The organism is Nocardioides sp., from assembly GCF_050246775.1.
Lineage (GTDB): Bacteria > Actinomycetota > Actinomycetes > Propionibacteriales > Nocardioidaceae > Nocardioides.
The window spans coordinates 226,531-283,034 of the sequence record NZ_JBFWVK010000003.1; the positions used below are offsets into that span (position 1 = coordinate 226,531).

The 56,504-nt window shown below is 68.9% G+C and carries 54 protein-coding genes (2 of these 54 only partly in view); 20 read left to right on the forward strand and 34 right to left on the reverse strand.

Features of this window, described 5'->3' with window-relative positions:
- From AB7I40_RS16065 to AB7I40_RS16080, 4 genes are all read right to left on the reverse strand, one after another.
- On the reverse strand, positions 1-1,283 hold the 5' portion of the coding sequence (locus AB7I40_RS16065; protein WP_428347772.1) for a helix-turn-helix domain-containing protein. The gene continues 577 nt to the left of window position 1, outside the view; 1,283 of the gene's 1,860 nt are visible here — the first part of the coding sequence; it begins with the start codon at positions 1,281-1,283; the stop codon falls past the left edge of the window.
- Positions 1,283-3,892: a DNA translocase FtsK gene (locus AB7I40_RS16070; protein WP_428347771.1), complete on the reverse strand. Its 2,610-nt coding sequence runs from the start codon at positions 3,890-3,892 to the stop codon at positions 1,283-1,285. The genes AB7I40_RS16065 and AB7I40_RS16070 overlap by 1 nt, the downstream gene beginning before the upstream one ends.
- Before the next feature lie 190 nt (positions 3,893-4,082).
- On the reverse strand, positions 4,083-4,958 hold the full coding sequence (locus AB7I40_RS16075; RefSeq protein ID WP_428347770.1) for a M56 family metallopeptidase: 876 nt from the start codon (positions 4,956-4,958) through the stop codon (positions 4,083-4,085).
- A complete protein-coding gene (locus tag AB7I40_RS16080) occupies positions 4,955-5,335 on the reverse strand; it encodes a BlaI/MecI/CopY family transcriptional regulator (protein WP_428347769.1) in 381 nt (126 codons plus the stop codon). The genes AB7I40_RS16075 and AB7I40_RS16080 overlap by 4 nt, the downstream gene beginning before the upstream one ends.
- Positions 5,336-5,470: 135 nt before the next feature.
- Between AB7I40_RS16080 and AB7I40_RS16085 the strand changes: the two genes are divergently transcribed.
- The 3 genes from AB7I40_RS16085 to cydD are packed head-to-tail and all read left to right on the forward strand — an operon-like array spanning position 5,471 to position 11,307.
- Entirely contained in the window at positions 5,471-6,919 is a 1,449-nt protein-coding gene (locus tag AB7I40_RS16085) for a cytochrome ubiquinol oxidase subunit I (RefSeq protein WP_428347768.1), read from the forward strand.
- Positions 6,920-6,928: 9 nt separating this feature from the next.
- Complete coding sequence (gene cydB, locus AB7I40_RS16090; RefSeq protein WP_428347767.1) at positions 6,929-7,942, forward strand: cytochrome d ubiquinol oxidase subunit II; 1,014 nt, start codon at positions 6,929-6,931, stop codon at positions 7,940-7,942.
- The gene (gene cydD, locus AB7I40_RS16095; RefSeq protein ID WP_428347766.1) at positions 7,942-11,307 is read left to right on the forward strand and encodes a thiol reductant ABC exporter subunit CydD; all 3,366 of its coding nucleotides are present in this window, start codon (positions 7,942-7,944) and stop codon (positions 11,305-11,307) included. The genes cydB and cydD overlap by 1 nt, the downstream gene beginning before the upstream one ends.
- Here cydD and AB7I40_RS16100 read toward each other — a convergent pair.
- The 6 genes from AB7I40_RS16100 to AB7I40_RS16125 are packed head-to-tail and all read right to left on the reverse strand — an operon-like array spanning position 11,274 to position 16,142.
- Positions 11,274-11,783, reverse strand: a complete 510-nt coding sequence (locus AB7I40_RS16100; protein ID WP_428347765.1) for a hypothetical protein — start codon at positions 11,781-11,783, stop codon at positions 11,274-11,276. The genes cydD and AB7I40_RS16100 overlap by 34 nt on opposite strands.
- A 50-nt stretch (positions 11,784-11,833) precedes the next feature.
- Entirely contained in the window at positions 11,834-13,525 is a 1,692-nt protein-coding gene (locus AB7I40_RS16105; protein ID WP_428347764.1) for a ribonuclease J, read from the reverse strand.
- A gap of 12 nt (positions 13,526-13,537) precedes the next feature.
- Positions 13,538-14,437, reverse strand: a complete 900-nt coding sequence (gene dapA, locus AB7I40_RS16110) for a 4-hydroxy-tetrahydrodipicolinate synthase (RefSeq protein ID WP_428347763.1) — start codon at positions 14,435-14,437, stop codon at positions 13,538-13,540.
- A gap of 40 nt (positions 14,438-14,477) precedes the next feature.
- Positions 14,478-14,855, reverse strand: a complete 378-nt coding sequence (locus AB7I40_RS16115; protein WP_428347762.1) for a GntR family transcriptional regulator — start codon at positions 14,853-14,855, stop codon at positions 14,478-14,480.
- A complete protein-coding gene (locus tag AB7I40_RS16120) occupies positions 14,845-15,336 on the reverse strand; it encodes a dihydrofolate reductase (protein WP_428347761.1) in 492 nt (163 codons plus the stop codon). The genes AB7I40_RS16115 and AB7I40_RS16120 overlap by 11 nt, the downstream gene beginning before the upstream one ends.
- The gene (locus AB7I40_RS16125; protein WP_428347760.1) at positions 15,333-16,142 is read right to left on the reverse strand and encodes a thymidylate synthase; all 810 of its coding nucleotides are present in this window, start codon (positions 16,140-16,142) and stop codon (positions 15,333-15,335) included. The genes AB7I40_RS16120 and AB7I40_RS16125 overlap by 4 nt, the downstream gene beginning before the upstream one ends.
- 36 nt (positions 16,143-16,178) lie before the next feature.
- On the opposite strand from AB7I40_RS16125, the gene AB7I40_RS16130 reads away from it, so the two are divergent.
- Together AB7I40_RS16130 and AB7I40_RS16135 are read left to right on the forward strand one after the other, a co-directional pair.
- Positions 16,179-16,691: a GNAT family N-acetyltransferase gene (locus AB7I40_RS16130; RefSeq protein ID WP_428347759.1), complete on the forward strand. Its 513-nt coding sequence runs from the start codon at positions 16,179-16,181 to the stop codon at positions 16,689-16,691.
- 34 nt (positions 16,692-16,725) lie between these two features.
- Positions 16,726-17,622 (forward strand): hypothetical protein, encoded by an 897-nt coding sequence (locus tag AB7I40_RS16135; RefSeq protein WP_428347758.1) that lies wholly within the window; start codon positions 16,726-16,728, stop codon positions 17,620-17,622.
- On the opposite strand, the gene AB7I40_RS16140 is transcribed toward AB7I40_RS16135, so the two are convergent.
- Genes AB7I40_RS16140 through AB7I40_RS16150 form a run of 3 tightly spaced genes read right to left on the reverse strand, consistent with a single transcriptional unit; the run spans position 17,609 to position 19,073 of the window.
- Entirely contained in the window at positions 17,609-18,031 is a 423-nt protein-coding gene (locus AB7I40_RS16140) for a hypothetical protein (protein WP_428347757.1), read from the reverse strand. The genes AB7I40_RS16135 and AB7I40_RS16140 overlap by 14 nt on opposite strands.
- 51 nt (positions 18,032-18,082) lie before the next feature.
- Positions 18,083-18,823: a dienelactone hydrolase family protein gene (locus tag AB7I40_RS16145; RefSeq protein WP_428347756.1), complete on the reverse strand. Its 741-nt coding sequence runs from the start codon at positions 18,821-18,823 to the stop codon at positions 18,083-18,085.
- A complete protein-coding gene (locus tag AB7I40_RS16150) occupies positions 18,816-19,073 on the reverse strand; it encodes a hypothetical protein (RefSeq protein ID WP_428347755.1) in 258 nt (85 codons plus the stop codon). Before AB7I40_RS16150 ends, AB7I40_RS16145 begins: the two co-directional genes overlap by 8 nt.
- Before the next feature lie 61 nt (positions 19,074-19,134).
- Between AB7I40_RS16150 and AB7I40_RS16155 the strand changes: the two genes are divergently transcribed.
- A complete protein-coding gene (locus AB7I40_RS16155) occupies positions 19,135-19,644 on the forward strand; it encodes a bifunctional adenosylcobinamide kinase/adenosylcobinamide-phosphate guanylyltransferase (RefSeq protein ID WP_428347754.1) in 510 nt (169 codons plus the stop codon).
- On the forward strand, positions 19,641-20,348 hold the full coding sequence (locus tag AB7I40_RS16160; protein WP_428347753.1) for an adenosylcobinamide-GDP ribazoletransferase: 708 nt from the start codon (positions 19,641-19,643) through the stop codon (positions 20,346-20,348). The genes AB7I40_RS16155 and AB7I40_RS16160 overlap by 4 nt, the downstream gene beginning before the upstream one ends.
- Before the next feature lie 18 nt (positions 20,349-20,366).
- Here AB7I40_RS16160 and gcvT read toward each other — a convergent pair whose 3' ends face one another.
- Positions 20,367-21,476, reverse strand: coding sequence for a glycine cleavage system aminomethyltransferase GcvT (gene gcvT / locus AB7I40_RS16165; RefSeq protein WP_428347752.1), 1,110 nt, complete (start codon positions 21,474-21,476; stop codon positions 20,367-20,369).
- 159 nt (positions 21,477-21,635) lie between these two features.
- On the opposite strand from gcvT, the gene AB7I40_RS16170 reads away from it, so the two are divergent.
- Entirely contained in the window at positions 21,636-23,060 is a 1,425-nt protein-coding gene (locus AB7I40_RS16170) for a leucyl aminopeptidase (protein WP_428347751.1), read from the forward strand.
- Here AB7I40_RS16170 and AB7I40_RS16175 read toward each other — a convergent pair.
- The gene (locus tag AB7I40_RS16175; RefSeq protein WP_428347750.1) at positions 23,057-23,419 is read right to left on the reverse strand and encodes a hypothetical protein; all 363 of its coding nucleotides are present in this window, start codon (positions 23,417-23,419) and stop codon (positions 23,057-23,059) included. The two genes, AB7I40_RS16170 and AB7I40_RS16175, sit on opposite strands and share 4 nt — an antisense overlap.
- Positions 23,420-23,529: 110 nt before the next feature.
- On the opposite strand from AB7I40_RS16175, the gene lpdA reads away from it, so the two are divergent.
- The 4 genes from lpdA to AB7I40_RS16195 all read left to right on the forward strand — a co-directional run bounded on the left by lpdA (position 23,530) and on the right by AB7I40_RS16195 (position 28,492).
- Positions 23,530-24,918, forward strand: coding sequence for a dihydrolipoyl dehydrogenase (gene lpdA, locus AB7I40_RS16180; protein WP_428347749.1), 1,389 nt, complete (start codon positions 23,530-23,532; stop codon positions 24,916-24,918).
- 46 nt (positions 24,919-24,964) lie between these two features.
- Positions 24,965-26,779, forward strand: a complete 1,815-nt coding sequence (gene sucB / locus AB7I40_RS16185) for a 2-oxoglutarate dehydrogenase, E2 component, dihydrolipoamide succinyltransferase (protein ID WP_428347748.1) — start codon at positions 24,965-24,967, stop codon at positions 26,777-26,779.
- A 93-nt stretch (positions 26,780-26,872) separates the two neighbouring features.
- Complete coding sequence (locus AB7I40_RS16190) at positions 26,873-27,553, forward strand: hypothetical protein (protein ID WP_428347747.1); 681 nt, start codon at positions 26,873-26,875, stop codon at positions 27,551-27,553.
- A gap of 39 nt (positions 27,554-27,592) precedes the next feature.
- Complete coding sequence (locus AB7I40_RS16195; RefSeq protein WP_428347746.1) at positions 27,593-28,492, forward strand: TIGR01777 family oxidoreductase; 900 nt, start codon at positions 27,593-27,595, stop codon at positions 28,490-28,492.
- On the opposite strand, the gene AB7I40_RS16200 is transcribed toward AB7I40_RS16195, so the two are convergent.
- Positions 28,485-28,991 carry a hypothetical protein gene (locus AB7I40_RS16200; RefSeq protein WP_428347745.1) on the reverse strand — a complete coding sequence of 169 codons (507 nt, stop codon included), beginning with the start codon at positions 28,989-28,991 and terminating at the stop codon, positions 28,485-28,487. The genes AB7I40_RS16195 and AB7I40_RS16200 overlap by 8 nt on opposite strands.
- A gap of 64 nt (positions 28,992-29,055) precedes the next feature.
- On the opposite strand from AB7I40_RS16200, the gene lipB reads away from it, so the two are divergent.
- The 5 genes from lipB (at position 29,056) to AB7I40_RS16225 (ending at position 33,506) form a co-directional block, all read left to right on the forward strand.
- On the forward strand, positions 29,056-29,796 hold the full coding sequence (gene lipB / locus AB7I40_RS16205; RefSeq protein ID WP_428347744.1) for a lipoyl(octanoyl) transferase LipB: 741 nt from the start codon (positions 29,056-29,058) through the stop codon (positions 29,794-29,796).
- Between the two features lie 86 nt (positions 29,797-29,882).
- Positions 29,883-30,806, forward strand: coding sequence for an ABC transporter ATP-binding protein (locus AB7I40_RS16210; protein WP_428347743.1), 924 nt, complete (start codon positions 29,883-29,885; stop codon positions 30,804-30,806).
- On the forward strand, positions 30,803-31,780 hold the full coding sequence (locus AB7I40_RS16215) for a hypothetical protein (RefSeq protein ID WP_428347742.1): 978 nt from the start codon (positions 30,803-30,805) through the stop codon (positions 31,778-31,780). Before AB7I40_RS16210 ends, AB7I40_RS16215 begins: the two co-directional genes overlap by 4 nt.
- Before the next feature lie 63 nt (positions 31,781-31,843).
- Positions 31,844-32,797: a lipoyl synthase gene (gene lipA / locus AB7I40_RS16220; RefSeq protein ID WP_428348109.1), complete on the forward strand. Its 954-nt coding sequence runs from the start codon at positions 31,844-31,846 to the stop codon at positions 32,795-32,797.
- A 10-nt stretch (positions 32,798-32,807) separates the two neighbouring features.
- Entirely contained in the window at positions 32,808-33,506 is a 699-nt protein-coding gene (locus tag AB7I40_RS16225; RefSeq protein ID WP_428347025.1) for a DUF4191 domain-containing protein, read from the forward strand.
- A gap of 258 nt (positions 33,507-33,764) precedes the next feature.
- Here the strand turns inward: AB7I40_RS16225 and AB7I40_RS16230 are convergent, their stop codons facing one another.
- Together AB7I40_RS16230 and AB7I40_RS16235 are read right to left on the reverse strand one after the other, a co-directional pair.
- Positions 33,765-34,604: an LppX_LprAFG lipoprotein gene (locus AB7I40_RS16230; protein WP_428347024.1), complete on the reverse strand. Its 840-nt coding sequence runs from the start codon at positions 34,602-34,604 to the stop codon at positions 33,765-33,767.
- Between the two features lie 65 nt (positions 34,605-34,669).
- Positions 34,670-35,032: an RDD family protein gene (locus tag AB7I40_RS16235; protein ID WP_428347023.1), complete on the reverse strand. Its 363-nt coding sequence runs from the start codon at positions 35,030-35,032 to the stop codon at positions 34,670-34,672.
- Positions 35,033-35,212: 180 nt separating this feature from the next.
- Between AB7I40_RS16235 and glnA the strand changes: the two genes are divergently transcribed.
- Positions 35,213-36,637 (forward strand): type I glutamate--ammonia ligase, encoded by a 1,425-nt coding sequence (gene glnA, locus AB7I40_RS16240; protein ID WP_428347022.1) that lies wholly within the window; start codon positions 35,213-35,215, stop codon positions 36,635-36,637.
- 429 nt (positions 36,638-37,066) lie between these two features.
- On the opposite strand, the gene AB7I40_RS16245 is transcribed toward glnA, so the two are convergent.
- Entirely contained in the window at positions 37,067-37,504 is a 438-nt protein-coding gene (locus tag AB7I40_RS16245; RefSeq protein ID WP_428347021.1) for a Zn-ribbon domain-containing OB-fold protein, read from the reverse strand.
- Entirely contained in the window at positions 37,501-38,643 is a 1,143-nt protein-coding gene (locus tag AB7I40_RS16250; RefSeq protein WP_428347020.1) for a thiolase C-terminal domain-containing protein, read from the reverse strand. Before AB7I40_RS16250 ends, AB7I40_RS16245 begins: the two co-directional genes overlap by 4 nt.
- Before the next feature lie 110 nt (positions 38,644-38,753).
- Here AB7I40_RS16250 and AB7I40_RS16255 point away from each other — a divergent pair, with 110 nt between their 5' ends.
- Both AB7I40_RS16255 and AB7I40_RS16260 read left to right on the forward strand, forming a co-directional pair.
- A complete protein-coding gene (locus tag AB7I40_RS16255) occupies positions 38,754-39,569 on the forward strand; it encodes an N-acyl homoserine lactonase family protein (RefSeq protein WP_428347019.1) in 816 nt (271 codons plus the stop codon).
- Positions 39,562-40,728 carry an acetyl-CoA hydrolase/transferase C-terminal domain-containing protein gene (locus AB7I40_RS16260; protein WP_428347018.1) on the forward strand — a complete coding sequence of 389 codons (1,167 nt, stop codon included), beginning with the start codon at positions 39,562-39,564 and terminating at the stop codon, positions 40,726-40,728. Before AB7I40_RS16255 ends, AB7I40_RS16260 begins: the two co-directional genes overlap by 8 nt.
- A gap of 6 nt (positions 40,729-40,734) precedes the next feature.
- On the opposite strand, the gene AB7I40_RS16265 is transcribed toward AB7I40_RS16260, so the two are convergent.
- The 14 genes from AB7I40_RS16265 to AB7I40_RS16330 all read right to left on the reverse strand — a co-directional run.
- On the reverse strand, positions 40,735-41,922 hold the full coding sequence (locus tag AB7I40_RS16265; protein WP_428347017.1) for a CaiB/BaiF CoA transferase family protein: 1,188 nt from the start codon (positions 41,920-41,922) through the stop codon (positions 40,735-40,737).
- Positions 41,923-41,935: 13 nt separating this feature from the next.
- Positions 41,936-42,991: an FAS1-like dehydratase domain-containing protein gene (locus AB7I40_RS16270; RefSeq protein ID WP_428347016.1), complete on the reverse strand. Its 1,056-nt coding sequence runs from the start codon at positions 42,989-42,991 to the stop codon at positions 41,936-41,938.
- Between the two features lies 1 nt (position 42,992).
- Positions 42,993-45,353, reverse strand: a complete 2,361-nt coding sequence (locus AB7I40_RS16275; protein ID WP_428347015.1) for a CoA transferase — start codon at positions 45,351-45,353, stop codon at positions 42,993-42,995.
- Positions 45,350-46,144, reverse strand: a complete 795-nt coding sequence (locus AB7I40_RS16280) for an enoyl-CoA hydratase/isomerase family protein (protein WP_428347014.1) — start codon at positions 46,142-46,144, stop codon at positions 45,350-45,352. Before AB7I40_RS16280 ends, AB7I40_RS16275 begins: the two co-directional genes overlap by 4 nt.
- A 26-nt stretch (positions 46,145-46,170) precedes the next feature.
- Positions 46,171-47,427, reverse strand: coding sequence for an acyl-CoA dehydrogenase family protein (locus AB7I40_RS16285; protein ID WP_428347013.1), 1,257 nt, complete (start codon positions 47,425-47,427; stop codon positions 46,171-46,173).
- A 149-nt stretch (positions 47,428-47,576) separates the two neighbouring features.
- Positions 47,577-49,043 carry an aldehyde dehydrogenase gene (locus tag AB7I40_RS16290; RefSeq protein WP_428347012.1) on the reverse strand — a complete coding sequence of 489 codons (1,467 nt, stop codon included), beginning with the start codon at positions 49,041-49,043 and terminating at the stop codon, positions 47,577-47,579.
- 127 nt (positions 49,044-49,170) lie between these two features.
- Positions 49,171-49,548 (reverse strand): carboxymuconolactone decarboxylase family protein, encoded by a 378-nt coding sequence (locus tag AB7I40_RS16295; protein ID WP_428347011.1) that lies wholly within the window; start codon positions 49,546-49,548, stop codon positions 49,171-49,173.
- 30 nt (positions 49,549-49,578) lie between these two features.
- Positions 49,579-50,529, reverse strand: a complete 951-nt coding sequence (locus AB7I40_RS16300) for a D-2-hydroxyacid dehydrogenase family protein (protein ID WP_428347009.1) — start codon at positions 50,527-50,529, stop codon at positions 49,579-49,581.
- Between the two features lie 31 nt (positions 50,530-50,560).
- Positions 50,561-51,472: an ABC transporter permease gene (locus AB7I40_RS16305; RefSeq protein WP_428347008.1), complete on the reverse strand. Its 912-nt coding sequence runs from the start codon at positions 51,470-51,472 to the stop codon at positions 50,561-50,563.
- A 132-nt stretch (positions 51,473-51,604) separates the two neighbouring features.
- The gene (locus tag AB7I40_RS16310; protein WP_428347007.1) at positions 51,605-52,654 is read right to left on the reverse strand and encodes a sugar ABC transporter substrate-binding protein; all 1,050 of its coding nucleotides are present in this window, start codon (positions 52,652-52,654) and stop codon (positions 51,605-51,607) included.
- Between the two features lie 73 nt (positions 52,655-52,727).
- Entirely contained in the window at positions 52,728-53,762 is a 1,035-nt protein-coding gene (locus AB7I40_RS16315) for an ABC transporter permease (protein WP_428347006.1), read from the reverse strand.
- Complete coding sequence (locus AB7I40_RS16320; protein WP_428347005.1) at positions 53,759-55,357, reverse strand: sugar ABC transporter ATP-binding protein; 1,599 nt, start codon at positions 55,355-55,357, stop codon at positions 53,759-53,761. The genes AB7I40_RS16315 and AB7I40_RS16320 overlap by 4 nt, the downstream gene beginning before the upstream one ends.
- The gene (locus AB7I40_RS16325) at positions 55,344-56,222 is read right to left on the reverse strand and encodes an alpha/beta fold hydrolase (protein WP_428347004.1); all 879 of its coding nucleotides are present in this window, start codon (positions 56,220-56,222) and stop codon (positions 55,344-55,346) included. Before AB7I40_RS16325 ends, AB7I40_RS16320 begins: the two co-directional genes overlap by 14 nt.
- 2 nt (positions 56,223-56,224) lie before the next feature.
- On the reverse strand, positions 56,225-56,504 hold the 3' portion of the coding sequence (locus AB7I40_RS16330) for a hypothetical protein (RefSeq protein WP_428347003.1). The gene runs 107 nt beyond the window's last position; only the last 280 of its 387 coding nucleotides appear in the window; the start codon falls outside the window, past its right edge — the gene reads right to left on this strand; the stop codon is at positions 56,225-56,227.

A 56,504-nucleotide genomic window follows, 5' to 3' on the forward strand; every position in this document is an offset into this window, starting at 1 on the left:
CCGCCACAGGGCACGAAGTCGTCGACCTCGATCGACTCGATCACGTGTGGTCGGATCCGGGTGCGGTCGGCGAGCTGGTCGACGCTCAGGCCGAGGCGGGTGCGCGCGGCCAGGAGTTCCGGCCCGATCACCGGGTCCGGCACGGGCTCGGCGCCCACGTCCTCGAGGACCAGCGGCTCAACCGGCTCACCGGGCTTGGCGATCGGAGTGACACCCTGCCCCCAGACCACGGTCTCCTCGAGGTCCGGGTCGGCGCCGCGGCGCAGCTCTCCGGCCTCCGGCAGGTCTCGTCGGGCAGCCTCCTCGCCGCGAGCCAGGTTGAGGGCGGTGGCACCGCGCACGAGGTCGCGACCGACCTCGGAGGTCACCTCGGTACGCCGGGCGGCGCCCACCTCGCGCAACGGTGACGGAGTGGCACTGGCGACCAGCGGCTGGGTGACCTCGATGTCGTCCCACCCGTGGGACGGTTCGCTCTGCGCGTCGTCCCCGGCTCCGCCACGCGACAGTCGTGCGGCGATCGAGTCGATCCCGGCGGCCAGCCGCGGTCGGGGGTCGCGCCAGAGGCGGCGCGGTCCATCGCTCGGGTCTGCCTCATCGGGCTCGTGCGTCGCGTCGTCTGCCTCGGGCAGGTCTTCGGGATAGGTGTCCCCGTCCTGCTCGTCGGTCTCGAGGACAAGGGGTTCGACGATCTCCGTGCGGCCAGCAGCCAGACCCCGCAGGGCCTCGGCCAGATCTCCGTCGGCACCGACCACACGGGTGCTCAGGCCGAGCGGCACGGCGAGCGGCGCGCCGTACAGGGTGCGGCTCAGCGACACCTGACGCCGACCGCCTTTGTCGATCTCGGCGAGCAGGCGCTCGAGGTTGCGCGGCTCCAGCACGAGCCGTCCGTCGCGCAGCAGGCCGCGACGGGGCTCCACCCGGGCCTCGGCCAGGGCTCCCCACGGCACACCACGCCAGGTGCGGCCCAGACGGATACGCACGCCCAGGCCATCGGCCACGAGCAACGGGGTCCGCGCGTCCACGAAGGCGCGCAGGTAGGTCACGGCGACCAGGCCCATCACGACCACGAGGGCCCAGTCGAGCGCGGCCCCGGTCCGGGCGGCCCGACTCAGGTAGGCGATGGACACCGCCGAGGCGGCGGCACCCACGAATGCGGCGACGCCGGAACTGCGGCGTACCTCGACGTTGTCGGTGACGGGGTGCGGCTCGTCAGCGGACTGCGGGGCCGTCTCGTGCCCCTCGTCCTCGTGCCTGATCTCGTCATGGGCCTCGGCTGTGTTCACTACTCCCCCTGCAAGGTGATGATGACTGCGTCGATCTCATCGGGCTTGACCAGCACGTCACGTGCCTTGGAGCCCTCACTCGGCCCGACCACTCCCCGGCTCTCCAGGATGTCCATCAGCCGACCGGCCTTCGCGAACCCGACCCGCAGCTTGCGCTGCAACATCGAGGTGGAGCCGAACTGGGTCGAGACCACGAGCTCGACGGCCTGGATGACCAGTTCCATGTCGTCGCCGATGTCGTCGTCCAGCTCGCGACGAGCGGCCGCCGGAGCGGTCACGTCCTCGCGGTAGGTCGGTTGCAGCTGCGTCTTGCAGTGCTTGACGACCAGGGCGATCTCCGCCTCGGTGACCCACGAGCCCTGGATTCGCGCAGGCTTGCTCGCGCCCATCGGCAGGAAGAGGCCGTCACCCTGACCGACGAGCTTCTCGGCTCCCGGCTGGTCCAGGATGACCCGGCTGTCGGCCAGGCTGGAGGTGGCGAACGCCAGTCTCGAGGGCACGTTGGCCTTGATCAGGCCGGTGACGACGTCGACGGAAGGGCGCTGCGTGGCCAGCACCAGGTGGATCCCCGCTGCGCGTGCCAGTTGGGTGATCCGGACGACCGCGTCCTCGACGTCTCGCGGGGAGACCATCATCAGGTCGGCGAGCTCGTCGACGATCACCAGGAGATAGGGGTACGGCGTCAGCACCCGCTCGCTGCCCGCCGGCACCTGGATCTTGCCCGCCCGCACCGCCTTGTTGAAGTCGTCGACGTGCCGGAACCCGAAGTTGGCCAGGTCGTCGTAACGCAGGTCCATCTCGCGCACCACCCAGGCCAGGGCCTCGGCGGCCTTCTTCGGGTTGGTGATGATCGGCGTGATCAGGTGCGGCACACCTTCGTAGGCGTTGAGCTCGACCCGCTTGGGGTCGATCATGATCATGCGCACCTCGTCGGGCGTCGAGCGCATCAGGATCGAGGTGATCATGGAGTTGATGAACGACGACTTGCCGGAGCCCGTGGCGCCGGCGACGAGCAGGTGGGGCATCTTGGACAGGTTGGCGACCACGAAGCCACCTTCGACATCCTTGCCGAGCCCGGCCACCATCGGGTGGTGGTCCGAGCGCGCGGTGTTCGAGCGCAGCACGTCGCCGAGCGACACGATCTCCTTGTCCAGGTTGGGGATCTCGATGCCGATCGCGGACTTGCCGGGGATGGGGCTTAGGATCCGGACGTCGGCCGAGGCGACGGCGTAGGAGATGTTCTTCGACAGCGCCGTGACCTTCTCGACCTTGACCGCGGCACCGAGTTCGACCTCGTAGCGCGTGACCGTCGGGCCCCGGGTGTAGCCGGTGACCTGGGCATCGATCGCGAACTCGTCGAGGACCTGCGTCAGCTTGCCGACCACGTCGTCACTGGCCTTGGAGCGGGCCTTGTGCACCGAGCCGGGCTTGAGGACGTCGTTGCCGGGCAGGGTGTAGGTGATGTCACCCGACAGCGAGAGCTGCTCCACCCGTTGGGGCAGTGGCGTGTGCGGCGGAGGTTCGAGGTCTGCCTTGTCCTGGTCCTCGACGCGGAGGTCCACCACGGCCATGGCCTCGGTCGCGGGGCCGCCCTCGGCCTCGGCACCGTCGGCCTCCATCGCCACGTCGAGGGCATCCTTCTTGCGCCGGCGGCGGTTGACCTCGCGGTCCGACAGGACGGGACTGTCGTAGGCGGGGAATCCGGCGCTGGGGTCGATCGTGTCGTCGATGCCGGCGCGGCCCCGGCGCTTGCGTCCGGTGGCCGGCTCCTCGCCCTCGACCGCGGGCGGCACGCCCATCAGGCGGTCCCGGGTCTCAGCCAGGCGGGTGGGGATCAGGTAGACGGGGGTCGCGGTGATGATCAGGACCCCGAAGAAGGCCAGGAGGACCAGGACCGGCACGACGACGTACGGCGTGCGCAGCAGGTCGAGCAGCAGGCTGGACACGACGTAGCCGATCGCGCCGCCGGCGTCGCGCAGGTCGGTGGAGTCACCGAGCACGGGCGCAGGGTTGCCGTTGGCGATGTGCACGATGCCCAGGACCCCGAAGGCGAAGGCGGCCCATCCGATCGCCTGGCGACCGACCGGTCCGTTGTGCTCGGGATCGCGCAGGTTGCGCCAGCCGACGAAGACCAGGACCAGCGGGACGAACCAGCCGACCTTGCCGACCGATCCCTCCACGATCGTCCGGCTGACCTCCATGACGTTGCCGGGCAACTGCCACCACACGGCAGCGGCGCAGACCAGGGCCAGGGCGAACATCAGCAGGCCGAAGCCGTCGCGGCGGTGCTCGGGCTCGAGGTCGCGCGCCGAGCGCCCGATGCTACGGGCGGTGCTCCCGATGAAGTGGGCGATCCCGAGCCAGACCGCGGCAACGCCGCGAGCGACGTGCCCGAAGAGACGGGCGATCGGACCCGGGCCCGAGCGCACCGCGCGTGGGGCAGGCCGACGAGCGCTCGTCGAGCGCTTGCTCGAGGAACGGGTGGGCTTCTTCTTGCTTCCGGTACTCCGTGATCGCGTCGTCGACGTTCCCGATCCACTCTTGGCAGAGGAGGTGCGGGACGTGCTCGAACTCCGCGAACCCGGCGGGGAAGACGTACGGGTCGCCATGCTCTTCAACCTAAGCCACAGTCCCACCAGTCACATGGATCACAGGTGCGTGTCGCTGAGAAACGACTCTGGGGCGCTCGAGGCGGGAGTTTCATCAAGGTATGCAGGTGAACATCCGCTGTCCGTGATGAGTTCACCGAGGTGAGCGGTGGTTGACCTACATACCTTGATGAACCTGACGGGAGCACCCTCAGGCCAGGGACTCCAGCCAGGGCAGGGCGAGGAAGAACGTCGGGAGCGCGACGACCGCGACTCCGGCTGCTGACACGATCGCGGCCTGCCACCGGTGGGGACCGAGGTCCTCCAGGAGGCGGACCCGCGCGACCAGTGAGTCACCGGGTGAAGCAGGCGCCAGACCCAGCCCGGCCGGTGGTGTGCGGGCCTCCGCCAGCACCACCAGCGCCCGGCCCACGATCGGGGCGCCGACGACCCGCGCGGCAGCCCGGTCGGCGAGGACCTCCACGAGCAGGCGCACCTCCTCCAGCGCGGCCCGGCTCGAGACCCACCGCGGATACGCCGCGTGCAGCACCCCGAAGGCTTCGAGCACCAGGTCGTGGCGGGCCCGCAGATGCGCGCGCTCATGGGCAAGCACCGCCGTGAACTCGTCGCTCGTGAGTCGCCCCAGAGCACCACGGGAGACCACGACCCGCGATCGGCTGAGGCCGGGCAGGCAGTAGGCCAGCGGCAGGTCGTGGTCAAGCACCAGCACTCCCCCGTCCCGCCGGGCCAGCAGGTCCACGTGCTCCCGGTGTGCCCGGCGCAGCGCTCGCAGCGACGTGCCGAGACGGTGGCCGCTGAGCAGGAGCTGTCCCAGGACCACCAGGGTCAGCGCCCCGGCGGCCAACGCCACGACGTACCCGACCGGACCGGGCTCGTGACGCCACGCGCGGTCGGTGACCATGGAGAGTCCGGCACCGAGCGCGGCCAGGACGGCGGCGAGCGCCACCCCCTGCCAGAGGACGACGGCCGCCCGCGGCGTACGGCGCAGTGCGGGCCATCTGGCCAGCACGCTCGGTATCGGCCACGCCAGGCACAGGGCCAGCAAGCCCAGCAGGAGCGGGGTCACGTCCGTTCGAGGTCGGCCAGCGCGGCGCGGAGGGCGTCGAGGTCCTCCTGCTTCGCCTCCCCGACGAACGCCACCAGCGCGGTGCGACGGTCGTGCTCGGCAAAGTCGTCGAGCGCGCGACCCATCAGCTCGGCGGTCATCTCCGCGCGACTGGCTCGGGCCCGGTAGTGGTAGGCGCGGCCCTCGCGCTGCTGGGTCACCAGATCCTTGCGCGCCAACCGGTCCATCACGGTCATCACGGTGGTGTAGGCCAGGTCCCGCGAGGCCGAGAGGTCGGCGTGCACCTCACGCACCGTGAACCACTGCTGTGGCTCCGCAGACCACAGATGGTCCATCACGGCACGTTCGAGTTCTCCCATTCGGGACGAAAGACCCATGGTGAGGAGTCTAGGTGCCCTGACCCCAGCCTTACTACTCCTCGTAGTATCTCCTACACTGCGTAGTAGTTCATGGTCCTTCCGCGCCCGGCCACGGGCCCCCGGACGGACCATCACACCTGAAGGGGTCCGCCCGTGGACGTGCTCGACATCGCACGCTGGCAGTTCGGCATCATCACCGTCTACCACTTTCTGTTCGTGCCGATCACGATCGGGCTGTCGGCCATGATCGCCGGCTTCCAGACCGCCTGGCTTCGGACCGACAACCCGGACTACCTCCGGTTGACGAAGTTCTTCGGCAAGTTGTTCCTCATCAACTTCGCCCTCGGGCTGGTGACGGGCATCGTCCAGGAGTTCCAGTTCGGCATGAACTGGTCGGACTACTCACGGTTCGTGGGTGACATCTTCGGTGCCCCCCTCGCGATCGAGGGACTGCTGGCCTTCTTCTTGGAGTCGACGTTCCTGGGGCTCTGGATCTTCGGGTGGGACAAGCTGCCTCGCAAGGTGCACCTGGCCACCATCTGGCTGGTCCACATCGGCACGCTGGCCTCGTCGTACTTCATCCTGGCCGCGAACTCGTGGATGCAGCACCCGGTCGGCTACACGTTCAACCCCGACACCGGGCGCGCCGAGCTGACCGACTTCTGGGCCGTGATGTTCAACAAGGTCCAACTGGTGACCTTCCCCCACGTCGTGCTCTCGGCCTACCTGACCGCCGGGGTCTTCGTGGTCGGCGTCGGTGCCTACCTCTACTCCCGCGACAAGCACGCGGGCGACCGCGGCCTCTACCACCGCGCCATCCGGATCGGGGCAGCCGTCACCCTCGTCGCCGGCCTCGGTGTCGCGTTCTCCGGTGACGTGCAGGGCAAGATCATGACCGAGGTGCAGCCCATGAAGATGGCGGCCGCGGAAGCCCTCTACGACACCAAGGAGTCCTGCGCCCCCTTCTCCATCTTCACCGTCGGCACACCTGACGGCACCAGCGAGAAGTTCGCCGTGACGGTGCCGTGCATGCTCTCCTTCCTGGCGACCGGCTCGTTCGACGGCAAGGTCGAAGGCATCAACCAGCTGCGCGAGCAGTACGAGCAGAAGTACGGCCAGGACCCAGGCGCGGCCTACTACTCCGCCGGTGGCTACGTGCCGGTGATCCCGGTGACCTACTGGTCCTTCCGGTTCATGATCGGCCTGGGTCTGTTCGCCGCTGCGGGTGCCGCCCTGATCCTGTTCCTGACCCGGCGCGGCCGAACCCCGACCAACCCGTGGTTCGCCAGGCTGGCGATCAGCCTGCCCGTCGCGGCGGTGCTGGCCAACTCGTTCGGCTGGATCTTCACCGAGATGGGGCGCCAACCGTGGGCTGTGTTCGGACTGATGACCACCGAACGTGCGGTCTCCCCCGGCGTCAGCGTCTTCGAGGCAGCCACGTCGCTGATCATCCTCACCCTGCTGTACGCCGCGCTCGCGATCGTCGAGCTGACGCTGCTCATCCACTACATCAAGCGTGGAGCCGATCCCTTCGAGGAGCCGCCCAACCCGTCGTTCGGTGACAAGTCCGACGACGACGCCGCCCTGACCTTCGCCTACTGAGGAGACGACATGGAACTCACCACCGTCTGGTTCATCCTGATCGCCGTCCTCTGGATCGGCTACTTCACCCTCGAGGGGTTCGACTTCGGAGTGGGCATCCTGCTGCCGTTCCTGGCGAAGTCGGACACTGAGCGCCGGGTCATGTACAACACCATCGGCCCCGTGTGGGACGGCAACGAGGTCTGGGTGCTGGTGGCCGGCGGAGCGACGTTCGCCGCCTTCCCCGAGTGGTACGCCACCTTGTTCAGCGGCTTCTACCTGCCACTGCTGCTGATCCTGATCGGCCTCATCGTGCGCGGCCTGGCGTTCGAGTACCGCCACAAGCGGCCCGCACCCGAGTGGAAGGCGGCCTGGGACAAGGCCCTGTTCTTCGGGTCGCTGCTGCCGGCGATCCTCTGGGGCGTGGCCTTCGCCAACATCGTCGCCGGCGTGCCGATCGACGCCTCGAAGGAGTTCACCGGCAACCTCTTCACGCTGCTGAACCCCTACGGCCTGCTCGGAGGGCTCGTCACCCTGGGCCTGTTCGTCACCCACGGAGCCATGTACATCGCACTCAAGACCGTCGGTGACATCCGGCACCGCGCCGGGGCCCTCTCGGTGAAGGCCGGTCTGGTGACCGCGGTCCTGGCCGTGATCTTCCTGGTCTGGACGCAGGGCCAGACCGGGACCGCTGCCTCCGCCGTCGCGTTCGTCCTGGCTGCTCTGGCCCTGGTCACCGGGATCGTGATGGCCCGGGCCGGGCGTGAGGGGCTGGCGTTCCTGGGCACCTTCGTCACGATCGCCCTGGCGGTCGCCGGACTGTTCCTGGCGCTGTTCCCCGACGTGATGCCCTCCTCCACCAACGCGGCGTACTCCCTCACGACCACGACCGCGGCGGCCACGTCGTACACCCTGACCGTCATGACCTGGGTCGCGGTGATCTTCACCCCGGTGGTGCTCTGCTACCAGGCGTGGACCTACTGGGTGTTCCGCAAGCGGATCGGCACCCACCACATCCCGGCTCCCGAGGCCGTCTCGGCCTGATGCGTCCGCTCGATGCTCGGCTGGTCCCCCACCTGAAGCCAGCGCGTGTGCCCCTGATCGGTGCGTTGGCTGCATCCCTGGTCGGTGGACTGCTCACGCTGGCCCAGGCGTTCGCGGTCGGCCACCTCATCGTCTCCCTGGTCAGCAACCCCGCGAGCGGGGCCTGGCGGGGGGCGGCGGGGTGGCTGGCGCTCATCGTGGTGCTGCGGGCCGTGTGTGGCTACGCCGCCGACACCGGCGCGGCTGCAGCGGCGTCCCGGGTGGGCATCGCCCTGCGCGATCGGCTGATGTCGGCCGCGGGCCGGGTCGATGCCACGGCCCTCTCGCAGCACCGCACCGGAGAGCTCGCCCTGCTGGCCACCCGGGGCACCGCAGCCGTCGAGCCCTACCTCACCCGCTACCTACCCTCCCTCGTGCTGGCCACCGTGCTGCCGCCGACCACGCTCCTGGCGATCCTCTGGCTCGACTGGCCCAGCGGTGTCATCGTGCTGTGCACGCTCCCCCTGGTCCCCCTGTTCGCCATCCTGATCGGCATCAGCACCCGCGACCGGGCACAGCGCCAGTGGCGCCAGCTGTCCGCGCTCTCGGGTCACTTCCTCGACGTCGTGCGAGGCCTGCCCACCCTGGTGGTGAACCGCCGCGCCGGGGCCCAGGGTGCCTCCATCCGCACCGTCACCGACCGCTACCGGCGCGCCACCCTCGACACCCTCAAGATCGCCTTCGCCTCCTCGGTCGCCCTGGAACTGGTCGCCACGCTCTCGGTGGCCCTCGTGGCCGTGAGCGTCGGGCTGCGCCTCGCCTCAGGATCCCTGGACTTCCGTACGGCGCTGACCGTGCTGCTGCTCGCCCCCGAGGCCTACTGGCCGCTGCGCCGGGTCGGAGCCGAGTTCCACGCGGCGGCCGAAGGCACCGCCACGTTCGAGGCTGCCTCCGCCTTCCTCGACCTCGAGCCTCCGCTGGCCACCGCGACCACCGACGCGCCGGCTGCGGGTCCGATCACGCTGCAGGACCTGAGTGTCGCCTACGGCACGCGACCGGTCCTGTCGGGCGTCTCGGCCACCCTCCCCTCCCCCGGTCTCACCGCGATCATCGGCCCGTCCGGGTGCGGCAAGTCCACCCTGCTGGCCACGCTCACCGGTGAACTGCGACCCACTGCCGGGACCGTTCGGATCGGGGACGGTGACCAGGACTGGTCCGATCTCGACGGATGGCGTCGTCAGGTGGCGTGGTCCGCACAGCGACCCTGGCTGACCCCGGGCACCATCGTGGACAACATCCGCATCGGACGACCCGAGGCCACCGAGGCCGACGTGTGGCGCGCACTGCACCAGGTCGGCCTCGACCTCACCGTCGCCGCGCTCCCGCTCGGACTCCACACCCCCTTGGGTGAGGACGGCGCCGGCCTCTCCGCCGGCCAGCGCGCCCGGGTGGCCCTGGCGCGGGTCGTGGTGGCCCAGCGGCCCTACGTGTTCCTCGACGAACCCACCGCGCACCTGGACGCCGAGAGCGAGGCTGCGCTCCTGGACACGCTGCGCTGGCTCGCCGAACGCTCCTGTGTCGTGGTCGTCGCCCACCGAGCGCCCGTCGCCGACGCGGCCGACCTGGTGCTGAGCCTGCCCGCCGCCTCGGAGGCGACCACCTCGGTCGCGCTGGTCCCACAGCCGGTCACCTCGCTGACAGGGCCCGCTGAAAACGCCACCGAGACCGCCACCGAGACCGAGAAGCCGCGGCGCACGCCGTCCGCGCGGACGAGTCGGCTCTGCGGTCTGGGGCTGGGCGCGCTCTCGGTCGCCTCCGGGGTCGCGCTCACCGCGACCGCCGCCTGGTTGATCACCCGGGCCTCGCAGCACCCACCGGTCCTCATGCTGATGGTCGCGATCGTGGGGGTGCGCACCTTCGGACTGGCTCGACCCGCCCTGCGCTACGCCGAGCGGCTGGTATCCCACGATGCGGCCCTGCGCATGCTGGCCGAGCGCCGGGCCGCCGTCTACGACGCCCTGGTCCCGCTCGTTCCCGGCCGGCTGGGGGTACGCCGCGGCGACCTGCTGGCGTCGGTGGTCGATGACGTGGACGCGCTGGTCGACGAGGAGCTGAGGGTGCGCCAGCCCCTGTGGACCGCCGCCCTGGTGGGCCTGGGTGCGGTCACCTTCGCGGCCCTGGTCACTCCGGTGGCCGGTCTCGTCGTCACAGGACTCGTCACGATCACGGCGCTGGCCGCGCTCCTGGCCCGCACCGGGGTCCGCCGTTCGGAGTCGGCGTTCATCGAGCACCGGGCCGCGCTGTCGGCCCAGGTCGAGCAGCTGCTCCACCAGGTGCGCGACCTGGCGTTGTGGCAGGCCACGGCGCCGGCGCTGGCCGACCTGAACGACACCGGTGAACGGCTCGCTGCCTCCGCCCGTCGCTCGGCGGCGGCGCCGGCCCTGGGTCGCGCGATCGTGCTCCTGGCCTCCGGAGCCGCCCTGATCACGATGGCCGCCGTCGTACCCGCCGGTGCCACGAGCCCGGCCATGCTGGCGCTCCTGGTGCTGCTCCCCCTCGCCCTGGCCGATGCGCTGCTGCCGGCGGTCGATGCTGCCGCCCTCTCAGTGCGCACCCGCGCCTGCCGCGAGCGCCTCACCGCGCTCACAACGCTCACCCCCGCGGTCTCCGATCGCGACGATGCGCGAGAAGTCAGCGCACACAGTCCGGCTCTCGTCGCCCGCGACGTCAGCGCCGGCTGGGATGAGCGCATCGCCGTCAGCGGAGTGTCGCTCGACCTCGGGTCCGGACAACGCATCGGCATCGTCGGGCCGTCCGGCTGCGGGAAGTCGACTCTCGCAGCACTGCTGGTGCGCTTCATCGACCCGGCCGTCGGGCGGGTCGACCTCGAGCACGACGATCTCCGGGCCCTGGCCCTCGACGAGGTACGCCGAGTCGTGGGCCTGGTGGACGACGACCCCTACGTCTTCAGCTCCAACCTCGTCGAGAACGTACGGCTGGCGCGGCCGGCAGCCGACGACGACGAGGTCGAGCAGGCGCTGCGCGCCGCCCATCTGGGCCCGTGGCTCGATGCCCTGCCCGACGGGTTGGCCACGATGGTCGGCGAGGGCAACGCCCAGGTCTCCGGCGGTGAACGGGCCCGCATCGGGATCGCCCGGGCGCTACTGGCCGATCAGCCGGTGCTGGTCCTGGACGAGCCGACGGCCCACCTCGACTCGGCGACCGCCCAGGCGGTCAGCGACGACATCCTGGCGGCCACGTCGGGGCGCAGCGTCGTGTGGATCACCCACGGCAGCATCGGCCTCGACCGGATGGACGAGATCCTTCAGCTGAACGCAGCCTGGCCCCCGGTTCAGCGAGCCGCGATCGGGATGGGCACGACGTAGGCCGGCGTACCGCCCCAGAGCAGGTCCTTGCGATAGCGGTAGACCTCACCACGCAGTTTCACCCTGGCCATGTTGGCCCGCGGGTTCAGCAACCGGGTGACACGGTCGCCTGCTCGGGCCTCGAGACCGTCCACCAACCAGTGGACCTGACGGCCGAGCGTGCTCACCTCGCAGCCCTGCACCCATTCGCGGCGTGCGCCCTGGAGGCGGGACAGCTCGGTGACCGCGACGAGCACGTCGCGGCGTGCGACCCGTTCGGCACTGGCGAAGAACTCATTGGCGGATCGACCCAGTTCCCTCATCGCGTCGGCGAACTCACGGTCCGGCGCCGAGACCATGTCGAGCAACCAGATCAGGTGATGGGCCAGTGCCTCACGCCGTGCCCTGGAGATGCTCAGCTGAGTGGACAGCAGGATGCGGGCGCGCTCGAGATCGCGACGCACCGCGTGTTGGACCAGCCCCTGAGCAGTCGTCATGCCGACGAGGAGTCGTCAACGAGCCGGGTGATACCCGGTCCAGACCAGGATCAGGCGCCGATGACGACAGGGATGATCATCGGACGGCGCCGGTGGGTGCTGCTGACCCAGCGACCCACGACTCTGCGAATGGTCTGCTGGAGCTGGTAGGTGTCGTCCACGCCCTCGGCCGCCGCCCGCTGCAGGGCATCGACGATCGGCTGCTTGATGGCCTCGAAGGTGGAGTCGTCCTCGGCGAACCCGCGGGCGTGAATCTCCGGCCCGCTCGAGACCTTGCCGGTCGCTGAGTCCATGACGACGATGACCGAGATGAAGCCCTCCTCACCCAGGATCCGTCGATCCTTGAGGTCGGACTCGGTGATGTCGCCGACCGAGGAGCCGTCGACGAACACGTAGCCGCAGTCCACCTTGCCGGCGATGCGGGCGATGCCCTTGATCAGGTCGACCACCACGCCGTCCTCGGCGATGACGACCCGATCAGCGGGGATGCCGGTGGCCTTGGCGAGGTCGGCGTTGGCCCGCATGTGGCGGATCTCGCCGTGGATGGGCAGCACGTTGCGCGGCTTGACGATGTTGTAGCAGTAGAGCAGCTCGCCGGCGCTGGCGTGACCGCTCACGTGGACCAGGGCGTTGCCCTTGTGCACGACGTTGGCTCCCCAGCGCGACAGTCCGTTGATGACCCGGTAGACGGCGTTCTCGTTGCCCGGGATCAGGGAGCTGGCCAGGATGACGGTGTCGCCCTCCTCGATGTGCACGAAGTTGTGGTTGCGCTGCGCGATGCGGCTCAGTGCCGAGAGCGGTTCGCCCTGCGAGCCGGTCGAGATCAGCACCTGCCGCTCCGGTGCCAGGTCGGCGAGCTCCTTGGCGTCCACCAAGGTGCCCGGCGGGACCTTGAGGTAGCCCAGGTCCCGGGCCACGGCCATGTTGCGCACCATGGACCGGCCGACGTAGGCGGCCTTGCGCTTGTGGGCGGCGGCCGTGTCGAGGATCTGCTGGACCCGGTGCACGTGGGAGGCGAAGCACGCCACGATGATGCGCTGCTTGCTGGTGTGGAAGACACCGTCGAGCACGGGAGCGATGTTCTTCTCCGAGGTGGTGAACCCCGGGACGTCCGCGTTGGTGGAGTCGGTCATGAACAGGTCGACGCCCTCCTCACCCAGCCGGGCGAAGGCACGCAGGTCGGTGATCCGGCCGTCGAGCGGCAGCTGGTCCATCTTGAAGTCGCCGGTGTGCAGCACCATGCCGGCGCCGGTGCGGATCGCGACCGCGAGGGCGTCGGGGATGGAGTGGTTGACGGCCACGAACTCCAGGTCGAAGGGCCCGAAGCTGATCCGGTCTCCCTCCTTCACCACGTGGTGCACGGTCTCGCGCAGCCGGTGCTCACGCAGCTTGGCGCCGAGCAGCGCCAAGGTGAGCTCGGAGCCGACCAGCGGGATGTTGCCGCGCTCGCGCAGGAGGTACGGCGTCGCACCGATGTGGTCCTCGTGACCGTGGGTCAGGACCAGTGCCTCGACCTTGTCCAGCCGATCGCGGATGGGGTCGAAGTCGGGGAGGATCAGGTCCACCCCGGGGTGGTTCTCCTCAGGGAACAGGACACCGCAGTCGACGATCAGCAGCCGGTCGTCGTACTCGAAGACGGTCATGTTGCGACCGATCTCACCGAGACCGCCGAGCGGGATGATCCGCAAACCCCCCTTCGGCAGTTCGCCGGGCGTGGAGAGTTCGGGATGGGGATGACTCATCAAGTTCCTTTGTCAGATCAAGCCGGAGGCCGCGAGCCCGGTGCGCAGTGCTGCCACTTCGTCATCGTCGAGCGGGACGAGCGGTGCGCGTACGTTTCTGTTGTTCAGCACGCCCAGCAGTTGCAGGGCAGCCTTGGCGGTGGTGGCGCCGTAGTTGGGGACGCCCATGACGGCGTCGACGGCTGGGAGCAGCCGGGTGAAGGTGGCCAGGGCAGCTGTCTGGTCCCCGGCGAAGAACGAGTGCAGCATCCCGGCGATCTCGTCGCCGGCGGCATGTCCGAGCACGGACACGACCCCGCTGGCCCCGTGGGCGAGCCACCCGAGCGTGGAGACGTCGTCTCCGGAGTAGAGCGCGTAGCCCATCTGCATGACGTTGACGCCACGCGCGAAATCGCCCACCGCATCCTTGACCGCGATCACGGTCTCGATCTCGATGGCGCGCTCGTAGGTCTCGAGCGAGATTGCCGTGCCGGTGCGCCCCGGGACGTCGTAGAGCATGACCGGGACGTTGCTGGCCTCGGCCACGGTGCGGAAGTGGTGCAGGACGCCGCCCTGGCTGGGCTTGTTGTAGTAGGGCGTGACGAGCAGGACGCCGTCCGCGCCGATCTTCTCAGCCTGACGAGCGAGCTCCACGGAGTGTGCGGTCGCATTGGTGCCGACGCCTGCGACCACCTGGGCGCGGCCACCGACGGCATCCTTGACCGCTGCCAGGATCTGGCCGTCCTCGGCCACCGTGGTGGTCGGCGACTCACCGGTGGTGCCGGAGACCACCACTCCGTCATGACCGTGGGCCACCAGGTGGGCGGCGATGGCCGCCGTGCCCTCGAGATCGACCGACCCGTCGTCCTTGAACGCCGTCGCCATCGCGGTCAGCATGTGGCCGAACGGAGCTGCGGGGGAAGCGGACGTCATGAGGTCAGGCTATCGCTCGGGGTGACCGATCCCGACACCACTAGCCCGTGCTGGGTCCCGAGAGTTGGCGTTGCACCAGGGCCAGCGCCTCGTCAGGGGTCAGTCCGAGGGCGCGAACCCGATCGACGTAGGTGGCCGCCGCCTCCTTCGCGACCCGCTCGGTCTCGTCGCCGCTGACGAACGTGCCTGCGCGGCCACGGGTCTGGATCACGCCCCGCGACTCCAGCTCCCGATAGGCCCGAGCAGCCGTGTTCGCCGCGATCCCCAGGTCGGCCGCGAGGCGCCGTACCGTGGGCAGTCGGTCGCCGGGCTGCAGCGCGCCTCGCGCCACCTGGTCGGCGATCTGGGTGCGGATCTGTTCGTACGGCGGGTCGGCGACCCCGTCGTCGATGCGCACGTCCAGCGACTCACCCTGCACGGGCCCACCAGACGAAGTCGAAACCATCGTGCGACTCACGTCGCTCCTCCACCCAGTCGGCGCGGTCCCATGCCGGGTAGGTCGTGTCGCCCGGCGGTGACTGGTGCACCTCAGTGAGCACCTGGTGGGTCGCCAGCGGCATCATCGCGTCGTAGATCTGGGCACCCCCCATCACCATCACGTCCGCGTCGTACCCCTGCGCCAGGGTCAGGGCCTCCTCCACGCTGCCGGCCACGAGGACGCCCTCGTGGGTCCACTCGGGGTTGCGCGTCACCACGATGTTGGTGCGGTGGGGCAACGGTCGGCCGATGGAGTCGAAGGTCGTGCGGCCCATCACCACCGTGTTGCCGGTGGTGATCCGACGGAAGTGCTGGAGGTCCTCGGACAGGTGCCACGGCAGGCCACCGTCACGGCCGATGACGCCGTTGTCGGCAACGGCCGCGACCAGCACGATGCGGCGCTGGGGACCCCCGGGACTCATACGGCGATCGGGGCCTTGATGCCGGGATGCGGGTCGTAGCCCTCGACCGAGATGTGCTCGAGATCGAAGGCGTCGATCTCGGTGACGGAGTCGTCAAGGACCAGGCGGGGCAGCGGACGCGGCTCCCGGGTCAGCTGCAGCCGAGCCTGGTCGAGGTGGTTGGAGTAGAGGTGGGCGTCGCCGAGGGTGTGCACGAAGTCGCCCACCTGCAGCCCGGTCACCTGGGCGACCATGTGGGTCAGCAGGGCGTAGGAGGCGATGTTGAACGGGACCCCGAGGAACACGTCGGCACTGCGCTGGTAGAGCTGGCAGCTCAGCCTGCCCGGACCGTCCGCAGCCGGTGCGACGTAGAACTGGAAGAACGCGTGACAGGGCGCCAACGCCATCTGGGGGATGTCTGCCACGTTCCACGCGCTCACCAGGTGGCGCCGCGAGTCGGGGTCACGCTGCAGGTTGTCCACGACCTGCTTGATCTGGTCGATGTGGCGCCCGTCCGGAGCCGGCCAGCTGCGCCACTGGTAGCCGTAGACCGGGCCGAGGTCACCGGCCTCGTCTGCCCACTCGTCCCAGATCGTGACCCCGCGGTCCTGCAACCACTTCACGTTCGTGTCACCGCGCAGGAACCACAGCAGTTCCCCGAACACCGAACGGGTGTGCACCCGCTTGGTCGTGACGAGGGGAAATCCCTCGGCGAGATCGAAGCGCATCTGGTGGCCGAAGACGCTCAGGGTGCCGGTGCCGGTGCGATCGCTCTTCTCGACCCCTTCGTCGAGGACGCGCTGGACCAGATCGAGGTATGCCTGCACGGGGTCAGCCTACGACGCGCGGGGCATGATGTGGCCATGGAGCTGAAGGCGGGGCCGTTCACACTGCGCGAGTTGACCGTCGACGACTGGGCGATCGAACAGGCCCTGACCCGCAGTCCTGACGTGGTGCGCTGGACCAGCTATCCCCCGGAGCTGGACGAGGCCCAGACCAGGCGCCGGATCGATGCCTACCTGGTTCGTGCGGCGGAGGGTCTCGTGCAGCGATTCGTGATCCTCGATGGCGCGGTGCCGATCGGGACCTGCGGTGCCGGTCGACTGCAGTCCGACACCCCGGAGGTCCTCTTCGCTCTCGTCGAGGCAGGACGGGGCCGGGGTGCGGCCACGAGCGCTGCCCGGGCGCTGTGCGCCTGGCTGTTCGAGTGCGGTTTCGAACAGGTGGCGTGCGAGACCATCGAGGGCAACCGAGCCAGTGAGCGCGTCGCCCTGCGAGCCGGATTCGAACCCCTCACCGCGCGCGAGGACGAGCACCAGGGTCAGCCCGTCACCGTCCGCCGCTGGCTGTGGCACGGCACGCCGTTGAACCACTGACAACGAAACTCAACTTGTTCCGTAGACTTAGCGCATGGAACTCGACAGCCTGCCACTGCCCCGCCTGGACGACCACCAGGTCGTGGTCCCCGCCCCCGGTGACGGGCCGGGCAACTGGTCGGGCGCGGCCAGCGCAGTCCTGGTGGACGACGAGATCTACCTGACCTATCGGGTGCGACGCCCTCTGGGCAAGGGTCGCGGCGTGTCGACGGTGGTGGCCCGCTCCCGCGACGGAGTGGTCTTCGAGCCCGTCTGCGAGGTCTTCCGCGACGAGTTCGGTGCCGAGTCCTTCGAACGGCCCGTGGTGCTGCGCCGTCCCGACGGAGGCTGGCGGCTCTACCTGTCCTGCGCGACTCCCGACTCCAAGCACTGGTGGATCGAGGCGTTGGATGCCGAGCGCCCCGAGGACCTTCCCGAGGGGAGGCGGACCGTGGTGCTTCCCGGCACTGCCGAGGTCGCTGTCAAGGACCCCGTCATCACGCTGCGCGACGGTCGATGGGAGATGTGGCTCTGCGAGCACCCGTTGACCGACGCCGGGCACGAGGACCGGATGTCCACCTCCTACCTCACCAGCAAGGACGGGCTGGCCTGGACGCGGCACGGCACCGTGCTCACCCCCCGGGCCGGGCGGTGGGACGCGCGTGAGGCTCGGGTGAGCACCGTCATCTCCCATGAACCGCTCGTGGTGCTCTACGACGGTCGCCCGACCGCCGCGGACAACTGGCACGAGGTCACCGGGGTGGCGCGCGCTGCCACCGACGGACAGCTCGTCGCCGACGAGAGTGCTCCGGTGCTGCGTTCGCCGTTCTCCGACGGCGCGTTCCGCTACGCCGTCGCCGTACCCCTGCCGGACGGCTCCACCAGGTTCTACGCCGAGGTCGCGCGCCCCGACGGGGCCCACGACCTGGTGACCTCGCTCAGCCCTGCGTGACCGAGGCCCGGCGACTCTCGAACGAGCCGCCGTCGCGATAGGTCTTCCAGTCCACGAACGACTCCCCTGTGACCTTCTCGAGCAGCTCGATGTCAGGCAGGTGCGGCTGGAGCAGCGCGTCGCGCTGGGCCGGGGTCAACCGTGGCCGAGCCGGGTCGCCGTTCTCGTGCAGCTGCGCGATGAGTGGCTTGCTGACCGTGCGCCAGACCTCCGGCGGCAGGAACTGACCGACCGCCGCCCCGGCACGGATCACCGGTCCGATGGCGCGAGCGCGGGCGCCGTAGTACTTCGGCTCCTTCACCTTGCTCAGCTGCAGATGGGGGTGCTGGGCCAGGGCGGCGTGCAGGGCGGTCGTGCCTGCCTTGGGTGCGCCGATGAGGAAGAAGTCGGGAAGACGGCCAGTCGTCATGACCTAAGTCTAGCGACTTAGTGGCTTAATGGAACCTCTTCGGCGATGCTGTCAGGAAGCGGCGGTCCGCAACCGCTCGTCGAAGAAGTCCAGGACCCGGTCGACGGCGACCTGCTGGCGATGTGCGGTGAGCGTGGAGTGTCCCTTGCCGTCGAGCTCGACCCGGATGAAACCCTCGCCCAGTTCGGTCGTGAGCGTCTCGAAACGGGTCCCGGTGGCCTTGTCGGAGCGGTAGCGCACCCCCAGCACTGAGCAGCCGCCAGCCACCCGCTGCCTCACGGCGGCGAGGTCCTTCGGACTCAGATTGAGATCCGCAGCCCGGGCCCTGCCGATGGGGAACGGCAGTGAGGGCTGGGCAAGCACCGGAGCCGCCACGGACTCCTCGACCATCATCGCCAGCGCGAACCCACCCGTGAAGCACATCCCCAGCGCTCCGACACCGGGCCCACCCAGTTCGGCGTGCAGTTCCCGGGCCAACGATCGGAGCCAGTCGGCGATCGGTGAGGTCCGACCGACCTTCAGCTTGTTGAACTCCCTGTTGATGCAGACCTGGCCGAGGGACTTGGCGATCGTGACCGGCGACATGGCCGCTCCGACGTCCCCGAACAGATGCGGCAGGACGACCGTGAACCCCCGGGCCACCACCTCGTCGGCGAAGCCGATCACCTCCGGCGTCATCCCCGGGATCTCGTGGATGACGATCACCCCCGGGCCCGAGCCCCGACGGTAGGTCTCGCGGGTCCTCGCGCCGGCAGTGTGGCTGCCGCGGGTCCACCCGGCCAGGTCAGGCATGCAACGACATCGGGCCGTAGACGCGGCGGTCGGCCTCGAACAGGGTCACCGCATCCACTCCGAGATCGGCGAGCGCCGCCCAGAACTCACCCACCCACGACTCGGCGTCGGCCTGCGAGGGGAACCGCTGGTCGGCGTACTCCCCCTCGATGGTGAGCACCTCTCCGGACGCCGAGGACAGCTCCCACCACCAGGGGCGGGTCGCCGGCGACTCGGGTCGGAACGTGGGTGGCTGGTCGGGCAGGGTCATAGCGCGAGCCTAGCCCGCGCGCGCTTTGACGGCCGTACGACGCAGCGACGAGACTCCGGGCGTGAAGACCCTCGTCATCGGCGGTGCCCGTTCCGGCAAGTCCCGAGCTGCCGAGACGGTGCTGATGGGTCATGACGATGTCCTCTACGTGGCGACCGGCTACCCGGTCGCCGACGACCCCGAGTGGGCCGCCCGGGTGTCGCGACACCAGGCAGATCGGCCGGCCTCGTGGACCACCGTCGAGACGATCGACCTGGTCGAGCTGCTCGTGGCCTCCGGCGGCCCGATGCTGGTCGACTGCCTGACCCTGTGGCTCACCCGTCAGCTGGACGCGGTCGATGCGTGGGAGCACGGCGGGTCCGTCGAACCGGCCACCACAGCACTGGTCGATGCCGTGCGGCGCACGACTCGCGAGGTGGTCTTCGTCACCAACGAGGTCGGCCAGGGCGTGGTGCCGGCGACCGTGTCGGGACGTCGGTTCCGAGACGAGATGGGGCTGCTCAACGCCGCGGTCGCGGCAGCCTGCGACGACGTCATCTGGTGCGTCGCGGGTCGGACCGTGCGACTGTGACAGCCCTGTGGCTGGCCCTCGGGACGCTGACGATCCTGCCGGTTCCCGCGCCCACCGGACTCGACCGCACGGTGGCCGGCCGCGCCATGACCCTGGCCCCCGTGGTCGGCGTGCTGTTGGCGGTCGCACCGGTCGCCCTGGTGGCCGCGGACGGCCCGCCTGTGCTGCTGGCGGTGCTGGCCGTGGCGGCCCTGGCGGTGTCCAGTCGGGCCCTGCATCTCGACGGGCTGGCCGACACCGCTGACGGCCTCGGCTCCGCGCTGCCCGCCGACCGGGCGTTGGCGATCATGCGGAAGTCCGACATCGGACCCTTCGGCGTGGTCACGATCGTGCTGGTCCTGTTGGTGCAGGTCACCGCGATCAGTGCGGTCGACTCTCCCTGGACCGTCGGGGCCGCCATCGTCGTCAGCCGCGGCGTCCTGCCCCTGTTGTGCCTGCCGGCCTTCCCACCCTCTCGACCCGACGGCCTCGGCGCGGTCGTGGCCGGGTCGGTGCGCTGGTGGCAGGCGACGACCGCGGTCCTCGTGACGGGTGCCATCTGCGTCGTCACGAGCGCGCCTGCCTGCCTGCTCGGGCTGATCGTCGGCCTGGTCTTCGCCTGGCACTGCCGCCGACGTCTCGGCGGCGTGACCGGCGACGTGTACGGCGCCTGCGTCGAGCTCACACTGGCCGCCGCGCTCGTCGCCCCCGCCCTCCTCGGTTGAGTCGGCCCTCGCGCCGCGTCAGGAGTCGCGGACCGACGTCTCCACGAACGGCGGCCGGACGAGCTGGAAGATCTCGCGTCGGCCGCGAACATCCACGCCGACCTCCGCGTCGGGGTTGACCATGGTCGGGATCAGCGCCAGGCCGATGCCCTTCTTCAGGGTCGGCGAGAAGGTCCCCGAGGTGATCTCGGCCAGGGGTACGTCGGCCACCAGGCTCACCAGCATCCCCGGTCGCGGGATGCCACGGCCGACTGCGACCAGACCACGAAGCAACCGCTTGGGCCCGGACTCCTTCTCCGCCAGCAACGCCTCGCGTCCCCAGAACGCCTCCTTGGACCACCCCACGGCCCAGCCGAGTCGGGCCTGGTTCGGGGTGACGTCGATGGTGATGTCCTGCCCATGCAGCGGGTAGCCCATCTCGGTGCGCAACGTGTCCCGCGCACCGAGACCGCAGGCAACCATCGAGAACTCCTCGCCAGCAACGAGCAGGGCATCCCAGAGCGCCCCGGCCGCCGCGTTGCCGACGATCAGCTCATAGCCACGCTCACCGCTGTAGCCACTGCGGCAGACCACCACCCCGGCGTCCTGGAAGTCGCTCTCGACGAACGTCATGTAGGCGTGGCCGACCGGCAGGCCCACCGCGCTGAGCACCGCGTCGGACTGCGGCCCCTGGACGGCGAGTACGGCGTACTCGGTGTGATGGTTGCCGATCTGGACCCCCTCCGGGGCACCCGCCTCGAGGCGTCGTTCGACCTCCGCGGTGTTGGCGGCATTGGGCACCAGCAGCACCCGGGCGTCGCTGTGGAGGTAGACGATCACGTCGTCCACGATCCCGCCGGTCTGCTCGTCGCAGCACAGGGAGTACTGGGCAGCTCCGGGGGCGATCCTGGCAAGGTCGTTGGAGAGGGTCGCATTGACGTACGCCGCCGCGCCCGGCCCCGTGACCAGGAGCTTGCCGAGGTGGCTGACGTCGAAGATGCCGACGCTCGAGCGGACCGTGGAGTGCTCCTTGAGAACTCCGGTCGGGTATTCCAGTGGCATCGACCAGCCACCGAACTCCCCGAACTTGGCGCCCAGGGCGACGTGTCGATCGTGCAGGGGGGACTGGATCAGGGTCGAGTCGGGCATGGCGCCGAACCTACCGCGTCCCTACCGTGTCGTGGTCCCTGCACCACCGCTGGCTACCATGCCTGAGGTGACGACCTACGCCCTGCGCAACGCCAGTCCTGCCAAGACCCGAGCCGACGCCGTGGTCGTCGGAATCCTCACCTCTGCCAAGGGCCGGTGGTGGTCACCGGCGCCGAGGACGTCTCAGCGGCGTGGGGGCGCAAGTTCCGACCCCTGCTGGCCTCGCTCGGGGTCACCGGCAAGGTCGGCGAGATCGTCAAGCTTCCCACCGCGGGGCTCGTGAAGACCCCCATGGTGGTCCTGGTCGGCCTCGGCAGCGAGCCGGATGACAACGCCCTGAGGCGGGCAGCCGGAGCCGCCTCGCGGGCGGTCACCAACGCCGCTTCGGTCGCGCTCGCGTTGGGCGCGCAGGATGCCGCCGGCGTGCGCGCCGTCACCGAGGGCTGGCTGCTCGGCGGCTACACCTACACCGAGCACAAGAGCCAGACGGCAGCCGACCCGACCGAGCCCAGCGAGGTCGTCGTCCTCAGCTCAGGCGCCCGGCAGCCCGAGCTCGTGGCGGCGTTCGAGGCGGCGCAGGTCCTCGCCGCCGCGGTGGCAACCACCCGCGACTGGGTGAATCGACCGCCCGGCGACCTCACCCCGCCCAAGTTCGCCGACGCCGTGACCGAGGCACACGGCGCCTTCACCAAGGCGCAGCCGCGACGCGGCGGGGCCAAGGTCGCCATCACCGTGCACGACGAGCAGCAACTGGCCGAACTCGGGTGTGGCGGCATCCTGGGCGTGGGTCAGGGCTCGGTCGCTCCTCCGCGGCTGGTGGAACTGACCTACGCCCCCAAGGGGGCCGTGGCGCACCTGGCTCTGGTCGGCAAGGGCATCACCTTCGACTCCGGCGGGCTGACCATCAAGCCGGCCCAGTCGATGGGCACGATGAAGTGCGACATGGCGGGTGCGGCCACTGTCATCCAGGCCACGTTCGCGATCGCGGCGCTGGGTCTGCCGATCAAGGTCAGCACGTTCGCCCCGATGGCCGAGAACATGGTCTCGGGCAACTCGATCCGCCCCGGCGACGTCCTGACCGCTGCCAACGGCAAGACGGTGGAGGTGCTCAACACCGACGCCGAGGGACGCCTGGTGCTCATGGACGCGCTGGTCCGGGCCGCTGCCCTCGAGCCTGACGTGATCCTGGACGTCGCCACGCTCACCGGCGCCATGGTGGTCGCCCTCGGCGAGAAGATCGCTGGCGTCATGGGTTCCGACGAGGTGGTCGAAGGTGTGCTCGCGGCGGGCACGTCGGCAGGCGAGGCTCTCTGGCCGATGCCGATCCCCGAGGAGATGCGCGAGCGGATCACCAGCAGCAAGATCGCCGACCTCGCCCAGCACGACTGGACGCGCTGGGGCGGTGGCCTGTTCGCGGCCGCCTTCCTGCGCGAGTTCACCGACAGCCGGCCCTGGGCCCACATCGACGTCGCCGGCCCGGCGTACAACAACGGCGGTCCCGCCGGACACGTGACCTCGGGAGGCACAGGCTTCGCCGTGTCCACCCTGGTCGACTACGCCCGCTCGTTGGCCGCCACCAGCTAGCGCTCCTGGCGCTTCTGACGGCTGTTGTAGTCCCGCATCCGCTGCGGGATGCCGACCACGGCCGCGTCGTACGACGGCACCTGGTGCTTGTTGGCGAAGGTGTGGGCCCACTTCACCGACGGCACGCGCCGTCGGGTCCACTCCCCGTCGTGTGCCACCAGCAGGAGCGTCACGTCGGAGACTGCCGTGCGGGGCTCCACGAACCCCTCGACCCCTCGCCGCGTCGACACGAACTCGCGCAGGTGCTGCTCGTCCGCGCCGTCGGATGCGCGCACGGTCGTGGAACCCGTGCCGCGGCCATCACCGTCCGGGCGTCGCATGCGGCCAGGTCTGCGTCGAAAGCGATCGAACAAGCTCATGGACCAAGTGTGCCGCGCCGGACCAGTAGGCCGGTGTGGACAGGCTGGGAAAGAGTGCAAAGATGGTGCGCGCGACCGATACATCTCATCGATTCCGGGAGGAATTCCGCGTGGCCGACGAGGCTGGCAATCAGTTCGATGTCCTCATCCTGGGGGCTGGATCCGGTGGCTATGCCTGCGCACTGCGCGCCGCCCAGCTCGGTCTCTCGGTGGGCCTGGTCGAGAAGGGTGACCTCGGTGGCACCTGCCTCCACGTGGGTTGCATCCCGACCAAGGCGCTCCTGCACGCGGCCGAGGTCGCCGACGCCGCTCGGGACTCGGAGCAGTTCGGCGTCCGGGCCACCCTCGAGGGCATCGACATGGCCGGCGTCAACTCCTACAAGGACGGCGTCGTGTCCCGGCTCTTCAAGGGCCTGGCCGGTCTGATCAAGGGCCGCGGCATCACGGTGATCGAGGGCGAGGGTCGCCTGACCGGACCGCACGAGGTGACCGTGGGCGGTGCCACCTACACAGGGGCTCACCTCGTCCTGGCGTCAGGTTCCTACTCACGTTCCCTCCCGGGGCTCGAGATCGACGGCACCCACGTCCTCACCTCCGAGCACGCGCTGCGCCTCGACCGGGTGCCCCGGTCCGTGATCGTCCTGGGCGGCGGCGTCATCGGGTGTGAGTTCGCCAGCGTGTGGAAGTCGTTCGGCGCCGACGTGACCGTGCTCGAAGCGCTGCCCCGACTGGTGGCCGCCGAGGACGAGGCCTCCTCGAAGGCCCTCGAGCGGGCCTTCCGCAAGCGCCGCATCACCGTGCGCACCGGCACCCCCTTCCAGTCGGTCAAGACCACCGACGACGGTGTCGCGGTCACCGTCGAGGGCGGCGAGGTCATCGAGGCCGAGCTGCTGCTGGTGGCCGTCGGCCGTGGTCCCTCGACTGACGGCCTGGGCTACGAGGAGCAGGGTGTCGAGATGGAGCGCGGCTTCGTGCTCACCGACGCCCGGCTGCGCACCAACCTTCCCGACGTGTTCGCGGTCGGCGACATCGTCCCCGGCCTCCAGTTGGCCCACCGAGGATTCCAGCAGGGCATCTTCGTCGCGGAGGAGATCGCCGGACTGGCACCGGCCACCATCGACGAGACCGGGATTCCCCGGGTCACCTACTCCGACCCCGAGATCGCCTCGGTCGGGCTCAACGAGGCAGTGGCGATCGAGCAGTACGGCGCCGACGCGATCGAGTCTCTGACCTATGACCTGGGGGGCAACGGCAAGAGCCAGATCCTCAAGACCCAGGGTTTCGTGAAGCTGGTGCGGCGCAAGGACGGTCCGGTCGTCGGCATCCACATGGTGGGCGCCCGGGTCGGCGAGCTCGTCGGCGAGGCCCAGCTCATCTACAACTGGGAGGGCTACGCCGAAGACGTGGCTCCTCTCATCCACGGTCACCCGACCCAGAACGAAGCCCTCGGCGAAGCGCACCTCGCGCTGGCCGGCAAGGCTCTGCACGCGCACGGCTGAACAGCAACCGCACTATCACCGAAACGAAGCGAGCGAAGGAATACCTATGGCGACCGAAGTCAACCTGCCAGCACTGGGCGAGTCCGTCACCGAAGGTACGGTCACCCGCTGGTTGAAGCAGGTCGGTGACACGGTGGCGGTCGACGAGCCGCTGCTGGAGGTCTCGACCGACAAGGTCGACACCGAGATCCCCTCCCCTGTCGCCGGCACCCTCCTGGAGATCAAGGCCAACGAGGACGACACCGTCGAGGTCGGCGCCACCCTGGCAGTCATCGGTGACGAGAGCGAAGGCGGTGGTGACTCCGGCGGCGCCGAGGTCCCAGCCGAGGCTCACGCCGAGGAGACCGCCGAGGCGACCCCGGAGCCGCAGCAGCCGGCCGCCGAGGCGGAGCCCGAGCCGACGCCCGAACCCGAGCAGCCCGCCGAACAGCCCGCTGAGCCTGCCGAACAGCCCGCGGCGTCCTCGGGTGGCTCCGGCACGCCGGTGACCCTTCCTGCACTGGGTGAGTCCGTCACCGAAGGCACCGTCACCCGCTGGCTGAAGCAGGTCGGCGACAGCGTCGCGGTCGACGAAGCCCTTCTCGAGGTCTCGACCGACAAGGTCGACACCGAGATCCCCTCCCCGGTGGCCGGCACCCTGCTCGAGATCAAGGTCGCCGAGGACGAGACGGTCGAGGTCGGTGCCGAACTGGCCATCGTCGGATCCGGTCAGCCCGCAGCGCAGACCGAGCCCGAGCCCGAGCCGACCCCAGAGCCCGCGCCCGAGCCCGAGCCCGAGCCGACCCCAGAGCCCGCGCCCGAGCCCGAGCCGGAGCCCGAGCCGGAGCCGGAGCCGACCCCCGAGCCGACCCCCGAACCTGCCGCCGCCGCGCCAGCGCCCCCGGCTCCGCAGGCGGCGCCCGCGGCCCCGGCTGCTCCGGAGGCGTCAGACTCCGGCACCTACGTGACTCCGCTGGTGCGCAAGCTCGCTTCCCAGCACGGCGTCGACCTGGGGTCGCTGTCCGGCACCGGCGTCGGTGGCCGCATCCGCAAGCAGGATGTCCTCGACGCTGCGGCTAAGGCGAAGGAGGCTGCCCCGGCAGCCGCTCCGGCCGCCGCAGCACCCGGAGCTCCGGCCGCCGCGGCTGCACCTGCCGTGACCCCCTCCCCGCTGCGCGGCAAGACCGAACCGCTGAGCCGCCTGCGCAAGGTGATCGCCAGCAGGATGGTCGAGTCGTTGCAGACCAGCGCGCAGCTGACCACCGTGGTCGAGGTCGACGTCACCTCCATCTCGCGGCTGCGTGACTCGGTCAAGGCCGACTTCGCGGCGCGCGAGGGCGTCAAGCTCTCGTTCATGCCGTTCTTCGCCAAGGCCGCCATCGACTCGTTGAAGGAACACCCCCGGGTCAACGCCTCGATCGACACCGAGAAGGGCGAGGTCACCTACTACGACCGTGAGAACATCGCGATCGCCGTGGACAGCGAGAAGGGCCTCCTCACGCCGGTGATCAAGGATGCCGGCGACCTGTCGATCTCGGGGCTGGCCCGCAAGATCGCCGATGTGGCCGACCGCACCCGCAACAACAAGATCACCCCGGACGAGCTGTCGGGTGGGACGTTCACGCTGACCAACACCGGCAGCCGCGGCGCGCTGTTCGACACCCCGATCATCAACCAGCCGCAGGTCGCGATCCTCGGCACCGGCACGGTGGTCAAGCGTCCGGTCGTCATCGACGACGCCAACCTGGGCGAGACCATCGCCGTACGCCAGATGGTCTACCTCGCCCTGACCTACGACCACCGCCTGGTGGATGGTGCCGACGCGGCCCGATTCCTGACCGACGTGAAGCAGCGTCTCGAAGCCGGGCAGTTCGAAGTCTGACCCGTCGTTACCGGATCGGGACCGGAAGGCTGTATCTCCCGTGACTGAGGCCTCCTAGTCTGCCTACTTCAGGGCAGACGGGAGGCCTCGTCCATGAGCAGTGTTCGAAGCCTCGTTCTCGGTGTCGTCGTCGGAGGAGCACTCCTGACCGGCTGCAGCGCGGGCGAGGAAGCGCCACGGTCCTCCCCTGCCCGGGTCTCCCCCTCGACCACGGTCTACATGCCCCCCGAGGTCCCTCTCGAGTCGATCCTCATCCAGGGCGACCCCACCTCGACCTCCCTCGACGTCCCGGATCGTGCCTTCGCGCATGCCGCCGCCCGACTGTCGGAGCACTACGGCGAGGACTACCTGACCCAAGGCACCCCCGGGACCGGGAGCCGGGGCTACTGGGTGGTCCTCACCGAGCGACCCGACAAGTGGGCCATCACGCTGCTGGCGCGGTTGCCCGTCGACGTCGAGGTGAAGTACGGCGCCCCGGCCACCCGCACCGAGCTCGAGGACGTCAGGGCCGCGCTCCTGTGGGTCCTGGAGTCCCACGACGAGGAGTTCGCCCAGGTCACGGCGGCACCCAGCCGTTTCGCCACGAGGATCGTGGTCCACTACGGACTGGTCGTCGACGACACCCCGACTCCGAGACGTGACGACGCCCCCACCGACCACCTGTCCAGCTTCGACCAAGCGCTGGCCGCAGCCGCCGCCAAGTCACCCGACGGGACCCTGGCACTGCCGATCCGATTCGTGCACGATCCGGCACTCGACGAGCCGTCCGGGTGAGCCACCGGCGTCTGTGCAGCACCTGCCTACGCTGACACCATGCGCATCGTGATCGCCGGCGCCTCCGGCTTCCTGGGTACCCACCTCTCCACCGCTCTCAGCGGCCGCGGTCACGAGGTGGTCAAGCTGGTGCGCCGGGAGACCACGGCGAGCGGCGAGTCCACGTGGGACCCCTACTCCGACCAGATCGATGACACCGTGATCGCGGGGGCCGACGTGGTGGTCAACCTCGCGGGTGCCCCGACCGTCGGCAACCCCCACTCCAAGAAGTGGGCCAGTGCGCTGCTGGAGAGCCGGGTCACCACGACCCGCGTGCTGGCCGAGCACATCGCCCGGGCAGCGACCCCGCCGGCGTACGTCGCAGGCAACGGCATCTCCTTCTACGGCGACCACGGACCCCAGGTGGTGACCGAGCAGAGCGACAGCCGCGGGGAGGCCCTGCTGACCCGGGTGGCTCGCGAGTGGCAGGACGCCGCGCAGGCGGCGGTGGCTGCCGGCGCGCGGGTGTGCGTGGTCCGGACGGCGCCGGTCATGGACCGGCGCAGTGCGCCCCTCAAGCAGCTCACGCTCCTCTCGAAGCTCGGACTCGGCACCCGGCTGGGGAGCGGCTCGCAGTACTTCCCGATGGTGTCGCTGCGCGACTGGGTGGGCGGTGTGATCCACCTCGTGGAGCACGACTCGGCCGCCGGGCCGTTCAACCTGTGCTGCCCCCAGACCCCGACCAACCGCGAGTTCACCGACACCCTCGCCCGCCAGGTCGGGCGACGAGCCTTCCTGGCGGCGCCCGCGATCGTCATCGAGAAGGCCGCCGGGGACATGGCACCCGAGGTCCTCGGCTCGGTCCGCGCCGAGCCAGCGGCACTGCTCGCCACGGGCTACACGTTCCGTGACGAGGACGTCAGCGAGGTCCTCAGGGCGGGCCTGGCCAGCCTCACCTGACCTCGCGGACCCGCCAGGTCGGGCCGACCCGCACCAGCTCGATCGTGTGCCCGCTGGCGCGGTCGCGCGGCAACGTGAACCGGACCCCGGGACCGACGGCAGCGGCTCGGACGACCCGGTCGGTCACGGCCAGGACGATCCGGGACTCAGAGCGGGACCGCACGTCCGCCGAGAGCACCTGGGTGCGCATCCCCCGGACCACGAGTCCGCGCGCGGCGTACTGCCGGAGCATCGCCACGTCGGCGGCCCCGCTGGCGCTGTCCTCGGTGTAGAGCTCGGCAAGCGCGGACCGGTCGCCCCTCGCCCAGGCGGCGGCTCGACGACGATCCCAGTCGTGCAGCACGCCGAGCGCCTCGGCCTGCGCGACCGTCCGCTCATCGTCCGCGCTCGGACCGGAGGGGTCCTGGGCGGTGGTCCCGACCTGCCACAGGGAGGTAGCCAGCACCGCACCGATCACGGTGAGGACCACCCCCAGCAGAATCGAGCCTCGCAACGTCACGTCCCCAGCCTGACGGATCCCGGCCGGTCGTGTTTCGGTTCATCCACAGGGTTAGGCTCGTGCGGTGAGCCTTGAGCACCAGGTCGCCGGTCTCGGTGACGACGCGGTCGACTACCTCGCCGCGTGGGACCTTCAGCGCGATGTCCACGCCCGCGTGGCCGGCTCGGAGCAGGGAGACACCGTCCTGCTGCTGGAGCACCCGCCGGTCTTCACCGCGGGCAAGCGCACCACGCCTGGCGAGCGTCCGTTGGACCCCGGCGGCGCCCAGGTCATCGACGTCGACCGCGGCGGCAAGATCACCTTCCACGGTCCCGGTCAACTGGTGGGCTACCCCATCGTCCGGCTCCCGGAGCACGTCAAGGTCGTCGACTACGTACGCCGCGTGGAGGAGGCACTCATCGGCGTCTGCGACGACTTCGGGGTCACCACAGCCCGGGTGCCGGGCCGCAGTGGGGTGTGGCTGCGGGCCGACGATCGCGGACCGGAACGCAAGGTGGCCGCGCTCGGCATCCGGGTCAGCCGGGGCGTCACCATGCACGGTTTCGCCCTCAACTGCGACGTGGACCTGGGCTGGTACGACCGCTTCGTGCCCTGCGGCATCGCCGACGCCGGGGTCACCTCGTTGAGCAAGGAACTGGGCCGGGACGTGAGGGTCGCCGAGGTCCTGCCCAGTGTTCGTCGCCACCTGGACGACCTGCTCGCCTGGGCGCCGTACACCCCGACCCCCGACTACGAACCCCGCCCCGACCCCGGACGACTTCCGCGCATCGAACTGATCTCTCCTGGCCTGTCGGCCCAGGCCTGACCGGCGCGCCGCCACGTCCTGGTGAGCCGCGGCTGGCACCATCGTCGGACCATCGACGGCAGGGGGATGCCAGGTGCGAGACCGGCATGAGTGACTTCGTGATCGAGACCGAAGGCCTACGCAAGGAGTTCCGTTCGCGCCGCGGTGAGCTCCGCGTCGCGGTGCAGGACCTGGATCTGGCCGTGCCCGCGGGTGGGGTCCACGGCTTCCTGGGACCCAACGGGTCCGGCAAGACCACCACGATCCGGATGCTGCTCGGGTTGGCATCGGCGACCCGCGGCACCATGCGGCTGTTCGGCGAGTCGGTCCCTCATGGCCTGCCGAGCGTGATCGACCGGATCGGCGCCGTCGTGGAGTCCCCCAAGTTCTCTCCCAACTTCACCGGTCGCCAGAACCTCCTGCTGCTCGCCCGCAGCATCGGCGCACCGGCGAGCCGGGTGGACGCCGCCCTCGAGACCGTCAGCCTCGAGGGCCGTGACAAGGACCGGTTCAAGGCCTACTCGCTCGGCATGAAGCAGCGGCTCGCGATCGCTGCCACCCTGCTCAAGGATCCGCAGCTGCTGATCCTCGACGAGCCGACCAACGGCCTGGACCCGGCCGGCATCCGTGAGATCAGGGAGACGATCCGCACCCTCGGCGAGTCGGGGGTCACCGTGCTGCTGAGCTCCCACATCCTCGCCGAGGTGCAGCACGTCTGCACGTCGGCGACCATCATCGGCAACGGCCGCATGCTGGCCTCGGGGGCGGTGGACACGTTGATCGGCGCCGGTACGGCGTACCGCGTGGTCACCGCCGACCAGGCTGCCAGCAGCACGGTGCTCACCGGTGCCGGCCTGACGGTCACGACGCTCGACGGTGCGCTGCAGGTCGACTCCGACCAACCCTCCGAGATCACTCGGCTCCTGGCCGGCTCGGGGATCTACCTGTCCGAGCTCAGCCCCGTCCGTGCCGATCTGGAGACCGTCTTCTTGGAGCTGACCGCTGCCGACACCCTCGGGGGGAAGTCATGAGACTGCTCGGGGTCGAGCTCACTCGCCTGCGGTGGCGCCGAGCCGTCGTGGTCCTGCTGGCCGCCTGTGTCCTGGTGCCGGCGGTCATCTTCGCCGGTCTGGCCTGGAACACCCGGCCCTTCAGCGATGCGGACATCGCCGAAGCGCAGGTCCAGGTCGACCGGGACACTCAGGACCCTTACTACGCCCGGGAGCTCAAGCGCTGCGTCAACCACCCGGAGAACTACGGTTACGACCCCGCGGACCCAGAGCTCGAGAGTCAGTGCCAGGCCGCGGTCATGCCGTCGATCGACAACTACCTCTACCGGCCCCAGCTCAACGTCGCCGAGGAGCGAGAGAACAGCGGGGTCGCGGTCATCACGATCCTGGTCGGGCTCGTCATGCTGATCGGCACCACGTTCGCCGGCAACGACTGGGCCAGCGGCTCGATGAGCAACCAGCTCCTTTTCGAACCGCGCCGGATCAGGGTCTGGCTCGCCAAGGCTGCGGCGGTCTTCCTGACCGGCCTTGTCGTCAGCGCAGCGGTGCTGGCGGCCTACTGGGGGGCGGTGGCTCTGCTGGCGTCCTCGCGCGACCTCACGACGTCGGCCCACACGTGGGAGCTGCTGCGCAACTCCTCGCTGCGCGGCGCCCTCCTGGTCGCGCTCGCGGCGCTGGGCGGCTATGCCCTGACCATGCTGTTCCGCAGCACCGTGGCCACGCTGGGCAGCCTGTTCGCCTTCACCGTCGGAGGATCGCTGCTCATCGTGGGGATCATCGGTCCCGGAGCCGAGAAGTGGCTCCTGCCGACCAACTTCCTGGCGGTGCTCAACAACGGGGTCAGCTACTACTCCGACGCCGCGTGCGGGGTCAACGGGGAAGGGTCCTGCCAAGCCCACTTGAGCCTCACGCACGGGGCGGTCTACCTCGGCATCCTGCTGGTGGCGGCGGTCGTGCTCTCCCTGTGGTCCTACCGGCGTCGCGACATCCCGTGAGCCCCGTCTCGGAGCGCCGCACGGGAATTGGGTGCCGCTACCGCGCGGCGTAGAGTTCTCAGGGTGACTCAAGCCCCCGCATCTGATGGCAGGAAGCTGCTCCGACTCGAGGTCCGCAACGCTGAGACCCCCATCGAGAAGAAGCCCGAGTGGATCAAGACCCGGGCGAAGATGGGGCCTGAATACACCGAGCTGATGAACCTGGTGAAGGGCGAGGGTCTGCACACCGTCTGCCAGGAAGCCGGCTGCCCCAACATCTATGAGTGCTGGGAAGACCGTGAAGCCACCTTCCTGATCGGCGGCGACCAGTGCACCCGCCGCTGCGACTTCTGCCAGATCGACACCGGCAAGCCGCAGCCCCTCGACCGCGACGAGCCGCGTCGGGTCGCGGAGTCGGTGCAGAAGATGGAGTTGCGCTACGCCACCATCACCGGTGTCGCCCGCGACGACCTGCCCGACGGTGGTGCCTGGTTGTACGCCGAGACCGTGCGCAAGATCCACGAGCTCAACCCGGGCACCGGCGTGGAGAACCTGATCCCGGACTTCAACGGCAAGCCCGATCTGCTGGCCGAGGTCTTCGAGTCCCGACCCGAGGTGCTGGCCCACAACGTGGAGACCGTGCCGCGGATCTTCAAGCGGATCCGCCCGGCCTTCCGCTACGACCGATCCCTCGACGTGCTGACCCAGGCCAGGGCGTTCGGCCTGGTCACCAAGTCCAACCTGATCCTGGGCATGGGTGAGACCCGCGAGGAGATCTCCCAGGCGCTGCGGGACCTGCACGAGGCCGGCACCGAGCTGATCACGATCACCCAGTACCTGCGCCCCTCAGCGCGGCACCACCCCGTCGAGCGGTGGGTCAAGCCGCAGGAGTTCGTCGAGATGGCGGCCGAGGCTGAGGAGATCGGGTTCTCGGGCGTACTGTCAGGCCCACTGGTCCGTTCGTCCTACCGGGCCGGACGCCTGTACCGTCAGGCCCTGCAGAACCGTGAAGAGTCACTCGCCGTCACCACCCAGTAAAGGCTCAGCCATGTCGACCCCCGTTGCTCCTGAGGACCTCAGCCGTCGTCAGCAGTTCGTCCAGACCTACAAGATGGCGAAGAAGAGCGATCCCCGGATCGGTCTCTGGTCGTTGCTCGCCTTCCTCGTGGTCGGCGCGGTCGGCTTCGCCGTGTTCTGGTTCCTGCCGGGCCCGAACCTGTTCTTCGCCATCCCCGGCGGGTTCGTGTTCGGGACACTCGGCGCGCTGATCCTGTTCGGGCGCCGTGCCCAGGCTGCGGCGTACTCGCAGATGGAGGGCCAGGTCGGTGCGGCAGCGGCAGCCCTGAAGATGTTGCGACGTGGGTGGAAGACCGATCCCGCGGTGGCGTTCACCAAGCAGCAGGATGTCGTGCACCGGGTGGTGGGTCCGCCGGGGATCATCCTGATCGGTGAGGGCAACGCCAACCGGCTCCGGCCGCTCATGGCCACCGAGCGGCGCAAGCACGAGCGCGTCGTGGCCGATACCCCTGTGCAGGAGCTCATCTGCGGGCGCGAGGAGGGTCAGGTGCCGTTGACCAAGTTGTCGCGACACCTCACGAAGATGAAGCGTGCGGTGAAGCCGGCCGACATGACCGACATCCTCAACCGCCTCAAGGCCCTGGACGCCAACCGCTCGGCCATCCCGCTGCCCAAGGGACCGCTGCCCACCTCGATGAAGGGCTCGCGCCAGAACATGCGCGGCCGCTGATCATCCTCGGTGATCGCTTGTCCCTCGGTGATCGAGCAGGCCCCTCGGTGATCGCTTGTCCCTCGGTGATCGAGCAGGCCCCTCGGTGATCGAGCAGGCCCCCCGGTGATCGAGCTTGTCGAGATCACACCCCCGGCACAACCGCCCCCTCGGTGATCGAGCAGGCCCCTCGGTGATCGAGCTTGTCGAGATCACACCCCCGGCACAACCGCCCCCTCGGTGATCGAGCAGGCCCCTCGGTGATCGAGCTTGTCGAGATCACATCCCCGGCATGACCTGAACCTGGCTCGCGGGCGGAGCCTTGATGTCGACGGGGTCACCGAAGTTGCTCATCACCATCTCCATGCTGGTCTTCTTGTCCACGCTGGCGACCATCTTGCGCATCCGGTCGTCGCCGTCGAGCCAGATGTCGTAGGTGAAGGTCTTCGGCAGCTTCGCGGTCTTGCCGCCCAGGGTCGATCCGAGGTCCTTGGTCAGGCTGGTGACCTGGTAGTGGGTCGTCGTCTCGCCGTCGAGTTCTTCCTCACCGACGAGCTTCACGGACTTGATGCCCTTGGTGAAGGTGTCGAGGGTCGACTGCGGGTCGAAGGAGCTCAGGTCTCCCATGCTGTCGCCCAACGGGTTGTCGGGGTCATTGAGGTCGATCTTGAAGAACTTGCCACTGGGGTCCAGCATCGGCATCGACATGTACATCACCTGGTCGATCAGGCGCATGTCGATGGTGCCGGCGCCCAGGGAGGCAGCCTCCATCTTGAGGGCCATGGCCGGGGTGTCCCCCGTGTAGTCCACGGAGCCGTTGGCGCTCATGTCGAGCCCTGAGGAGCTCACGGTCATCTCGAGCTGGGCGGTGGTGGTGTTCGTGAAGGTCGACGCCATCCGGTCGGCGAAGTCTTGGGGGTCGATCTCCTCGCCCGCGGCCTCACTCTCGGTGGCCTCGGTGGTGGGGGTGTCGCTGGCAGTCTCGCTCGGGGACGCGCTCGATGCGGCCAGGTCGTTGGCGGCCGTCTTCTCGTCTCCGCCGCAGGCGACCAGCCCGACGAGCAGGAGCGGAGCCGCGGCGGCGGCCGCGAGGCGGCGAGCAGTGACTGGGTTGCGCATGGTGGATCCCCCTCGGATCGACGAAGGTGCCGGTGCGGCACCTCCCAAATCTAACGCGGGACCGGTCATGCCCGACGCAGATCCGCCGATCTGACGGCGGCGGAACCGACGGCCAGGTCGTGCAGCCCGCGTCCGTCGGGGCGGAAGATCAGGGGCGGGATCACGATGGCGATCAGGAGACTCCGGATCAAGGAGCCGAGCAGGTTCATCGGTTGCCCGGAGCCGTCGACGCGTACGACGCGCAGCCCGGTGACCAGCTGGCCGAACGATCCGCCGATGAGTGCGGTGAACACGGTCACCTCGAGGACGAAGATCCCCAGTGGCGCCCAGAGGGCGTCACCGAAGATCAGCCGCGCCGCCAGGGAGCAGGCGAACCAGTCGACGAACAGGGCGGCGATGCGGCGCGGCCAGGACGCGGTGGGGGGCACGGCGAAACCCTAGCCGGGGTCTCATTGCCGACCCCACCTGTTACATCGGCGTTACATACCGGATACGGTCACGAAACGAGTCATTCATAGTTTGCGGAGAGACCGGTGCAGCGCCGCACCGCCTTCCTGCCCGCACGAACAAGGGTCCGCCAGCCCCACGCCCGGACCGTGGAGGAAAGAATGTTCGCAAACAGCGACGAGCTGCTCAGGTACATCAAGGATGAGGGCGTCGAGATGGTCGACGTGCGCTTCTGCGACCTGCCGGGTGTCATGCAGCACTTCACCGTCCCCGTGTCGTCCTTCGACCAGTCCGTGTTCGACGACGGCCTGAGCTTCGACGGTTCCTCGATCCGTGGTTTCCAGGCGATCCACGAGTCCGACATGTCCCTGTTCCCGGACCCGACGACCGCCTTCATCGACCCGTTCCGGATCGCCAAGACGTTGGTCGTCAACTTCTTCATCCACGACCCGCTCAGCGGCGAGGCCTACTCGCGCGACCCGCGCAACATCGCCCGTAAGGCCATGGCCTACCTGTCCAGCACGGGCGTCGGCGACACGGCGTACTTCGCTCCCGAGGCCGAGTTCTACGTCTTCGACAACGTCCGGTTCGAGACGAAGGCCAACGCCGGCTATTACGAGATCAACTCCTCGGCAGGCGCGTGGAACACCGGCGACACGTTCGAGAACGACAACCGTGGCTACAAGGTGAAGTACAAGGGCGGCTACTTCCCGGTGGCGCCCACCGACCACTTCGGTGAGCTCCGCGACGAGATGGTCATCGAGCTGGAGAAGTCCGGCCTCCAGGTCGAGCGCGCCCACCACGAGGTCGGCACCGCTGGCCAGGCGGAGATCAACTACCGCTTCGACGAGCTGCTCAAGGCCGCGGACGACGTGATGAAGTTCAAGTACATCATCAAGAACACGGCCTGGCGCAACGGCAAGACGGCGACGTTCATGCCCAAGCCGATCTTCGGTGACAACGGTTCGGGCATGCACGTGCACCAGTCGATCTGGAACGAGGGCAAGCCCCTGTTCTACGACGAGACCGGCTACGCCGGCCTGTCGGACATGGCGCGCTACTACATCGGCGGCATCCTCAAGCACGCCCCGTCGCTGCTGGCCTTCACCAACCCGACGGTGAACTCCTACCACCGCCTGGTGCCGGGCTTCGAGGCGCCGATCAGTCTGGTCTACAGCTCGCGCAACCGCTCGGCGTGCGTCCGGATCCCCATCACGGGCTCGAACCCGAAGGCCAAGCGGATCGAGTTCCGCTGCCCCGACCCGTCGGCGAACCCCTACCTGGCCTTCTCGGCGCTGCTGCTCGCGGGCCTCGACGGCATCAAGAACAAGACCGAACCGCCGGCCCCGATCGACAAGGACATCTACGAGCTGCCGCCGGACGAGATGGCCGACATCTCGCAGGTCCCGACCTCGCTCAACTCGGTCCTCGACTCCCTCGAGGCCGACCACGAGTTCCTGACGGTGGGCAACGTGTTCACGCCCGACCTGATCGAGACCTGGATCGACTACAAGCGCAACAACGAGATCCTGCCCGTGCAGATGCGTCCGCACCCGCACGAGTTCGAGCTCTACTACGACATCTAGCACTTGTGCATGTAGTGCTCGAACTCAGTTGCTCGTGCAAGAGAGCCCCGGCCCTGCCGGGGTTCTCGCATTTGGTTACGACTCCCCAGGCGTCTCTACATCGACAGGGGTGGCCGACTTCAACTTCACTTTGCCTTGACCCGTTCGTCAAACCGTAACGCCAAGGAAGGGGCTCGACGACCTCGAGATCGCGACAGCGGGGTAGGTCGGCTGGTTCAACGACCGCGGACAGCTCGCGTACTGCGACGACCTCACACCGGTCGACGCAGAGCCCGCCGTCGAGAAGTCAGCCGTCTGGGCAGGCCGCTGATGGGTGAGTGCGGCCATCACCATGGCTGCCTCGGTGCTCCACTGTCGAAAGAGGGTCGTCTTGAGATGAGGGAGCCCAACTCCGTGCAGCCGCCGCCTTGTCACGTCGAGCGGCGCTCCTCAGACGCTCAATGGGTGGTCGGCGATGTCGTCCACGACCTTCCACCGCAAGAACGTGACGAGTTCGGATGCCTGCTCGAACACGCCCACGACGCGTTGACCGATGCGGACCGTGTCCTCGCCGTCCTGCATCAAACCGTAGAACTTCGGCCCCGCGTCCAGCTCGACCAGTCCGACCACGTACGGGATCAGGTCTGCGAAGGCAGGGTCCAGCGCCCGGTGGTAAACGGCATAGCTCCACAGGGTGCCTTCGGCCGGATGCTCCTGCCAGGTCCGCTCGGTGTGCTGACACTCCGGGCACACCTTCTCGGGCGGCCACTCCAGGTATCCGCAGTTGGCGCACCTCGGGAGTACGAGCCGCCGATCACGGGCTGCTGCCCAGAACTCGGCGGTGAGCGGGTCGTCGATGTCGGGCATCGGCAGGTTGGTGGGGTTCATGCGCTCTCCCTGGTCGAGAGGATGGTCGCGGCACCCTTCCAGAAGTCATGTGTCTGGGCATGCAACGCGACGCCTGCCCCAGGAACCTGCCGATCGCCGCCGTCGCCACGCAGCTGCTTCACCGCCTCGTAGAGGTGCATCCAGTTGTGCGTGTAGCTCTCCGACAGCTGACCGCCGTGCGTGTTGACGGGAAGGGAGCCACCAGGCCTCGTGTTCCCTTCCGCCAGGAACGGGCCGGCCTCTCCGACCCCGCAGAACCCGTACCACTCCAGCATCTGCAACACCCACACCGAGGTCCCGTCCTGGAGATAGGCCACGTCGACATCATCAGGTCGTACGCCGCTTCGCTCGTACAGGCGGGTCGCGATGTCACCGAGCCAGGGCCGCATCAGCTTGTCTGCGTTCTGTTCGTTGCGGATGGCCGACTGCTGCGCCATGCCTAGCATGTGGACGGGGGGCTGGGCGAGGTCCGTCGCACGCTCGGCTGTCGTGACCACGACGGCCGCGCCCCCGTCGGAGATGAGGGTCAGATCGCTCCTGCGCAGGGGGGCCACGATGTAGGGCTGCGCGAGATAGTCGGAGATGCTCAGGGGGTCACGGAAGACGGCGCGCGGATTCATCCGCGCCCACTCGCGTTGCGCCACGGAGATCCAGCCGATCTGCTCCTCGGTGGTGCCGTAGAGATGCATGTGGCGTCTGACGGCCATGGCAGCCGGACCGGCGACGTGGACCAGGCCGGCGAGCCTCAACCAGTCGCTCGCGCCACCGATGGGCCGCGCAAACCCGGTTCGAGCGCTTCGGGACTTGGTCCCGTAGGTGAGCAGGATCGTCGAGGCGAGGCCGCTATGGATCGCCATGGCGGCGAGGTGCAAGGAGAAGGCGCCCATGCCGTAGTCGAGAGTCGTGCTGTAGGCAGGGTTGATGCCCAGCAGCGGACCCATGCCCTCGTCGGTGCCATGGGTGGTCAAGGGCGCCTTGCACGTGATGAGGCCGTCGATCGAGGACTTCTCGATGCCCGCGTCCGCGATCGCGTCGACGGCGGCGCGCACTGCGATCTCCTCGGGTGACTCGTGGGGGATCTCGCCGTGCTCGGTCGTGCCCACGCCCACGATCGCGACCTTCGCGGCGCCGGAGCTCATCGAAGCTGTCGTCTCGACATATCGACAGACTGCCAGACAATCTGCTGCTACGCTAGCCCCGTGCGGAAGCCACGCGAACTCGACGCCTTGCCTCCCGTGAGGGCCGGGGTGTGACCGCGGCGGAGACCTACGAGGTCGTCATCGTCAAGTACGGCACCCGTCAGACGACCCGGTCCGAGGTGTTCCTGAACTACCCCGTCTACGGCGAGCCGGATGGGCCGATCGGCATGGACTACTTCTTCTGGGTGGCCCGCAACGAGACGCGCACGGTGGTCATCGACACGGGCTTCAGCCGCTCCGGCGGGTCCCAGCGCAACCGCACGATGCTGGTCGATCCCCTGGAGTGCTTCGAGGCACTGGGTCTCGAGGTCGCCGACGAGCCACCGGTCGTCGTGACGCACGGCCACTACGACCACATCGGCAACCTCGGTCACTTCGCCCGCTCGCCGGTCATCGTCGCCCGGCGCGAGGTCGAGTTCTGGGCGGGGCCACATGGTCGCCGAGCCCAGTTCCACCATTCCGTCGAGGACACCGAGCTGGCCGATCTCCAGGCCGCGGTCGACTCCGGACGAGCCGTGCTCTTCGATGACGACTACACCGTGGCCGACGGCATCGAGGTCCGCCGAGTCGGTGGGCACACCCCTGGCCAGTCGGTCGTGACGGTGCGCACGTCCCAGGGGGTCGTGCTGCTGGCCTCCGACGCCGTGCACTACTACGAGGAGCTGGACCGCGAGATGCCCTTCGTCTCGGTGGCCAACCTCGTGGACATGTACGCGGGCTTCACCACGGTCAACGCGATGCTGGCCGGCGGGGAGGTCGACCACCTCGTGACAGGGCACGACCCGAGCACCTTCAGCCTGCTCGACGCCACACCCGGGCCCATCCCGTCGCTGTCCATGATCATCGGTCAACGCGTCCGTGACTGACGCGTCCGGCAGCCCCGCGGACCTCCTGGATCGATGGGTGCGCGACGGCAGCACCGTCGCCATCGCCGATGGGGTCGGCGCACCGACCGAGCTCTGCGCGCACCTCTCCGAGGTCGCAGCGTCGCGAAAGGGCGTCAGGTTGATCCTCGGCTGGTGCCCCGAGATCCCTCGCGGCCTCGATCTGAGCGCCTTCAGCGACATCCGGTCGTTCATGCCCGGGACCCTCCTGAGGGACCACGTCATGCAGGGTCGGGTGCACTACGTCCCGGCCTACCTCTCCCAGGTCTCGGCCCTGGTCAGCGGCCCATGGCGGCCCGACGTACTCCTGCTGAGCGTGCGTGAGACCTCCGGTGGCCCGAACCTTGCGACGGAAGCGTCCTGGATCAGCGCGGCCGCGCGATCTGCCGGGGTCTGCATCGCCGAGCTCAACAACAGCCTCCCCGACGCGGTGCGCCTCCCGCAGCTGGACGGCGTCGACCTCACGATCGCCGTCACAACCGCTGCGCCCCCCGTTCAGCTCGCGTCCCGAGAACCAGACAGTCTCGACCTAGCGGTGGCCGCGAGGATCGTGCCCCTGCTGAAGCCGGGCGCCACGCTGCAGTACGGACCGGGTCCGATGGCCGAAGCCGTCCTGAGCTCACTGCAGTCACCGATCCGGATCGACTCCGGCATCATCACCGACGCTGTGGTCACGCTCGCCGAGCGCGGCCTGGTCATGGGAACTCCCACCGCGACGTATCTCTCGGGGACCGACACCTTGTACGAGTGGGCTCACGAGCGAGGCATCCTGGCGCCGATCGAGTTCACCCACGACACCTCGCGACTGGCTGCTGCCGACCTCGTCGCGCTGAACACCGCGCTGCAGATCGACCTGCTCGGGCAGGTGGCGCTCGAGGCGCCCGGCGGCCGGGCAGCCGGCATCGGTGGTCACGCCGACTATGCCTATGCCGCCAGCCGATCCGCCGGCGGTTTGAGCATCATCGCCCTGCCGAGCTCCCGGGCGGGGAGGTCGACCCTGGTCGAGCGGCTGCAGCTGCCGGCCTCGACGCCGCGGTCGGTCGTCGACGTCGTCGTCACGGAGCACGGCCACGCCGATCTGCGCGGCCTCAGCGATGCCGAGCGGGCTCATGCGATCGGCTCGCTCTACCCCGAGGGATGACGGCGATCAGTCGCCGAGCACGCCCGCGGAGCGAAGAGCGCCGATCTCGTCGACGGTGAGGCCGAGCTCGCCGAGCACCCCATCAGAGTGCTCGCCGCGCGTGGGCGGGCGCCGGTCCTGCCGAATCCGCCGCCCGTTGATCTTGATGGGCGAACCCAGGTAGCGCACCTCGCGCCCGGCGTACTCACCGTGCTGGACCATGCCGTCATCGGCGGCCTCCTCAGCATCCAGCACCTCGTCGAAGGCTCGCACCGCCCCTGCCGGCACGGAGTACGTCGCCAGGAGGGTCTCGACCTCGTCGCGCATCCGATGGGCGATGGTCGCCTCGATCTTCTCGGTGAGCACGTCGGTGTGGCGCAACCGCTCCTCCGCGGTCACGAGCCGTGGGTCCTCCTGCCACTCGGGGTGCCCGAGTGCGTCGCACAGCCGACCCCAGGTGCGGTTGTTGTTGGCGCCGATCGTCACGTAGCCGTCGGCACAGCGGAAGGCCTGGTAGGGCGCGTTCATCCGGTGGCCCGACCCGAGCGCGGCGGGCACCTCGCCCGAGTACCAGTACTGCGTGGCCTCCCAGACCGCATAGGAGAGTGCGGAGTCGTAGAGGCTGGCCTCCACCTCGCACCCGACGCCCGACTGCTCCCTGTCGATCAGGGCGCTCAACACGCCGGAGACGGCGAACAGCCCTGCGCCGATGTCAGCCAGCGGCACTCCGGCGCGGACCGGTGGGCGTCCGGGCTCGCCGGTGATGCTCATGATCCCGCTGACAGCCTGGGCGATCATGTCGTAGCCGCTCCGGGTCGAGTTCGGGCCGACAGAGCCGAAGCCGGAGATGGAGCAGCAGATGATGCCCGGGTTGACGGCCTTGAGGTGGTCGTAGGAGATCCCCAGCCGCTGGGCGACGCCCGGCCGGAAGTTCTGGATCACCACGTCGGACGTCGCGGCGAGACGGTGGAAGACCGACAGGCCCTCCTCCGCCTTCAGGTCGAGCGCGACACTGCGCTTGTTGCGGTTCATGCTCAGGAATCCCGGCGTCTCACCCCACGCCGCCACCGACCCGAACGACGAGCGCATCGCCTCCCCCTCGGGAGGCTCGATCTTGATGACGTCGCACCCGAGGTCGCCCAGCATCATGGCGGCGAACGGGCCTGCGAGCACCTGCGACACGTCGAGCACGCGGACCTCGGACAGTGGTTTCATCGGGACCTTTCCTTCATCGGAGAATCGTCGTCTGGCGCGACTGCAGGAGCAGGTCGCCGGTCTCATGCACGGTGAATCGGCTGAGCACAGACACGAACAGCAGTGGCCCACGTTTCCCCGGCTTCTCCTCGATGTCCTGGTAGACGCTCTCGACGGCGATCCGTGTCCCGGTCGGCGCGTAGGAGAAGAGGTCGATGCCGTTGCCTGCGTTGAGCAGGCGTTGCGGCGCACCGGCGAGCTCGGGCAGCCCGAACGACGACCAGGGGGTTTGGCTGGCGCCGTCGAAGTCAGGATCTCGGGACGCTCTGGTGAGGGGGTCGTCAGCATCGGCGGGCACCCGCAGGGCGTAGAGCGGATAGAGGGGCGGGGCTACGATCCCCCCGAACCTCCCCGCGCTGGCGACGCCCTCGTCGTAGTAGTCCGGGTCTCTCGCCATGATCGACTGCATGAAGCGGCGCAACGAGCTCGCGTCCACGACATCGGGTGAGACCAGCGTGGCCGAACGGAGCCCGAGACACTCCCGGAACTGCGGCGGGCACGTCACACCGATCTCCGTGGAGGTCTCCGAGAATCCCAGCGACGACTCTGGTGCGACGGGCACGGACACCGGGGAGGCACCTCGCCGGTGCAGCCGGATCACCGCCTCGCCGACGGTCGTGGCCTCGCTAGCCGCGTTGACCAGCTCGACCTGGCAGCGGACGTCGCCCCACTCGTCGTGCGCCTCGACCCCGACCACCGTCCCCCGAGCGGTCAGAGTCGCCCCCAACGTGTCCATCCCACGGAACTGGTACGTCAGGGCCAGCAGCCATCCGCTCGGACCCGCCCACTCCTTGAGCAGCTGGGCCAGCACCTGCTGCTTCCAGGAGCCGTTCACCAGCGGGCCGGGCAGCCCTTCGTGCTCCTGACAGAACTGGTGGTCGTAGTGGATCCGGTGCCAGTTCTCCATCGCGGCACACCAGCGCACGAGGTGCATGACCGTCAGCGGACCGTAGACGACCGGCTCGATCCGATCACCGACGGCGACTGTCTCGAACTCTCGCGGGGACTGCAGGGCCTCGGGTCGACTCATCTCACCGGGCCTCCTCTCTGTCAGGGCAAGGAGCACTGCTCATCACGACGTCCATCGCCTCCAGCCGATCGATGGCTTCCTCTGACATGCCGCCGAACTCTCGCAGGATCGTGCGGGTGTGCTGACCCAGCTCAGGCGCCTCCGAGCTGCGTGCGGGCTCGTAGCCCAGCAACCGCAGCGGTGTCCCCTTCAGCGGTCCACGAGCGTCGAACGTGCTCACGCCGCGCTCGAGGAACCGGGCCATCGTCGCCCGGTCGGCGGCGTCGAGCACGGGCACGGCAGGGACACCCGCGACGCGCAGCGCAGCCACGGCATCGTCTCGCGCGCGAGCGCTGGTCCACCCGGAGATCTGCGCGTCGACCTCCGCCGAGTTCGCCCGCCACCACGCCTCGTCACGGTCTACCAGCGACCGCGCGCCGATGAGCCGGGCGAGGCTGTGGCGCTGATCGTCGCTCCAGCACGCGATCGCGATCCAGGTGTCCTCGTCGGAGCACGGGTAGGCATCGTGGGGGGTCCGTCCCGGCCGATCGTTGCCCCGTGGCTGTGACACCTCGCCGTTCAGCATGAAGTCGGCGACATCGCCGGCCAGCGTCCAGCTGACCACTTCTCGTTGTGAGACGTCGAGGTAGGCGCCCTTGCGGAACTGGAGACAGTAGGCGACCAACGCAGCGCCGAAGAACGCCACCAGCTGATCCGGGTAGTTGACGTCGGAGGACGACCACCGCGGCTGCTCGGGACCGTAGCCGGTGACACCGGTCAGTCCCGACAGGAGATCAAGGGTCGAGCCGTACGAGCTGTGGGCCGAGTCCGGTCCTGTCTGCCCTTGGCTCGAGAGGGAGAGGTAGACGAGCTCCGGGTTGATGGACCCCAACGTGGAGGCGTCGATCCCGAGCCGGCCCGTGACACCGACGCGATAGTTCTCCACCACCACATGGCAACGCCGAGCCAGCTCGTGGATCACCCGCTTTCCTTCATCGGTCTTGAGATCGAGCGCCAAGCTGAGCTTCCCCGCGTTGTTCGAGGCGAAGAAGGGGGACGTCGGACCGGGCATCGAACTGTCGAACGAGGCAACCGGCGTCTTCCATCGACGGAAGCTGTCAGGTCGGGTCGGGGACTCCACCTTGATGACCGTCGCACCGTAGTCGGCCAGGAGGCGGGTCACCGCCGCGCCGGCGGTGATGGTGCCGAAGTCGAGCACGACCACGTCGGCCAGGGGTGTGGCCCCCGAGGAGGAGACGGCGCTGCCACTCCCCCGTCGCGTCCGGCCGATGTCGCGGGCCGGAGGCCTTGTCAACGGCCTCAGGTCGCCCACGACGCCTGATTGCCAGGTGAGGTCAGCGGCGCGCACCGGCCCGTGCACGGCCGGCGTGTCGCCGGTGAACGACGTGGGATCGGCCAGGAACCCTCGCGACCTCAGCTGCTCGTCGGCGACCAGGTCCGACGTACGACAGACCCAGCCGAACGGCAGCCCCAGCTGTTGCGCCGCGTCGTAGATCTCCTTGGCTGCCAGCTCGGATGCCCACCGCTCGATCACCGGCCACCAGTCGTCGGCGCGAGCAGCACGCACGAACGGATCGCTCAGGTCGGGGTCGGCCAGCTCGGGAGCGCCGACCAGGGCGACGACGTTTTCCCAGTGCTCCTGCTGGAAGATGCATCCGACCCAGCCGTCACGGGCGCGGACGAGGCGCCAGTCGCCTGGCTCTGGACCGGATCGACGAGGAGCGACACCTGTCTGCGCGTAGCCGACGTCGCTCTTCCAGTCCATGTAGGCCGCGACGTCACTCATGCTGACGTCGACCACATCGCCCCCGTGGCCCTGATCGACCCGTCCCAGCGAGACCATCGCCCCCAGGAACCCGGCGATCCCCGAACAGTGCGCCGTCTGTTCGCCACCCAGGCTCAAGGGACGGGCCGACGGGTCACCGATCATCGTGGCAAGCCCGCCGTAGGACTCCGCGAGGAAGCTGTCGCACGGCAGGTCGCCGTAGGCCTCCCCCAGACCGAAGCCCGAGATCCACACGACCACGAGCTCCCGCCGCCCGCGCCTCAACCCCTCGAGGTCGAGGTCAATGCCGACGCCGCCGAGCGAGTTGTCCACAACGACCACGTCTGCACCGTCGAGCAGCGCCTCGACATCCTGCTGCGAGCCGGTCAGGTCGTGTCGCTGCTTGTCGGCCTGGAGGGCGACGAAGGCCAGACTCATCCCGGCCTCGTTCAGGGGCCCCTGACGCGAGAGCGGATCGCCGCCGGCCGGTTCGAGCCGCACGACCTCGTGACCGAGGCCGGCGAAGAGCCGGCCACACGCTGCCCCAGCGACGCCTCCGGCGATCTCGACCACCCGAAGGCGACCAGGCAGACTCACCGCGAGCGTCCCTGCCCAGGGTTCGGCTGACCGTCGGCGAAGTCCTTCAGAGCTTGGCGGTGTGAGTCCGTCCGAGCATGGATCTGGGCGTTGACATAGGAGCCGTACTCCAGCGCCGTACGCCACTCGTTGACCTGGGTGGGCACGTGCCACAGGGCCTTCTTCGTCCACTCCAGCGCAGTCGCATCGAACTGCGCCACGGTGCGGGCCAAGCGCATCGCCTCCGCCTCGACCTCGGCGTCGTCGACGGCCTGGTTGGCCATCCCCCAGTCCACCGCTGTCTCCCCGTTGATCCGCTGAGCGGTGAGGATCATCCAGGCGGCGCGCTTGTGGCCGAGCCGCAGCTGCGCGGCCGGACCGGCGAGCCCGGGGTAGAAACCGAACCCGAGCTCAGGCATCCCGATCTGAGTGTCGCGGGCGACGACGGCGAGGTCGCAGACGTTGATGAGCGTGGACCCGCCACCCAGTGCGTAGCCCCGGGCCGCTGCGATGAAGATGGCCGGATGGCGGCGGATGCCGTCGAGGACGTCGACCCAGGACTTGTTCAACTGGTCCTCGTCGTCCTGGCTTCCCTCGGTGATCTGTGACAGGTCCATGCCCGACGAGAACGTCCCGCCGGCACCGACGACCACCACCACCTTCGCGCGGTGCATCGTCTGCTCGAGCGCGCTCATCAGGCCCTCACGGGCCTCTGCGTCGAGCGCGTTGCGCTTGGCAGGTCGGTTCAGGGTGATGACCGCGATCCCGTCCTCCACCTCCGAGACGAGAATCTTCGCGTCCTGAGAGCTCACGTCGGTCTCCCTTTCCGAGTCGCCGCCTAGGCCTCCCACAGCGAGACCCCCTGGTTGAGGATCGCGCGAGCCATCAGCATCTTCTGGATCTCATCGGTGCCCCCGCCGATCCGTCCGTGGCGCAGACCGCGATACCAGTGCGAGATCGGGCTCTCCAGGACCTCGCCCATGCCGCCGAGGATCTGCATGATGTTGTCCATCGAGCGATGCCCCCAGTTGCCACCCATGAACTTGGCAGCGGCGGCGTACGTGCGCACATCCTCACCGCGGTCCGCCCGCGTCGCGCACTCGTACGACATTGCACGGATGGCCTTGATGTCGAGGAAGACGTCGACCAGCATCCACTGGATCGCCTGACGCTCGGCGATCGGCTTGCCGAACGTCTCGCGTGCCTTGGACCACTCGACCGCCATCTCGAGCCCGCGAGTCAGGAAGCCGGTCGCCATCGATCCTCTGGTCAACCGGTCGCTAATGATCAGCCAGCTCTGCCCGAGCCGGAACCCGCCGCCCTCCTCGCCCACCAGGTTCTCGGCGGGGACCCTGACGTTGTCGTAGGTGATGGTGAACTGGCCCGCCTTCTGCGCCAGCCACGTGTCGATCGGCGCGAGGGTGATCCCCGGAGTGTCGGCATCGACGATGAACATGGTGATGCCACCGTGCTGCCGCTTCTCGGGATCGGTGACGGCCAGCACGAGCTGATAGGTGGCGCGGTCGGCCCGGGAGATGAAGGTCTTCGTCCCGTTGATGACCCACTCGTCACCCTCCCTGACCGCAGTCGTGCGCATCGACCCCGGGTCGGAGCCCGCGTCCGGCTCGGTCTGGCAGAAGCAGTACTCCTTCTCACCCCGGATCGTCGGCTCAAGGTACTTCTCGCGCTGGATCTCCGAGCAGTCGAACAGCACGGGCGGAGCCTCCGGCACGGGGAGCGGGACCACGGACCGCTTGAACTCCTCGGCGATCACGAAGGAGCCGAGGACCCCGAAGCCGAACCCGCCGTACTCCTCGGGAAGGGTGGCACTGTAGAGCCCGGTCTCCTTCGAGATGCGGGTCAGGCGGTCCCAGTCGGCCTGCGTCAGGGCGCCGTCCACCAGGGTCTCGTTCCTGGTCGTCGGGGTCTCCAGCCAGGCGCCGCCCTTCGGATCCGGTTCGTCCCCGGGGCGATGGGTCAGGAACTTCGACTCCAGCGGGATGCACTCACGTTGCACCACGCCGCGCACCAACTGCTTCAGCTCCTCGAGCTCGGGAGGCAGCGCGCCCATGAACTCGGGAGCACTGTATTTCACCCGCGAACCTGCTTCACCAGTCACTGGTCCTCGATCCTTCGGTACGAATTTGTCTGTCCGTCATATTGACTGCTTGACATACAATCTGAGCCTAGCCATGCCAGAACTCCAGGTCAACCGTTCTGCTCGCCCCCCACCTGTGGGGACGATCACTCCGACGGCAGAGACCCGGACAGCTCCCTCGCCTGCTCGGGGAGCAGCGGGTACGACGCGTACTCGAGGAACGAGTCGAAGCCCTCGACGCCCGACTCCCTCCCGATCCCGGAGCGCTTCACGCCGCCGAACGGGATGCGCGGGCCGATGCCGTAGCGGTTGATCGACACGAACCCCGAGTCGATGCGCCGGGCGACCGCGAGAGCCCGCTGCGTGTCTGCCGAATGGACCGCTCCGCCGAGGCCGTACTCGCTGTCGTTGGCGATCGAGATCGCCTCTTCCTCGTTGGAGTACGGCATCACGGCGACGATCGGCCCAAAGATCTCCTCGCGAGCGATCCGCATGTCGCTCGTGACCGACGCGAACACGGTCGGCTCCACGAACCACCCGTGCGGCTGATCCGTGGGCCGGCCTCCCCCGGCGGCCAGGACGGCGCCGTCGTTCTTGCCACTCTCCACGTAGCCCAGCACTCGCTGGCTGTGCTGCTCGGTCACGAGCGGGCCCATCGTCGTGCGAGGGTCGAAGGGGTCCCCGAGGACGTGCGCCTGGGCCGCCGCTCGCAACCGCTCGACGACCTCCTCATGACGCGCCCTCGGAACCAGCACCCGGGACGTGGCCGTGCACTGCTGCCCGGCGAAGTTGAAGATGCCCGCCGCCAGGTGCGGCACCGCTTTGTCCAGGTCAACGTCGTCGAGGAGCACGGCTGCCGACTTGCCGCCGAGCTCCAGCTGCAACCGGGTGAAGTTCTCGGCCACCGCCGCCCAGATCCGGCTGCCCGTCGCGCTGCTCCCGGTGAAAGCGACCTTCCGCACGAGTGGATGGGTCACGAGATCCGCGCCGGTCCCTCCGTCGCCGGTCACGACGTTCACGACCCCGGCAGGGACACCGGCCTCCGCGCAGATATCGGCGAGGGCGGCGGCACCGAAGGGTGTCTCGGGGGCCGGCTTGAGGACGATCGTGCAGCCCGACAGGAGCGCCGGGACCACCTTCTTGATCTCGCTCCGGACGGGCACGTTCCAGGGGACCAGGCCGGCCACGACCCCGACCGGCCGACGCACGATGAGCGCATCTCCGGAGGGGTCGGAGCGGAGGTACTCCCACAAGACCTGGCGGGCGTCCTCGATGTAGGCATCGATCAGAGGCAGGGAGTTGCTCAGGCTCCGGTATCCCTCGTAGGGGACCCCCATCGAACGACTTGTGACCTCGGCCAGGTCATCGGCGCGAGCCGCAAGCAGCTCCTTGACCCGCAGGACCAAGGCGATCCGCTCCCCCAGGGTCGTTTCACGCCACTCCCCGTCCAGCGCCCGGCGGGCGGACCTCACAGCTGCGTCGACGTCCGCCCGCGTGGCGATCGGGGATTCGCCGATGACCTCCTCGGTGTACGGATTCACCACGGGCATCGCCGATGTTCCCGTCGACCTCGTCCATGTGCCGTCCACGAAGTAGCCGTCCACAGTGGGCATCAGCGCGCCCCTCCTGCCCTCGAGCTCGACACAGGTGATCGTTGTGCGATCGCGGTCATGGGAATTCCTCTCGTCTCGGTGGGTATCGACTCGGGCGCAGTGATCTCCTTCGATCTCTGACGCGCAGTCATGGAAGCCCCAGAGCACCCAACTCGACCAGCACGGCTTCCGCGGTCGCGAACGCCTCCGCGGCCGCTGGAGCCCCGCAGTAGACACTCATGTGGAGGAGCACCTCCTGGATCTCCGTCGCCGTGACGCCGGCGCGCACAGCTCCTCGTACATGGACCGCCAGCTCCCCCTGCTGTCGCAGGGCGACCATCGCGGCCATCGTGATCAGGCTCCTGGAGCGGCGATCGAGGCCGGGCCTCGACCAGACCTCGCCCCAGCCGAACTCGGTGACCAGCCGAACGAGTGGCCGTCGGAAGTCGGTGAGCGCCGCGGTGGACTTGCTCACGTAGTCCGCGCCGAGGACCTCGGTGCGGATCTCATGTCCCTCGCTGGTCACTGTCTCTCCATCTCCGGCCGCTCGGCCCGGTCATGTCAGCACCCGGATCGGCGTGCCCTGGAGCCATGCGTCGATGTCATCGACGGCATCGCCATAGAAGATCGCGTAGACGTCGCGGCTCACGTATCCGATGTGGGGGGTGAGGACCGCGTTGGGCAGCGAGAGCAACGGATGATCGCGCGGCAGCGGCTCCACGTCGAAGACGTCCAGACCCGCGCCGGCGATCGTTCCCGAGCGCAGAGCCTCGACCAAAGCCGCCTCGTCGATGATCGGCCCGCGAGCCGTGTTGACGATGCAGGCGGACCTTTGCATCAGCCCCAGCTCGCGCGAGCCGATCAAGCCGGTCGTGCGGGAGCTCAGCTGGAGGTGGACGCTCACCACGTCCGATGACGCGAGGAGCTGGTCCTTGTCGAGGCGGATGACTCCGTGCTCTCCTGCTCGCTCGCTGGTGAGGTTCTCGCTCCAGGCCACGACCTCCATGTCGAACGCCTTCGCGACCCGGGCGACCCGCTGTCCTATCCGACCGAGCCCGAGGATGCCCAGTCGGTGTCGGGCGAGGTCCGCGCCGACCGACACCTGCCACTGACCGAGGCGCAGCGCGCGCTCCTCCTGGACGACGCTGCGCGTGACGGCGTGGATCAGTGCCCAGGCGAGCTCGGCGGTCGAGTGGAAGAGTCCTCCTGTGCCGGCGACGACGACGTCGTTGGCTCGTGCCGCCTCGAGATCGATGACCGCGTTGGAAGGCCCGGTGGTCACCAGGAGACGGAGGTCGGGCAGGCGCCCGAGTGTCTCCCGGAGGAAGGGGGTGCGCTCCCGCATCGCGACCACGACGTCGTAGCCCTGCAGGGCCGAGACGAGTTCGTCCCCGACCAGATGCTCGTGCAGCACGTGCACATCGGCGCGATCGTCGAGGCGCGACCAGTCGGCCGCCCCGAGAGCGGCACCCTGGTAGTCGTCCAGGATCATGACCCGGGACCTCATTTGGCGGCTCCTCCCTGGTGGGTCGCCCGGCTCATGCCGACCCGGGCTGAGGAACCGCAGCGCGGCTGAGCCGGTTCGCGCCGAGTGCCAGCAGGATGACGAGTCCCACCGCCACGGCCTGCAGCTCCGGGGACCAGGACAAGCCGATGAAGGCGTTGTTCAGCGTCGCGAGGATCAGGCCACCGAGAGCCGCCTGCCACATCCGCCCCTCGCCTCCGCTCACTGCTATCCCGCCGACGACGACGCCTGCGATGGCCTCGATGGGCAACGACTGGCCGGAGTCCGCGGAGCCCAGCCCCAGCTGGGACGCGATGACCAGACCGCCGCATCCCGCAGTCAGTCCGGACAACGCGAACGTCATCACCAGCGTCCGGGTCACGGGCAGCCCGATCAAGCGGGCCGCCTCCCGACTGCTGCCGGCCGCGTACACGGCTTGGCCGAACGGGCTGCGATGGAGCACCACGGACCCGATCACGAAGGCCACGACCGTCAGGACGACCGGGACGGGGATCGGCCCCCAGCTTCCGAGACCGATCTCGTCGAACCCGGCCTCCTCCACCACGATCTGACGGGGTCCCTGGTAGTGCAGCGCGAGGCCGGCGAAGACGAGCCCGGTGGCGAACGTGGCCATGAAGGAGTTCACGTGGAGCACGGCGACGACGATCCCGTTCACCACTCCGCACACGATCGCGACCAGGAGCGCGACGAGTACGGCGATCATCACCGAGTGCTCGAGCGACAGCTTGGCGAACAGGACTCCCGAGAGCCCGGCGACCGCGCCCACCGACAGGTCGTAGTGCCCCGCGATGATCACGAAGGCGCTCCCGACGATGACGATGCCCAGCCCGGCGTTCTGCGCCAGCATGTCTCTGAGGTTCTCGACGTCGAACAGGTCCGGATCGAAGATCGCGACGAAGGCGAGCAGCGCGATGTAGGCGAGCACCAGCCCGCCTCCAGGGGTTGACCTGAGGCGTGCGATGCCGCTGGTTGCGGGACCGCGAGCAGCCGTGGCTGAGGGCGGCTCGCGGTCCCGTCGGGTGGAGGTGTTGTTAGACATAGGATCTGGCGTTGCGGCCTAGTACTCCGGTGTGTAGGAAGCGAGGTCGTCAGGGGTGACTACCTGGAACGGCACGTCCTGGAAGCGCGCGACGGTCTTGCCGTCGATCACGTCCAGCAGCGTCTGGATGACGAGCTTGGCCTCCGACACCGGGAAGGTGGGTCCGAGGAGCTGGACCTCGCCCTGCTCCATCAGGGCGACGACCTCCTTGTCGCCGCCGTAGTCGGCTAGGAAGATCGAGTCGGTCTTGCCGGCCTGCTTGATGGCCCGGGCAGCGCCCTGGGTGATGTTCGACTGGGTCGCGATGATCACGTCGATCTCCGGGTGCGACTGCAGGAGGGACTGGGTCTTCTGGTAGCCCTGCTGTGAGGAGTAGTCGGTGTTGACGGTCGCCACGACCTTGAAGCCGGGGTTCGCCTCGGACGCCTCCTTGACCAGCTCGTTCGTGTTGGTGGAGAGACCGTCAGAGGGGACGCCCTCGACCACGCCGACATTCGCGTCGGGGTTTGCCTTCACGATGGCCTCGACATACTGCCGAAGCGTGTCCTTGGTGTTGTAGCCGGAGATGTAGGTGAGGGTCCCGGGCTGCCACAGATCATCGCCCTCCTCGGTGAACTTCCCGCACAGCGGCTGGTCGAAGGGGATGGCGAGCAGACCGGCATCTGGTGCGTCCTCGCTCAGCGCCGCGCAGACGACCTGCCCGTCCACGGGAAGGACCCCCAGGACGTTGTACGTCTTGCTCTGGATCGCCGACTGGATCTGGTTCAACTGCTTGGAGCTGTCGAAACAGGAGTCGAAGATGGTGAGGTCGATGTCCTCCTTCTTGGCCTCCGCCTCGAGCGCCTCGTCCTCGGCCACACCGAACGAGGCACACCCGGAGCTCGTGTAGATGCCGACCTTCAGCGGAGGGCTGATCTCGATCGGCTTGTCCGCGCCGACATCCACACTGACCGCGTCCTCGGAGGACGTGGAAGGGCTCTCGCCCGCGCCGCAGGCGGACAGAACGAGCCCTGCCATGCTGAGGAGCGATGCCCCTACCAGCACCCCGGGCTTCGACTTCCAATTCATCGTGACACCTTTCCCACGAAGTCGACACGGTGCCGTAGCGGCCGGGTCGACGGTTGATTGAGCACCGCGGCCACTAGGCAACAGCGCGCTTTCTGCCCGAGGCGTCGAGGATCAGGGCGCCGACCACAATGGCTCCCTGGACTATTTCCTGGAGCGGTTCATCGACTGCCAACATCGTGAAGATCGTCGTGACCGACGCCAGGATCATGAAGCCGGCAGCCGTGCGCCAGATCGCACCCTCACCGCCGTACAGAGAGGTCCCACCGAGCACGACGATGGCGATCGTTGTCAGTGCCACGACGCTGCCGCCGAGATCACTCTGGCTGATCCCCGTCTGCGACGCGTAGATGACTCCGGCGAACGTTGCGCACGCACCGCTGATGACGTAGGTCACCAGCCGGATGGAGTCTGTGCGCAGGCCGGCGACGTAGCTGGCGCTGAAGCTGCCCCCGACGGCGTACAGCGACTTCCCGAAGGCGGTTCGGTGCAGCACCAGCGCTGCCACGACTCCGATCACGAGCAGGGCGATGACGACGTTGGAGACACCGAGGACGTCGCCTCTCGCCAAGTCCCTGAACGCGGGATTGGTCGGAGCGATCGCGAGGTTGCCTGCATAGAGGACGACGAGCCCGCCGAACAGCGAGGCGGTGCCGAGCGTGGCGACGAAGGGACTGAACTTCAGCTTGGTGACCAGCAGCCCGTTCACCACCCCACCGACCACACCGGTCGCGATCGCGGCGCACAGGGCAGTCAGGAGCGAGTGATCGAGCGCGACCTTGGTGTAGACCGAGGCGCCCGCCGCATACAGCGCCCCGACGGAGATGTCGATCCCGCCACCGATGAGCACGAAGGTCAGTCCGATGGCGATGAGTCCCAGGCTCGCGTTCTGGCGGAGCATGAGGTTGATCGACGGCCACGTGAGGAACTGCGAGTTCAGCACCTGAGCGAGGACGAGCACCCCGACCATCACCGGGATCACCGCGAAACGTCCCGTCGCCTCGTGCGCGGCCCGCACCAGCACCGTCCCCGCCGAGACCGCGGACCGCACCTCGCGGCCCGTCGTGGCGTCGGGGCTCTGGGCCCTGCTCTCCGCCGACATGGGCTTCATGAGGCCGACACGCCATCGACGTTGAAGGCGCCCTGCAGGAGCTCGTGCTCGGAGGCCTTGCTCGCATCGAGCTCGTCCACGATCCGCCCGCCTGCCATCACCAGGATGCGATCGCTGAAGGCGATGACCTCCTCGGTCTCGGAGGAGACGAGTACGACTGCCACGCCGTCCTCGCGTGCCAGGCGCCGGACCTCTTCCAAGATGTCTGCCTTGGCGCCGATGTCGATGCCACGGGTGGGCTCGTCGGCCAGCAGGACACCGGGCTTGATGAAGCTCATGCGGGCGAACAGCAGCTTCTGCTGATTGCCGCCCGACAGGGTTCCGGCTGCATGTCCTGTCTTCGACCTGGAGACGCCCATGGCCGTGAGGTAGGGCTGGGTCTTGGACTCCACGCGTCGGGGGCCCAGGAAGCCGAACCGGCCCAGCGACCTCAACCGCGGCAGCGCCACGTTCTCCGCGGCACTCATGCGCAGGAACACGCCCTGGGTCTTGCGCTCCTCGGGGAGCAGCGCGATCCCCAGCGCCTGGGCTGCGCGGGGCGAGGTCGGGAACGACTTCGACACGCCGTCGATCTCGACCTTGCCGCGGGTGCCGGGTTCGAGGCCGCTGAGTGCCCGCAGCAGGCTGGACCGTCCCGAGCCCATCAAGCCGACAACCCCCAGCACCTCACCGGCGCGGACCTCGAAGCTCACGTCGCTCAGTCGGCCCGCCAGTTGGATGCCGTCGACCTTCAGCCGCACGGCAGCGGCGGCGCGAGCCGCGCCTCGAGAGTCATCCTCGGCGAGCGTGCGGCCCGTGGTGACAGCGGCGAGGAGGTCTCGAGACGAGTCTCCGATCATGCTCTCGATCAGCTCGGGCTTCGTCCATTCAGAGGCGGGCCGGGTGTCGATCACGTACCCCTCCCGGAAGACGGTGACCGCGTCCGCGTTGGCGAGGACCTCGTCGAGGTTGTGAGACACCAGCACGATGGTCGAGCCGGCATCGCGAAGCGAGTGCAGGACCCGATACAGCGCCCGGCGCTCTTCGGGGGCGAGCGCGGCGGTCGGCTCGTCGAGCAGCAGGATGCGCGAGTCCGACATCACGGCCCGAGTGATCTCGACGAGCTGCTGCTGGGCGACGGTCAGTCGTCCCACGGGCACGTCGGGCGCGGGCGGTGTCCCGAGCGAGGAGCAGGCCTGCTCGTAGCGCCTCCGCATCGCGCCACGGCGCAGCAGGCCGCCTCGCGTGAGCGGACGTGGGAGGAAGGCATTGGCCTGCGGGGTGAGCTGCGGAATGACCGTGAGCTCCTGGTAGACGGCCGCGACGCCGGCGTCCTGGGCCGCCCGTGGGCTGCCGTACTGGTGGTTGTCGCCCAGGATGAGGACCTCGCCCGAGGTCGGCTTGATCCGGCCGGCGATGATCCCGAGACAGGTCGACTTGCCGGCGCCGTTCTGTCCGACGAGGGCGTGGATGCTCCCGACCGCGACGTCGAGATCGACCCCGTCGAGTGCGAGCGTGTTCCCGAACCTCCGGGTGAGGCCGCGACAGCCGACACCGATCTCGGAGGCCACGGCACCCGGAAGTGCCGTGGCGGCGCTCGTGTCAGGCCCGGCCATCGTGATCTTCCGACTTGGCGAGCACGTCGTCCAGCACCGGCATGACGTACTGCTTGAAGAGTGGGTAGTTCTCAGCCATCGGGAAGTGGCCAAGGCCCGGCATCGCCACGAACGTCGAGCCCTCGATCTGGTCGGCCAGTGCGCGACCCAGCTCCGGGTGCGCCGAGTAGTCGTACTCCCCGGAGAGCACATAGACAGCCACCTTCGAGGTGTCGATGTCGCTCGCCACGCCGGTCAGGTCGTGCTCGATGAAGTAGTAGTTGAGGTCGCCCTTGAACACGGGCGGGGAGCCCTGGCTGTAGATCCATGCCGTCTCGTGCCGTGAGGCCTCAGGGCTCATCGGCGCGCAGATGCCATACATCTGGGCAGCGCGGAAGTCGTTGGACATGTCCGGGTGGTCCAGGTAGGACATCAGGCCCTCGGCGCCGTGGCTATGGATCGCCGCCTCGACCCCGATGACCGCACGGAAGTCGTCGGGGCGGTCCAGAGCGAGGTCCGGGGCGAGGTGACCGCCCATGGAGCACCCCATAAACACCGGACGCGCCAGCCCGAGCTCGCGGCTCACCGTGACGACGAACTCCTCGAAGAAAGCCTTGGTCAGCTGGTACTCGCCCTCCCACCAGGGGACGCCGGACGGCGGCAGGGACTTCCCGTGGAACGGCAGGTCGGGCACGATGACCCGGAACTTCGAGGTGACCTCGGGGTCCTCGAGCAGATGACGCCACTGCCTGCCCTCACCGCCTGCGGTGTGCTGACAGAAGAGCGGGACGCCCTGGCCGCACTCCTCGTAGTAGACGCGATACTCGACGCCTTCGACGCTCACGTAGATGTAGCGGCCGACGATGTCGGAGGTCCTGGCTGGCATCGCTACTGCTCCTTCGCCTGCGCGTTGATGTTCCGCATCACCTGCAGCAGCCGGAGCAGCGCCCAGTAATGGGCGAAGACGCTTCGCAGGTCGCCGGAGATCTCGAAGCCGTGGTTGAACCAGGCCCCGATGAAGTCCTGATAGAAGGGGACCGGCACCGCTTCGAGCAGGTTTCGCCAATCCTCGTCGGTGCCGACGAGCCGTGCCGAGCTGCTCTGGAAGAGGTCCTCGGTCAGCTCGAACCGGCGTACGTGGCCGTCGAGGACGTCGAAGATGTAGCGA

Excerpts from the sequence above, each read along its gene's own strand:
- AB7I40_RS16070 (WP_428347771.1), bottom strand. The coding sequence starts at position 3,892 with ATGGCGACCCGTACGTCTTCCCCGCCGGGTTCGCGGAGTTCGAGCACG.
- AB7I40_RS16080 (WP_428347769.1), bottom strand. The coding sequence starts at position 5,335 with ATGGGTCTTTCGTCCCGAATGGGAGAACTCGAACGTGCCGTGATGGAC.
- cydB (WP_428347767.1), top strand. The coding sequence starts at position 6,929 with ATGGAACTCACCACCGTCTGGTTCATCCTGATCGCCGTCCTCTGGATC.
- cydD (WP_428347766.1), top strand. The coding sequence starts at position 7,942 with ATGCGTCCGCTCGATGCTCGGCTGGTCCCCCACCTGAAGCCAGCGCGT.
- AB7I40_RS16100 (WP_428347765.1), bottom strand. The coding sequence starts at position 11,783 with ATGACGACTGCTCAGGGGCTGGTCCAACACGCGGTGCGTCGCGATCTC.
- AB7I40_RS16105 (WP_428347764.1), bottom strand. The coding sequence starts at position 13,525 with ATGAGTCATCCCCATCCCGAACTCTCCACGCCCGGCGAACTGCCGAAG.
- dapA (WP_428347763.1), bottom strand. The coding sequence starts at position 14,437 with ATGACGTCCGCTTCCCCCGCAGCTCCGTTCGGCCACATGCTGACCGCG.
- AB7I40_RS16120 (WP_428347761.1), bottom strand. The coding sequence starts at position 15,336 with ATGAGTCCCGGGGGTCCCCAGCGCCGCATCGTGCTGGTCGCGGCCGTT.
- AB7I40_RS16130 (WP_428347759.1), top strand. The coding sequence starts at position 16,179 with ATGGAGCTGAAGGCGGGGCCGTTCACACTGCGCGAGTTGACCGTCGAC.
- AB7I40_RS16135 (WP_428347758.1), top strand. The coding sequence starts at position 16,726 with ATGGAACTCGACAGCCTGCCACTGCCCCGCCTGGACGACCACCAGGTC.
- AB7I40_RS16140 (WP_428347757.1), bottom strand. The coding sequence starts at position 18,031 with ATGACGACTGGCCGTCTTCCCGACTTCTTCCTCATCGGCGCACCCAAG.
- AB7I40_RS16145 (WP_428347756.1), bottom strand. The coding sequence starts at position 18,823 with ATGCCTGACCTGGCCGGGTGGACCCGCGGCAGCCACACTGCCGGCGCG.
- AB7I40_RS16150 (WP_428347755.1), bottom strand. The coding sequence starts at position 19,073 with ATGACCCTGCCCGACCAGCCACCCACGTTCCGACCCGAGTCGCCGGCG.
- gcvT (WP_428347752.1), bottom strand. The coding sequence starts at position 21,476 with ATGCCCGACTCGACCCTGATCCAGTCCCCCCTGCACGATCGACACGTC.
- AB7I40_RS16175 (WP_428347750.1), bottom strand. The coding sequence starts at position 23,419 with ATGAGCTTGTTCGATCGCTTTCGACGCAGACCTGGCCGCATGCGACGC.
- sucB (WP_428347748.1), top strand. The coding sequence starts at position 24,965 with ATGGCGACCGAAGTCAACCTGCCAGCACTGGGCGAGTCCGTCACCGAA.
- AB7I40_RS16190 (WP_428347747.1), top strand. The coding sequence starts at position 26,873 with ATGAGCAGTGTTCGAAGCCTCGTTCTCGGTGTCGTCGTCGGAGGAGCA.
- AB7I40_RS16195 (WP_428347746.1), top strand. The coding sequence starts at position 27,593 with ATGCGCATCGTGATCGCCGGCGCCTCCGGCTTCCTGGGTACCCACCTC.
- AB7I40_RS16210 (WP_428347743.1), top strand. The coding sequence starts at position 29,883 with ATGAGTGACTTCGTGATCGAGACCGAAGGCCTACGCAAGGAGTTCCGT.
- AB7I40_RS16215 (WP_428347742.1), top strand. The coding sequence starts at position 30,803 with ATGAGACTGCTCGGGGTCGAGCTCACTCGCCTGCGGTGGCGCCGAGCC.
- AB7I40_RS16225 (WP_428347025.1), top strand. The coding sequence starts at position 32,808 with ATGTCGACCCCCGTTGCTCCTGAGGACCTCAGCCGTCGTCAGCAGTTC.
- AB7I40_RS16230 (WP_428347024.1), bottom strand. The coding sequence starts at position 34,604 with ATGCGCAACCCAGTCACTGCTCGCCGCCTCGCGGCCGCCGCCGCGGCT.
- glnA (WP_428347022.1), top strand. The coding sequence starts at position 35,213 with ATGTTCGCAAACAGCGACGAGCTGCTCAGGTACATCAAGGATGAGGGC.
- AB7I40_RS16245 (WP_428347021.1), bottom strand. The coding sequence starts at position 37,504 with ATGAACCCCACCAACCTGCCGATGCCCGACATCGACGACCCGCTCACC.
- AB7I40_RS16250 (WP_428347020.1), bottom strand. The coding sequence starts at position 38,643 with ATGAGCTCCGGCGCCGCGAAGGTCGCGATCGTGGGCGTGGGCACGACC.
- AB7I40_RS16265 (WP_428347017.1), bottom strand. The coding sequence starts at position 41,922 with ATGAAACCACTGTCCGAGGTCCGCGTGCTCGACGTGTCGCAGGTGCTC.
- AB7I40_RS16270 (WP_428347016.1), bottom strand. The coding sequence starts at position 42,991 with ATGAGTCGACCCGAGGCCCTGCAGTCCCCGCGAGAGTTCGAGACAGTC.
- AB7I40_RS16290 (WP_428347012.1), bottom strand. The coding sequence starts at position 49,043 with ATGCCCACTGTGGACGGCTACTTCGTGGACGGCACATGGACGAGGTCG.
- AB7I40_RS16300 (WP_428347009.1), bottom strand. The coding sequence starts at position 50,529 with ATGAGGTCCCGGGTCATGATCCTGGACGACTACCAGGGTGCCGCTCTC.
- AB7I40_RS16310 (WP_428347007.1), bottom strand. The coding sequence starts at position 52,654 with ATGAATTGGAAGTCGAAGCCCGGGGTGCTGGTAGGGGCATCGCTCCTC.
- AB7I40_RS16315 (WP_428347006.1), bottom strand. The coding sequence starts at position 53,762 with ATGAAGCCCATGTCGGCGGAGAGCAGGGCCCAGAGCCCCGACGCCACG.
- AB7I40_RS16320 (WP_428347005.1), bottom strand. The coding sequence starts at position 55,357 with ATGGCCGGGCCTGACACGAGCGCCGCCACGGCACTTCCGGGTGCCGTG.
- AB7I40_RS16325 (WP_428347004.1), bottom strand. The coding sequence starts at position 56,222 with ATGCCAGCCAGGACCTCCGACATCGTCGGCCGCTACATCTACGTGAGC.